The sequence below is a fragment of the Corynebacterium canis genome (assembly GCF_030408595.1).
GTDB lineage: Bacteria > Actinomycetota > Actinomycetes > Mycobacteriales > Mycobacteriaceae > Corynebacterium > Corynebacterium canis.
The window spans coordinates 1,612,871-1,670,541 of record NZ_CP047080.1 but is presented as its reverse complement, the minus strand read 5'-3'; the positions used below and the strand labels follow the sequence as shown (position 1 = coordinate 1,670,541).

At 61.2% G+C, this 57,671-nt stretch carries 50 protein-coding genes and 1 tRNA gene (2 of these 51 running past the window's edge); 24 read left to right on the top strand and 27 right to left on the bottom strand.

What is annotated here, in order from left to right; translation table 11 throughout:
• The 5 genes in view from pgl to tkt are tightly spaced (at most 58 nt apart) and all read right to left on the bottom strand, a layout consistent with a single transcriptional unit that may run on beyond the window.
• On the bottom strand, positions 1-158 hold the start of the coding sequence (gene pgl, locus CCANI_RS07345; protein ID WP_146323220.1) for a 6-phosphogluconolactonase. It extends 544 nt beyond the left edge of the window; only the first 158 of its 702 coding nucleotides appear in the window; the start codon lies at positions 156-158; its stop codon lies beyond the left edge, outside the window.
• 12 nt (positions 159-170) lie between these two features.
• Complete coding sequence (locus CCANI_RS07340) at positions 171-1,139, bottom strand: glucose-6-phosphate dehydrogenase assembly protein OpcA (protein WP_146323219.1); 969 nt, start codon at positions 1,137-1,139, stop codon at positions 171-173.
• Positions 1,140-1,158: 19 nt separating this feature from the next.
• Positions 1,159-2,670 carry a glucose-6-phosphate dehydrogenase gene (gene zwf / locus CCANI_RS07335; RefSeq protein ID WP_146323241.1) on the bottom strand — a complete coding sequence of 504 codons (1,512 nt, stop codon included), beginning with the start codon at positions 2,668-2,670 and terminating at the stop codon, positions 1,159-1,161.
• 58 nt (positions 2,671-2,728) lie between these two features.
• Positions 2,729-3,802, bottom strand: coding sequence for a transaldolase (gene tal, locus CCANI_RS07330; RefSeq protein ID WP_146323218.1), 1,074 nt, complete (start codon positions 3,800-3,802; stop codon positions 2,729-2,731).
• Positions 3,803-3,835: 33 nt separating this feature from the next.
• Positions 3,836-5,923 (bottom strand): transketolase, encoded by a 2,088-nt coding sequence (gene tkt / locus CCANI_RS07325; RefSeq protein ID WP_186749998.1) that lies wholly within the window; start codon positions 5,921-5,923, stop codon positions 3,836-3,838.
• Positions 5,924-6,117: 194 nt separating this feature from the next.
• Between tkt and CCANI_RS07320 the strand changes: the two genes are divergently transcribed.
• A complete protein-coding gene (locus tag CCANI_RS07320) occupies positions 6,118-7,023 on the top strand; it encodes a heme o synthase (protein ID WP_146323216.1) in 906 nt (301 codons plus the stop codon).
• 1,020 nt (positions 7,024-8,043) lie between these two features.
• On the opposite strand, the gene CCANI_RS07315 is transcribed toward CCANI_RS07320, so the two are convergent.
• Genes CCANI_RS07315 through mptB form a run of 5 tightly spaced genes read right to left on the bottom strand, consistent with a single transcriptional unit; the run spans position 8,044 to position 13,370 of the window.
• Positions 8,044-9,006 (bottom strand): quinone oxidoreductase family protein, encoded by a 963-nt coding sequence (locus CCANI_RS07315; RefSeq protein ID WP_146323215.1) that lies wholly within the window; start codon positions 9,004-9,006, stop codon positions 8,044-8,046.
• A gap of 21 nt (positions 9,007-9,027) precedes the next feature.
• A complete protein-coding gene (locus tag CCANI_RS07310) occupies positions 9,028-9,996 on the bottom strand; it encodes a COX15/CtaA family protein (RefSeq protein WP_246118134.1) in 969 nt (322 codons plus the stop codon).
• 10 nt (positions 9,997-10,006) lie between these two features.
• On the bottom strand, positions 10,007-10,750 hold the full coding sequence (locus CCANI_RS07305; RefSeq protein ID WP_186749996.1) for an ABC transporter permease: 744 nt from the start codon (positions 10,748-10,750) through the stop codon (positions 10,007-10,009).
• A gap of 1 nt (position 10,751) precedes the next feature.
• Positions 10,752-11,678, bottom strand: coding sequence for an ABC transporter ATP-binding protein (locus tag CCANI_RS07300; protein ID WP_146323213.1), 927 nt, complete (start codon positions 11,676-11,678; stop codon positions 10,752-10,754).
• 3 nt (positions 11,679-11,681) lie between these two features.
• Positions 11,682-13,370: a polyprenol phosphomannose-dependent alpha 1,6 mannosyltransferase MptB gene (gene mptB, locus CCANI_RS07295; protein WP_425457302.1), complete on the bottom strand. Its 1,689-nt coding sequence runs from the start codon at positions 13,368-13,370 to the stop codon at positions 11,682-11,684.
• 113 nt (positions 13,371-13,483) lie between these two features.
• Here mptB and CCANI_RS07290 point away from each other — a divergent pair, with 113 nt between their 5' ends.
• Genes CCANI_RS07290 through CCANI_RS07260 form a run of 7 tightly spaced genes read left to right on the top strand, consistent with a single transcriptional unit; the run spans position 13,484 to position 19,642 of the window.
• Complete coding sequence (locus CCANI_RS07290) at positions 13,484-14,170, top strand: helix-turn-helix transcriptional regulator (protein ID WP_425457301.1); 687 nt, start codon at positions 13,484-13,486, stop codon at positions 14,168-14,170.
• Entirely contained in the window at positions 14,167-15,603 is a 1,437-nt protein-coding gene (sufB, locus tag CCANI_RS07285) for a Fe-S cluster assembly protein SufB (RefSeq protein WP_146323210.1), read from the top strand. Before CCANI_RS07290 ends, sufB begins: the two co-directional genes overlap by 4 nt.
• Complete coding sequence (gene sufD, locus CCANI_RS07280) at positions 15,604-16,776, top strand: Fe-S cluster assembly protein SufD (protein ID WP_146323209.1); 1,173 nt, start codon at positions 15,604-15,606, stop codon at positions 16,774-16,776.
• 18 nt (positions 16,777-16,794) lie between these two features.
• Positions 16,795-17,550: a Fe-S cluster assembly ATPase SufC gene (gene sufC, locus CCANI_RS07275; RefSeq protein ID WP_146323208.1), complete on the top strand. Its 756-nt coding sequence runs from the start codon at positions 16,795-16,797 to the stop codon at positions 17,548-17,550.
• Positions 17,550-18,806 (top strand): cysteine desulfurase, encoded by a 1,257-nt coding sequence (locus CCANI_RS07270; RefSeq protein ID WP_146323239.1) that lies wholly within the window; start codon positions 17,550-17,552, stop codon positions 18,804-18,806. Before sufC ends, CCANI_RS07270 begins: the two co-directional genes overlap by 1 nt.
• A complete protein-coding gene (sufU, locus tag CCANI_RS07265) occupies positions 18,807-19,253 on the top strand; it encodes a Fe-S cluster assembly sulfur transfer protein SufU (protein WP_146323207.1) in 447 nt (148 codons plus the stop codon).
• Complete coding sequence (locus CCANI_RS07260; RefSeq protein WP_146323206.1) at positions 19,250-19,642, top strand: metal-sulfur cluster assembly factor; 393 nt, start codon at positions 19,250-19,252, stop codon at positions 19,640-19,642. Before sufU ends, CCANI_RS07260 begins: the two co-directional genes overlap by 4 nt.
• Before the next feature lie 14 nt (positions 19,643-19,656).
• On the opposite strand, the gene CCANI_RS07255 is transcribed toward CCANI_RS07260, so the two are convergent.
• Together CCANI_RS07255 and ald are read right to left on the bottom strand one after the other, a co-directional pair.
• Complete coding sequence (locus CCANI_RS07255) at positions 19,657-20,610, bottom strand: lycopene cyclase family protein (RefSeq protein ID WP_146323205.1); 954 nt, start codon at positions 20,608-20,610, stop codon at positions 19,657-19,659.
• On the bottom strand, positions 20,604-21,680 hold the full coding sequence (ald, locus tag CCANI_RS07250; RefSeq protein ID WP_146323204.1) for an alanine dehydrogenase: 1,077 nt from the start codon (positions 21,678-21,680) through the stop codon (positions 20,604-20,606). Before ald ends, CCANI_RS07255 begins: the two co-directional genes overlap by 7 nt.
• A 143-nt stretch (positions 21,681-21,823) precedes the next feature.
• Here ald and CCANI_RS07245 point away from each other — a divergent pair, with 143 nt between their 5' ends.
• On the top strand, positions 21,824-23,455 hold the full coding sequence (locus CCANI_RS07245; protein ID WP_146323203.1) for an ABC-F family ATP-binding cassette domain-containing protein: 1,632 nt from the start codon (positions 21,824-21,826) through the stop codon (positions 23,453-23,455).
• On the opposite strand, the gene CCANI_RS07240 is transcribed toward CCANI_RS07245, so the two are convergent.
• From CCANI_RS07240 to acnA, 10 genes are all read right to left on the bottom strand, one after another.
• Entirely contained in the window at positions 23,452-23,904 is a 453-nt protein-coding gene (locus CCANI_RS07240) for a DUF1707 SHOCT-like domain-containing protein (RefSeq protein ID WP_146323202.1), read from the bottom strand. The genes CCANI_RS07245 and CCANI_RS07240 overlap by 4 nt on opposite strands.
• 83 nt (positions 23,905-23,987) lie before the next feature.
• Positions 23,988-24,263 carry a hypothetical protein gene (locus tag CCANI_RS07235; RefSeq protein ID WP_425457300.1) on the bottom strand — a complete coding sequence of 92 codons (276 nt, stop codon included), beginning with the start codon at positions 24,261-24,263 and terminating at the stop codon, positions 23,988-23,990.
• Positions 24,264-25,330: 1,067 nt separating this feature from the next.
• The gene (locus CCANI_RS07230; RefSeq protein ID WP_246118133.1) at positions 25,331-25,987 is read right to left on the bottom strand and encodes a LuxR C-terminal-related transcriptional regulator; all 657 of its coding nucleotides are present in this window, start codon (positions 25,985-25,987) and stop codon (positions 25,331-25,333) included.
• A gap of 22 nt (positions 25,988-26,009) precedes the next feature.
• Positions 26,010-28,253 carry a DUF8320 family protein gene (locus CCANI_RS07225; RefSeq protein ID WP_146323200.1) on the bottom strand — a complete coding sequence of 748 codons (2,244 nt, stop codon included), beginning with the start codon at positions 28,251-28,253 and terminating at the stop codon, positions 26,010-26,012.
• A 7-nt stretch (positions 28,254-28,260) separates the two neighbouring features.
• Positions 28,261-29,601 (bottom strand): PFL family protein, encoded by a 1,341-nt coding sequence (locus tag CCANI_RS07220; RefSeq protein WP_146323199.1) that lies wholly within the window; start codon positions 29,599-29,601, stop codon positions 28,261-28,263.
• A gap of 15 nt (positions 29,602-29,616) precedes the next feature.
• Positions 29,617-29,883 (bottom strand): ACT domain-containing protein, encoded by a 267-nt coding sequence (locus tag CCANI_RS07215; RefSeq protein ID WP_146323198.1) that lies wholly within the window; start codon positions 29,881-29,883, stop codon positions 29,617-29,619.
• Positions 29,884-30,136: 253 nt separating this feature from the next.
• Positions 30,137-30,886 carry a glutamine amidotransferase gene (locus CCANI_RS07210; RefSeq protein ID WP_146323197.1) on the bottom strand — a complete coding sequence of 250 codons (750 nt, stop codon included), beginning with the start codon at positions 30,884-30,886 and terminating at the stop codon, positions 30,137-30,139.
• Positions 30,861-31,631, bottom strand: coding sequence for a glutamine amidotransferase (locus tag CCANI_RS07205; protein ID WP_146323196.1), 771 nt, complete (start codon positions 31,629-31,631; stop codon positions 30,861-30,863). Before CCANI_RS07205 ends, CCANI_RS07210 begins: the two co-directional genes overlap by 26 nt.
• Positions 31,632-31,678: 47 nt before the next feature.
• A complete protein-coding gene (locus tag CCANI_RS07200) occupies positions 31,679-32,245 on the bottom strand; it encodes a TetR/AcrR family transcriptional regulator (RefSeq protein ID WP_146323195.1) in 567 nt (188 codons plus the stop codon).
• A 64-nt stretch (positions 32,246-32,309) separates the two neighbouring features.
• Positions 32,310-35,084, bottom strand: a complete 2,775-nt coding sequence (acnA, locus tag CCANI_RS07195; protein WP_146323194.1) for an aconitate hydratase AcnA — start codon at positions 35,082-35,084, stop codon at positions 32,310-32,312.
• A gap of 300 nt (positions 35,085-35,384) precedes the next feature.
• Here acnA and CCANI_RS07190 point away from each other — a divergent pair, with 300 nt between their 5' ends.
• From CCANI_RS07190 to CCANI_RS07180, 3 genes are all read left to right on the top strand, one after another.
• Complete coding sequence (locus CCANI_RS07190) at positions 35,385-35,879, top strand: Rv1476 family membrane protein (RefSeq protein WP_146323193.1); 495 nt, start codon at positions 35,385-35,387, stop codon at positions 35,877-35,879.
• 348 nt (positions 35,880-36,227) lie between these two features.
• The gene (locus CCANI_RS07185; RefSeq protein WP_146323192.1) at positions 36,228-37,880 is read left to right on the top strand and encodes a DIP1281 family NlpC/P60 protein; all 1,653 of its coding nucleotides are present in this window, start codon (positions 36,228-36,230) and stop codon (positions 37,878-37,880) included.
• A 24-nt stretch (positions 37,881-37,904) separates the two neighbouring features.
• A complete protein-coding gene (locus CCANI_RS07180; protein ID WP_146323191.1) occupies positions 37,905-38,984 on the top strand; it encodes a ferrochelatase in 1,080 nt (359 codons plus the stop codon).
• Here CCANI_RS07180 and CCANI_RS07175 read toward each other — a convergent pair.
• The gene (locus tag CCANI_RS07175) at positions 38,962-39,648 is read right to left on the bottom strand and encodes an Rv1486c family protein (RefSeq protein WP_146323190.1); all 687 of its coding nucleotides are present in this window, start codon (positions 39,646-39,648) and stop codon (positions 38,962-38,964) included. The genes CCANI_RS07180 and CCANI_RS07175 overlap by 23 nt on opposite strands.
• A 27-nt stretch (positions 39,649-39,675) precedes the next feature.
• Here CCANI_RS07175 and CCANI_RS07170 point away from each other — a divergent pair, with 27 nt between their 5' ends.
• Positions 39,676-40,512 (top strand): DUF3097 domain-containing protein, encoded by an 837-nt coding sequence (locus tag CCANI_RS07170; RefSeq protein ID WP_146323189.1) that lies wholly within the window; start codon positions 39,676-39,678, stop codon positions 40,510-40,512.
• A 340-nt stretch (positions 40,513-40,852) separates the two neighbouring features.
• Here the strand turns inward: CCANI_RS07170 and CCANI_RS07165 are convergent, their stop codons facing one another.
• The gene (locus CCANI_RS07165) at positions 40,853-41,410 is read right to left on the bottom strand and encodes a MarR family transcriptional regulator (protein ID WP_146323188.1); all 558 of its coding nucleotides are present in this window, start codon (positions 41,408-41,410) and stop codon (positions 40,853-40,855) included.
• 30 nt (positions 41,411-41,440) lie between these two features.
• Positions 41,441-42,142 (bottom strand): TVP38/TMEM64 family protein, encoded by a 702-nt coding sequence (locus tag CCANI_RS07160; RefSeq protein WP_146323187.1) that lies wholly within the window; start codon positions 42,140-42,142, stop codon positions 41,441-41,443.
• 192 nt (positions 42,143-42,334) lie between these two features.
• Here CCANI_RS07160 and CCANI_RS07155 point away from each other — a divergent pair, with 192 nt between their 5' ends.
• From CCANI_RS07155 to CCANI_RS07135, 5 genes are all read left to right on the top strand, one after another.
• Positions 42,335-44,155, top strand: a complete 1,821-nt coding sequence (locus tag CCANI_RS07155) for a methylmalonyl-CoA mutase family protein (RefSeq protein ID WP_146323186.1) — start codon at positions 42,335-42,337, stop codon at positions 44,153-44,155.
• 5 nt (positions 44,156-44,160) lie between these two features.
• On the top strand, positions 44,161-46,383 hold the full coding sequence (scpA, locus tag CCANI_RS07150) for a methylmalonyl-CoA mutase (protein ID WP_146323185.1): 2,223 nt from the start codon (positions 44,161-44,163) through the stop codon (positions 46,381-46,383).
• Positions 46,384-46,406: 23 nt separating this feature from the next.
• Positions 46,407-47,501, top strand: a complete 1,095-nt coding sequence (gene meaB / locus CCANI_RS07145) for a methylmalonyl Co-A mutase-associated GTPase MeaB (RefSeq protein ID WP_146323184.1) — start codon at positions 46,407-46,409, stop codon at positions 47,499-47,501.
• Between the two features lie 69 nt (positions 47,502-47,570).
• Positions 47,571-48,383 (top strand): COX15/CtaA family protein, encoded by an 813-nt coding sequence (locus CCANI_RS07140; RefSeq protein WP_146323183.1) that lies wholly within the window; start codon positions 47,571-47,573, stop codon positions 48,381-48,383.
• A 2-nt stretch (positions 48,384-48,385) separates the two neighbouring features.
• On the top strand, positions 48,386-48,790 hold the full coding sequence (locus CCANI_RS07135) for a VOC family protein (RefSeq protein ID WP_146323182.1): 405 nt from the start codon (positions 48,386-48,388) through the stop codon (positions 48,788-48,790).
• On the opposite strand, the gene CCANI_RS07130 is transcribed toward CCANI_RS07135, so the two are convergent.
• The gene (locus tag CCANI_RS07130; protein WP_146323237.1) at positions 48,771-50,198 is read right to left on the bottom strand and encodes an SDR family NAD(P)-dependent oxidoreductase; all 1,428 of its coding nucleotides are present in this window, start codon (positions 50,196-50,198) and stop codon (positions 48,771-48,773) included. The two genes, CCANI_RS07135 and CCANI_RS07130, sit on opposite strands and share 20 nt — an antisense overlap.
• 205 nt (positions 50,199-50,403) lie before the next feature.
• Between CCANI_RS07130 and CCANI_RS07125 the strand changes: the two genes are divergently transcribed.
• Genes CCANI_RS07125 through CCANI_RS07115 form a run of 3 tightly spaced genes read left to right on the top strand, consistent with a single transcriptional unit; the run spans position 50,404 to position 53,323 of the window.
• Positions 50,404-50,976, top strand: a complete 573-nt coding sequence (locus CCANI_RS07125) for a DUF4956 domain-containing protein (RefSeq protein WP_146323181.1) — start codon at positions 50,404-50,406, stop codon at positions 50,974-50,976.
• On the top strand, positions 50,973-51,713 hold the full coding sequence (locus tag CCANI_RS07120; RefSeq protein ID WP_146323180.1) for a polyphosphate polymerase domain-containing protein: 741 nt from the start codon (positions 50,973-50,975) through the stop codon (positions 51,711-51,713). Before CCANI_RS07125 ends, CCANI_RS07120 begins: the two co-directional genes overlap by 4 nt.
• A 14-nt stretch (positions 51,714-51,727) precedes the next feature.
• Positions 51,728-53,323 (top strand): carbohydrate-binding domain-containing protein, encoded by a 1,596-nt coding sequence (locus CCANI_RS07115; protein WP_146323179.1) that lies wholly within the window; start codon positions 51,728-51,730, stop codon positions 53,321-53,323.
• 400 nt (positions 53,324-53,723) lie between these two features.
• Here CCANI_RS07115 and CCANI_RS07110 read toward each other — a convergent pair.
• A tRNA-Leu gene (locus CCANI_RS07110) sits at positions 53,724-53,809 on the bottom strand.
• Positions 53,810-53,922: 113 nt separating this feature from the next.
• On the opposite strand from CCANI_RS07110, the gene CCANI_RS07105 reads away from it, so the two are divergent.
• The 3 genes in view from CCANI_RS07105 to CCANI_RS07095 are tightly spaced (at most 2 nt apart) and all read left to right on the top strand, a layout consistent with a single transcriptional unit that may run on beyond the window.
• Positions 53,923-55,485 (top strand): ABC transporter transmembrane domain-containing protein, encoded by a 1,563-nt coding sequence (locus CCANI_RS07105; protein ID WP_281284985.1) that lies wholly within the window; start codon positions 53,923-53,925, stop codon positions 55,483-55,485.
• The gene (locus CCANI_RS07100; protein ID WP_146323178.1) at positions 55,475-57,229 is read left to right on the top strand and encodes an ABC transporter ATP-binding protein; all 1,755 of its coding nucleotides are present in this window, start codon (positions 55,475-55,477) and stop codon (positions 57,227-57,229) included. The genes CCANI_RS07105 and CCANI_RS07100 overlap by 11 nt, the downstream gene beginning before the upstream one ends.
• A gap of 2 nt (positions 57,230-57,231) precedes the next feature.
• A protein-coding gene (locus CCANI_RS07095; protein WP_146323177.1) for a YbhB/YbcL family Raf kinase inhibitor-like protein crosses the window boundary here: on the top strand, positions 57,232-57,671 show its 5' portion. 76 nt of this gene lie beyond the right edge of the window; only the first 440 of its 516 coding nucleotides appear in the window; it begins with the start codon at positions 57,232-57,234; the stop codon falls past the right edge of the window.

Genomic DNA, 57,671 nt, shown 5'->3' with positions numbered 1-57,671 from the left:
AGTTCGCGCAATGTGCCGATGCCAGCGCCGCCACCGGTAACCACCACGCGGGCGAAACCATCGCCGGTGGCCTGGGCGGCAACGATAGTATCGCGGGCTTTTAGCGCCGCGTGGCGGGCGAGTTCGTCTTTATCGGCGACGGGGACAACGGTGACCATCAGGGTTCCTAACTATTGTTCGAAAGCGTCTACGTAGCGCACGCGGGACAGGCCGCGGAGGGCCCGGGCGTAGGCCTTATCGGGGTCCAAATGCCGCAGCTCCTCGGCCAAACAATCCGCGGTGCTGCGCGGGCCGAGCGCCACCAGCGCCTCCTGGTGCCCGGGCACATTGACGGAAAGGGTCTGGCAATCGCTGACCTCGATGGTGATCTTGGAAGCGTCGTCACGGATCAGCTCCACGCGGGACACGGGGAAGCATTCATTGCCCTCATCGTCGGTGGGGATCGTGTCCTGCGGGGTGGATTCGCGGATAATGTTTACCCCCAACCGATCCGCCAGCCACCCTGCGGCGAGGTCGGCGCTGGGGCTATCGGCGGGGCCGTAGACCGCGGCGTCGACAATCGCTTTAAACGGCGGTTGGTTTAGGCTCGCCGCAACAATGCCGCGCCAGGGGGTAATGCGCGCCCACGCCATATCGGAATCGCCGGGCGTGTATTGCGTACGCCGGCGGTAAATCGAATCTTCTGGCGGATCGAAGCGGGCGTCCGTAATGCGGCGCTGCGCGATAAGGCCGATCGGATCCACCGCCGGATTCATCGGCGCGACCGACGGCCACCACGCCACAATGGGGGTATCGGGCAAGAGCAGGGGGGTGGCCACCGCGGCCATATGGTTGGCCACCTCGCCCTGGAGGTGGATCACTACGATCTCCGCGGCTCCCGCGTCGCCGCCCATGCGGATCTGGGCATCCAGGCGGGATTCGCCGGTGCGTTCGCCCGCGATCAGCAGTAGCACGCGGGAAGGGTGCTCGCGGGTGGCGTCCGTCAGGCAGGTGACCAGCTTTTCAATCACGTCATTGGCGCTGGCCACAACGATTAAGGTGAGCACGCGGCCGGTGGCTACCTGGGTGCCGGTTTCCCGAATGGCAACGAGCTGCCTGGCGATCTCATGGGTGCCCGTATCGGGGAGGTCAAAAATCATGGTTGCCTTTCCAAAACTGTTAAGGGCGCCGCCACGTGCGGCCGTTGCGGGCCAGCATACGTTCCGCGCTTTCCGGCCCCCACGTGCCGGCCTCGTAATCGTCCGGACGCCCGTGCGCGGCCCAGTATTCCAGGATCGGGTCCAGGATCGTCCAGCTCAGCTCCACTTCCTCGTTGGTGGGGAAGAGGCTGGACTCGTCGAGCAGGGCGTCTAGGATCAAACGTTCGTACGCTTCGGGGGATTCTTCGGTGAAGGATTCCGAATAGGAAAAGTCCATGTTCACGTCGCGGACTTCCATGGCGGAGCCGGGCACCTTGGAGCCGAAACGCATAAGCACGCCTTCGTCCGGCTGCACGCGGATGACCACGGCGTTGGGGCCGAGGGCGGAAATCATGCCGTCTTCGAACGGCAAATGCGGGGCCGGTTTAAACACCAGTGCTATTTCCGTAACGCGGCGGCCGAGGCGCTTACCGGTGCGCAAATAGAACGGCACGCCGGCCCAGCGGCGGGAATGGATCTGCAACGTGCAAGCGGCAAAAGTTTCGGTTTCCGAGTTTTCATCGAAGCCGTCCTCCTCCCGCAGGCCGCGCACCTTTTCGCTGCCCTGCCAGCCGGCGGTGTACTGGCCGCGCGCCGTGGTTTTGGCCAGCGGATACACGGGCGAGGTGGCGCGCAACACCTTCACCTTTTCCGCCTGCAATTCGCGCGGCGTAAAGGCGATCGGCTCCTCCATGGCCACCAAGGCGAGGAGCTGGAGCAGGTGGTTTTGGATCACATCGCGGGCGGCGCCGATGCCGTCGTAATAGCCGGCGCGGCCGCCGAGGCCGATGTCTTCGGCCATGGTGATTTGCACGTGATCGATATAGTGTGCGTTCCAGAGCGGGTCGAACAATTGGTTGGCAAAGCGCAGCGCCATGATGTTCTGCACCGTTTCTTTGCCAAGGTAGTGGTCGATGCGGAACACCGAGGATTCCGGGAACACCGAATTCACAATGTGGTTCAGGTGCCGCGCGGACTCCAAATCGTGCCCGAACGGCTTTTCGATGATCACCCGGCGCCAGGTGCCTTCTGGGCCTTCCGCCAGCCCGGAGCGCTCCAATTGATGGCACACATCTGCGAAAAAGTCGGGAGGCACCGAGAGGTAGTAGGCCCAGTTTCCGGCGGCGGCGGAAATGCCGGCAAGGGTGTCCGCGAGGGCGTCGAAATCCGCGTCACGGTCAAAGGTGCCGGTGACAAACTCCATGCCTTCGGCCAACCGTTCCCACACGTGCGGGCGAAAATCAGTGCGAGCACCCGCGGTGACGGCGGCGCGTACATACTCCTGAAAATCCGCCTTCGACCACTCGCGTCGCCCGTAGCCCACCAGTGCGAACCCGGGCGGCAGCAGGCCGCGATTGGCCAGGTCATATATGGCGGGCAGCAGCTTTTTGCGCGCTAGATCGCCAGTAACGCCGAAGATGACCATCCCGGACGGCCCGGCGATGCGCGGTAGCCGCTTGTCCGCACTGTCACGCAACGGGTTGTCGGGCATGCCGAAGTGTGAGTTGCTCACGTAGTGTCTCCCAAACTGTCAGACTTCGCTGGGTATGTTACCCCGCCAAACGATTGTTCATGGAGTCAAGGAGCTCAGTCCAGCTAGCCACGAACTTTTCGACGCCCTCCCGCTCCAGCACCGCGAACACATCGGCGAGGTCCACGCCCACCGTGTCCAGATCCTTCAGCACCTGCTGCGCTTGCTCGCCGGCGCCCGTCAGGGTATCCCCATGGAGGCCGCCCTGTTCGAGCAAAGCGTCGATCGTGGCCTCCGGCATCGTATTCACGGTATCCGGGCCCGCCAGCTCGGTTACATACATGGTTGCGGGATACTCCGGGTTTTTTACGCCCGTGGACGCCCAGAGCGGGCGCTGTACATTGCCCGGCGCGTCGTCGAAAAGCTCTTTGAACGCTTGGTAGGCGAGCTGCGCATTGGCCACCCCCGCCTTGCCGCGCAGGGCCAGGGCCGCGGGCGTGCCAATCTCCTCGAGGCGGCGATCCACCTCCGTGTCCAGCCGCGACACAAAGAACGAAGCCACCGAATGGATCTTCGAAATATCGACACCTTGTTCGGCCGCGCGGGCGAGCCCATCCAGGTATGCGGCGACCACCTCGCGGTAGCGGCTCACGGAGAAAATCAGCGTCACGTTCACGCAGATACCCTCGGCTGTGACATCGGACACGGCGAGCAGCGACTCCGGGGTCGCCGGGATTTTGATCATTACGTTCGGACGGTCCACGCGTTCCCACAGCTGGCGGGCCTGCGCTACCGTGGCGTCGCGATCATTGGCGATCCGGGGGTCAACCTCGATGGACACGCGGCCATCCTTGCCGCCGGAAGCGTGGTAAATATCCGCCAGTACGTCGCAGGCGCGGCGCACGTCCTCGATGGCCATCGCATACACCGCACGCTCGGCTTTTGCCCCCTCGGCGCGGAGCTGCGCAAGCTGCTCATCGTAGGCGGTGCCCGTGGTCATGGCCGCCGCAAAAATCGCGGGATTTGTGGTCACGCCCACCACGGCCTTGGTGCGAATCACCTCCTCCAAATTGCCGGTGTTCAGGCGCTCGCGGGACAGGTCATCCAGCCAGCAAGAGGTGCCTAGTTCGCGCAATTGTTCGAGGTGATTCATGGTGTCTTCTTCCTGGTAGTGGGGACGGGCGGGCTACACTGCCGCGATGGAGTCGTGCGCGGCGGCCACGACAGCATCCACGGTAATACCAAATTCGTCGTAGAGCTTCTGGTAGGGGGCGGAGGCGCCGAAATGCTCCAGCGACACCGGGCGGCCGGCGGTGCCCAGCAGGCGGTACCATGGCATGGCCACGCCGGCCTCTACGGACACCCGTGCGGCAACGTCGGAGGGGATCACAGATTCGATATACTCCGGGTCTTGCTCGAGGAACCAGTCCAGGCACGGCACGGAAACCACGCGCGCGGCGATGCCTTGTTCCGAAAGTTTCTTCGCAGCTTCCACCGCGAGGTGCACCTCGGAGCCGGTGCCCATTAGGATCACGTCCGGCTGCTCGCCGCCCGCCACGAGCACGTACGCCCCGCGCGCGACGCCTTCCGCGGCCTTCTCCTTGGTGCCCTCAAGCACGGGAACATTTTGGCGAGTAAGCGCAAGTCCTTTCGGGCCGGCCTTATACTCCAGCGCCGTCTTCCACGCGGCGGCGGTTTCATTGGCATCCGCCGGGCGCAGCATGGACATTTCCGGGATGGCCCGCAGCGTTGCCAGTTGTTCCACCGGCTGGTGGGTGGGGCCGTCCTCGCCGAGGCCGATGGAATCGTGGGTCCACACATAGTAGGCGTCGGTGCCCATTAGTGCGGCTAGTCGAACAGCTGGTCGCATGTAGTCGGAGAAAATCAGGAACGTGCCGCCGTACACGCGGGTGCCGCCGTGGAGGGCGATGCCGTTCATGATCGCCGCCATGGCGTGTTCTCGAATACCAAAGTGAATGTTGCGCCCGTAAGGTTCCGCGGTCCAGGTGTCCGTGGTGATGTCGCGCGGGCCGAACGAGGGCGATCCCTTAATCACAGTGTTGTTCGATCCCGCCAGGTCCGCGGAGCCGCCCCACAGCTCGGGCATGGTTGCGCCGAGCGCCTGCAACGTGGCTTCCGACGCCTTTCGGGTGGCCACGGATTCGCCAGCGTCCCAGGTAGGAAGCCCGTCCGCGAAACCTTCCGGAAGTTCCCGGGCGGCGAGACGGGTGAAAAGGGCGTGGCGTTCCGGGTTGGCGGCCGCCCACGCATCGAACTGTTGTTCCCATTGAGCGTGCTTATCGACGCCGCGTTCCACCAGCTTGCGTGTATGCGCAATGAGCTCGTCCGTCATGGGGAACGAAACCTCTGGGTCGAATCCCAGTTCGCGTTTGGTGGCGGCCACTTCTTCCGCCCCAAGCGCGGCACCGTGGACACTGCCCGTGTTCATCATGGTGGGGGCGGGGTAGCCGATGATCGTGCGCACCCGAATAAAGCTTGGGCGCGGATCCGCCTTCGCCGCTGCGACCGCTTCTTCGATGGCGGTGATGTTTTCGCCGCCCTCGATCTCGATGATCTGCCACCCGTAGGCGCGGTAGCGTGCGCACACATCTTCGGTAAATGCGATGGCGGTATCTTCTTCGATGGAGATGCGGTTATCGTCCCAGAACACGATCAGGTTGCCCAGTTGCTGGGTGCCGGCGAGGGAGCAGGCCTCCGCGGTGACACCCTCTTGCATATCGCCGTCGGAGGCGATCACGTAGATGTAGTGGTCAAACGGGGACTCACCGGGCGCGGCGTCCGGGTCGAACAGGCCGCGCTCGCGGCGGGCCGCCATGGCCATACCCACGGCGGAAGCCAAGCCTTGGCCGAGCGGGCCGGTGGTGATCTCCACGCCATCGGTGTGCCCATACTCGGGGTGACCAGGGGTTTTCGCACCCCAGGTGCGCAGGGCTTTCAGGTCATCCATTTCTAGGCCGAATCCGCCGTAGTACAGCTGGATGTACTGGGTCAGCGAGGAGTGCCCGCAGGACAGCACGAAGCGGTCGCGTCCCGCCCACTTCGGGTCGGTTGGATCCAGGTTCATTACCCGCTGGAACAACGTGTAGGCCAACGGGGCCAAGCTCATGGCGGTACCGGGGTGACCGGAACCGCACTTTTGCACTGCGTCCGCAGCGAGGATGCGGGCGGTGTCAACGGCGAGGGTGTCGAGCTCATTCCAGTCGGCTGGGTAGTTACGGGTTGTGAGAGCCTGGAGTTCGGGCGACAGAGTCACGGTGGCCATCCTTGCTTCTGATTAAGAAATGTGTTCAATGCGCAGCCGGACTGCGGCATACGTCCGTCATAATTGTAGTGCGATTATTCGAATGGTGCCGGATTGGGTGAACCACCTTGTGAGGGATACCATGGCTTCGTTGCGTATTCTTGATACGAATTCCCTTTACTGAAAACTGTGCTGGAGGAAAACCCTTGGAGACGATCAAGGCCTACATCGCGCTGACGAAACCAAGGGTCATTGAGCTACTGCTGGTAGCAACTATCCCCGCGATGCTGCAAGCCGATCGTGGCGAAAACCAGATTGGTTTGATCTTGTTGACGCTGGTCGGCGGCTGGATGGGCGCCGCCGCCGCAAACACCTTCAATATGGTGGCGGATTCGGACATCGACAAGGTGATGAAGCGCACGGAACGCCGCCCCCTGGCCAAAAAAACCGTGTCTGACCAGCAGGCTACCGTCTTCGCCTGGACCCTCACGGTGGTCAGTTTCCTATGGCTGTGGCTGCTTTGCAATTCCTTGCTTGCGGCGCTATTTGTCATGGCAACAATCGGGTTTTACATTTTCATTTACACAAAGTGGCTAAAACGCAGCACCCCACAAAACGTGGTTTGGGGCGGTGCCGCCGGCTGCATGCCCGTCATGGTCGGCTGGGCCGTTATCACCGACAACGCCGATGTCCCCTCCCAATGGTGGCAGGCCATCGTCCTCTTCCTAGTCATTTTCTTCTGGACCCCACCCCACACCTGGGCGCTCGCCATGCGCTACCGCGAAGACTACGAGGCGGCAGGGGTCCCCATGATGCCAGTGGTTCGCAAGCCTGTTCAAGTAACCGCACAGATTGTCTGGTACACGGTCGCCACCGTCATCACTACCTTCCTCCTGATCCCCGCCGCTGGCTGGATCTACGCCGTCGCCGCCGTGATTGCCGGATTATGGTTCTTGGTCGCGGCGATCCGCCTCCATGTTGCCGTGAAAAATGGTGCCGAGGTCAAGCCGATGCGCTTGTTCTTCTTGTCCAACAACTATCTCTCCCTGGTCTTTGTGGCACTTTCCGTCGACGCCGTCCTTGGCCTGAACACACTCGCTGAAATTCTCTAGTCGGCGTGCCGCAGCAATAGGTAGTGCACTTCACATGAAGTTTTTTTACACACAAATCCCGGATTCTGTGTAATTTTCATCATCTGGGGCCGCCCTAGGCCGCCGCCGCGATATTTTTTACACAGATTTCGGGATTTTGATGTAAAAAATATCGGTAGACACCGTTCAACTCCCGGTGGCGCGATAGGTTGAACGCAACCGACCATATCAGAATGGCGCGTTTAACCCAATTTGGCCATGGTCGAGTAAGGGTCGCCATTTTTGGGGGCTTAGCGGAGCTCCTGCGGCGTTTTCCCAATAAGCTTTTGGTCAAAAAATATATTGGCCGCAGTCGGCCTGTTGAGGGTCGGCGCGTGTTGCATTCCGCCACGAGATGAGGGTGTTCGGCGGGGGACAAGCCAAGTGTGTGGGTGTTACGTGATTTGATGGTTCGGCCCGAGGGGCCTTGCGGTTCGATGATTCCGTGCTGGGGGCCCGGTTGGCTATCGTCGAGGATGGGTTGTGTACGGCGCATGAAGTTTTTTACACACGAAAGCCGGATTCTGTGTAATTTTCATCATCTGGGGCCGCCCAGGGCCGCCGGCGCGATATTTTTTACACAGATTTCGGGATTTTGATGTAAAAAATATCGGTAGACACCGTTCAACTTTCAGCTAGGGGATAGGTTGGTGGCAACATACCATATCAAAATGGCGCATTTTATGTAGCTCGGCCATGGTTGAATAAGGGTAGCTAGCTTCGAGGGCTTAGCGGGCCTCCTGCGACGGTTCCTGGCAAGGTTTTGGCTGGGAAATATATGGGGCACGACTGGCCCAGTGGATGCTTGGCAGGAGGGAGCGCCTTGTCGGCGCAGCGGGAAGGGATGCGCCCCAATCTCGGCTGCCCGTCTTCAGCGGAGGAAGGCCCGGAGAGCCCCGCCCCGCCGAGGTCCCACCGGAATTAGCCTGGCCAGCTAAAAGCCAACCCGGCGGCCCCAACTAACCCAAACCCCGCCGAAACCCAACCCGGCGTTAGGCAAACCTAGTGGATGTCTAGGACGATGGAGCCCATCGTGCGGCGGGCTTCGAGGTCGCGGTGGGCTTGGGCGGCGTCGATAAGCGGGTAGGCGCCGCCGATGGTGATGGTGAGGGTGCCTTCGAGAACTGCCTGGGTGACGGCCTGGGCGCGCTTGGCGAATTCGCCTTCCTGTGCGGTCCAAGCGCCGATGGAGGGCCGGGTGAGGAAGATGGAGCCGTGGGTGTTTAGAAGCTGCGGGTCGAAAGGCTCCACGGGGCCGGAGGCGGCGCCGAACAAGCATACGGTTCCGCGGGGGCGGACGGCCTCGAGGGATTCCATAAACGTGGACTTGCCTACGCCGTCATACACCACGTCTACACCCAAGCCGCCGTTGTGTCGGCGCACCTGCTCGGCGAGGTTGTCGGAGTAGCGGAAGACTTCATAAGCGCCAGCTGCGCGCGCGGCGGCTTCCTTTTCGTCGGAGGAAACCACACTGTACACACGTGCGCCTTGTGCGGCGGCCATTTGGGTGGCCATCAGCCCGACGCCGCCGGCGCCTGCGGTGATCAGGCAAGTATCGCCAGGCTTGAGTTCGGCGACGCCATTGGTGAGGTAGTGGGCTGTGATCCCCTGGAGCAGCATGGATGCCGCTTCGTGGGGGCTGATGCCCTGCGGCACCGCTACGACCCGATCCCGCGGGACGCACACTTGTTCGGCGTAGGAGCCGAAGCCGTCGCACCAGGCGACGAGGGTGCCGGGGGAGATTTCGCCTTGTGGGTCGTGGAGGACGCGGCCGGTTCCCTCCAAGCCGGGGATAAACGGGGTGGCCGCGTGGTAAATCCCCTCCCGATAATAGGTGTCGATGTAATTCACGCCCGCGACGTCGACTTCGACGAGGACTTCGTCGTCTTGCGGCGTAGGCGCGGGAACCTCAACGAGTTGCAGAACGTCTGGTCCACCGGTTTGGGCTACATGTATGGCTCGCATACTTGCCCATGGTAACCCGAATTACACGCTTGCCGCTGTGATTTTCGCATCGCCTTCGGGGGAACCCGTGAGCGTATCCACCGGGGTGCGGCTTTGGTGGCAGGCGTACAACATGCCGGTAAAGGCACATACGACGCCCGAAAGGCCGACGTGAACGGGCACGGTCCAGCGTGGCACGCCCCAGTTGTATTGGATGATCCCGATGGCGGCCTGCAGCACGATAAAGCCAATCAGGGTCCAGCCGAGGTTAAGGGCGCGTTTATTGGCGGAGACGGTAAGCAGCGCCACCACCAGGCCGATGGTGAGGCCGAGGTAGAGGTACATTGCGTGGGCGTGCAGGTGTGCGATCTCGGCGATATCCACTTGGAGGCGGCCCTCCATGCCCACGCCCTCGTCGCCGGAGTGCGGGCCGGCGCCGGTGACCATGGTGCCGGTGATCAGGACCACCGCGAGGGAAACGCCGGAGCCGACGGCCAACCAGCGCAGCGGGGCGGGGTAGAGCGGGACCACCGCGCCATTATCGGGTTCGGCAATGCGTACGACGAGGATGGCGGCCAGCCACACCAGGATCATGGAGGGCAGGAAGTGAAGGGCGACGGCCCACCATTGGAGGTCTAGAAGCACGGAGATGCCGCCGATCACGGCTTGGACGATAATGCCCACACCTTGGGCGAAGGCGTGGTACACCACCTCTTTGCGGCGTTTGGCCCGCAGCACGGAGATAAAAAGCGCCAGCGCGAGGGCGACGAGGACGAAGGTGAGCAGCCGGTTGCCAAATTCGATGGCTTGGTGGATCCACGGCGCGGCGCCCGCGACGGGGACCAGGGAGCCTTCGTTGCAGGTGGGCCAGGTCGGACACCCCAACCCTGATCCGGTCACACGGACGATCGATCCGGTGACGGTAATGCCGGCCTGCGCGATCAAGAGGCAGATGGCCAGCAATCGCTGCGTGCGAAGAAGCGGGAAACGTGGGGGTTTGGGTGTAGTCACAAGGGTTATCTTAAGCAGTAAAACGGAAGAAACGCGACGCGCTGATGCCGCCGACTAAAAACCAACAGGCGAGCACGCCGATTTCCAGGGTGGGAATTCCGCCGTCGAAGGCGCGGGCCAGGCCTTGGGCGAGCGCCACCGAGGGCACCCATTCGAGCCCGCTGCCGCCCCGCAGCATGACGTAGCTGGCGGTGCCGAGCAGGATAAACCAAATGAGGTTGGCCAGGGCCAGCACCATTTCGGAGCCGAGGGTGCCGCCGAAAAGCAGACCGAGGGAGGCGAAGGCCGCCACGCCGAACGCCAGTGTGACCGCCGCGGCGAATAGGGTGGTGGGGTCGACGGTCCAGCCGAGCAGCAGGGCCGTGCCGCTGAGCAGCACGGTTTGCAGGGTGACCACGGCCAGCACGGCCACGATTTTGCCGCAGATAATGGTCCAGGCCGGCACCCCGGAAGCGCCCATGCGTTTCAACGCCCCGTAGCGCCGGTCGAAGGCAACCCCAATGGATTGCCCGGTAAAGCCCGAACTCATGGCGGAGATCGCAAGCGTGAGCGGAAATACCTTGGGCAGCGGGTCCTCGATAAGGGGCAGCGTGGATAGGGCGATCAGCATGGTCATGGGGATGACCAGGCTGAGCAATTGTTGCTCGCCGTGGCGGAGGAATAGCAGGGATTCGATGCGGGCCTGGGCCAGCACCATTTTCACGGTGGAGGCGCGCCCGGTGTCCGGCACGAATGTTCCAACGGGGAAGTCCATGTCAATTCCTCATCTCTCGGCCGGTGATTTCCAGGAACACATCTTCGAGGCTTTGGCGGTCTACCTCGAGGGAATGGATCAATACGCCCTGCTCCGCGGCGCTGCCCGTCAGTGCGTAGATCACCTCCGGGGTGGCGGCGGCATCGATGCGATAGCTTAAGGGGCGGTTCACGGTGAGGGTGGCGTGAAAGGGTGCGAGCGCGGCGTCGACAAGCGCGGTGTCGAGGTCAGCGTTGGTTTCGATGGTGATCGAACCGTGCTCGGCGCGGGCCGTGAGCTCGGCGGGGGTACCCTGGGCGACGGTGCGGCCGCGATCGATGATCATGACTTGGTCCGCAAGCGCCTCCGCCTCGTCCATCAGGTGCGTGGTCAAAACCACCGTCACCCCGTCGCGCCGCATGCTGCGGATCAGCTGCCACACGGCGCGGCGAGACTGGGCATCAAGCCCGGCGGTAGGCTCGTCTAGGAACACGAGTTCGGGGCGTCCGATCAGCGCACAAGCGAGCGACAGGCGCTGCTGCTGGCCGCCGGAAAGCCGACGGTACGAGGTCCGCTGATGGCGCTGCAGGCCAACCAGCTCGATGAGCCAGTCCACGTCCATCGGATTACGGCTAAACGACGCCACCAATTGCAGCATCTCTTTGACCTTAATCCCCGGATACGCCCCGCCGCCTTGCAACATGATGCCGATGCGGCGTCGCAACGCGTCGGTATTGTGCACCGGGTCCAGCCCCAGCACACGAATCGTCCCTGACGTGGGCTTTTGAAAGCCTTCGCACATCTCGATGGTGGTAGTCTTGCCCGCACCATTCGGGCCGAGAAGCGCAAACACACTAGCTTCCGGAACCGTCAATGAAAGGCCATCCACGGCCACGGTAGGCCCGAAAGCCTTGACCACGTCTTTCAGCTCAAGGGAGTGGTTAGTCACGGCTTACAAGTGTACGCGGCGACGCAGGAACAACCATAAAATGCCCAGCGCCGCCAGGAAACACACCAATGAAGTGAGGTAAATAGACACCACCGTGCCCGGCTGCAAGGCGAGGCCACGCGGCAGCACAAAGAAACTCATAAGCGAGCAATAAACCATGGCTGGGGTGCGAAAAAGCTGTCGGTTAGCCCAGGCGGCAAGCGGAACGATAGCCCACAATACGTACCAGGGGTGCACGACCGGGAACAGCACCACCAGCGCCAGCGTGGACACGCCGAGGCCGCCCACAGGGTGAATCGTGCCGCGATAGGTGGCAAACAACATGCGGACCATAAACCCGGCGGCGACGAGGACGCCCACCCCGCGGGTGACCACCAGGATCGCCTCCGTGTGATTGCCGAGCCCTAGGTACATGCCGAGCGTGCCGGCGCCGAGGCCGATATCCGTGGTGATGGACATCCAGCTATGGATCTTCGCGGCGCCGCCCTGGCCGCTGATCCAGCCGAGGTTAATGCCGGTGACGAGCGTGACCAACGCGATCGTGGACACTAGAACTGCAGTTTGAATCGCCACGGCCGTAGCGATGGCGCGCAATGTCCCCCAATTGCGGTAATGCAAGCCGCGGGCCAAGGCCATGCCAATAAACCCAAGCGCCAAAAAGCCGGTGACCTTGACCATGCCCGCGCAGGCAATGCACACGCCGCTGAGAACCAGCAGCCGCGCCGCGCGGTGCGAGTAGCCCAGGATGGAAATCCAATCCACGGCCCGCAGCCCGAACTCCAAGCCCACCATGACCAGGCCGAGCATAATGGCCTCATTGTGAATACCCCCGACCAGGTGCAGCAGGGTGAGCGGGTTCAATAACCCCAACCACAACGCCGCCTGCACGCTCACATCGCAGCGGCGGGCCAGCTTTACCAGCGACCAGCCGACGGCCGCCAAACCCGCGATGGATATCGCACGGTGGGCGAGTACGCCCCACACGATGGAATCCTGGGTGAGCCAACTAATCGCAGCGGCGAGCCCGAGCGCCACCGGGCCGTAAGGCGAGGGGGAGTGCGACCAAATGTACGGCACGGAGCGGGCCAGCACATTATCCGCGCTCAGCAGGTCGACTGGGCCCGCGGAATAGGGGTCCATGCCTTGCGCGACGATGGACCCCTGGGCCAAATAGGAATAGATATCTTGTGTGAATAGCGGGGCGGTGAAAAGCAGCGGGGCCGTCCAGGCGACGAAGGTGCGGCGTAGCATGGAGACGGACACCCTACGGTCGGACCCGATGCCAACGAACGGTGCCATGAGCACCCAGGCGGTGACAAAGAACCCGACGCCGACGAGCACCACGACGGATGAGGTTTGCAGCATTCGCCCCATGATCGAGCCGCCGGGGAATTCCGTATACGGGTTGTCGATGACAGGTAAGGCTCCCGCGCCGAGTGCCCCCAACCCCAACATCAGGGTGCCTATGGTGCCCAACCAGCGCAGGGCCGCGAATCTGCTGATCTCGGCGAAGGTGAGGCTGTGTTTGCGGCTGACCGGCAGCAAGTCCATGCCGCTGGCCACGGTAATTACTCGGGAACGGGTGAGTTCCACATCTTGCGGCGCTTGCCCTTCGTGCAGCGCGGCCGAACGTGAACCGGCTGTACCGAGCCGGGGTAATTCGGCGACAAGCGACTTAAAGAATCGGAACACATAAGACATCCTACGCAAGGCAACTTGCACCATTGGAATGAATTAGGGAACATAAGTGTTGTCAAATACTGACACCACCAAATGAACGCGGACCTATTGAGGAGGTGTGAATAGTGGCGGAACCAACGCGATCTGGCGAAGGCGACACCCGTAGGCAAATCATGTTGTCGCTGCTAGAGCACGGCCCGGAAAGCGCTTCGGATTTGGGTGATCAGCTCGGCCTTTCGGCCGCTGGTGTAAGACGACACTTGGACATTTTGGTCGAAGAGGGGATTGCTGAAGTGGCCCCTACCCGCGGAAACCAACAACGCGGTAGGGGACGTCCCGCAAAATCCTTTCGACTCACTGATAAAGGTCGTGCACAATTTGGGCACGGCTATGATGCTCTCGCAACGCTCGCTTTGGAAGCTCTTAGGGAAACCGGGGGAGACTCCGCCGTGCGGGAGTTCGCGCGTAAACGCATTTCGGCCATCGTCGAGGGGATTAGCCCCGCGGAGGTGTCCGAAGAATCCATCCAGGCCACAGCCCGGGCCTTGGCGGAGGCGTTTGCGGCACACGGTTACGCAGCCACCGTGCATCGCGCGGCGGGTGGCGTGCAAATCTGCCAACATCACTGTCCCATCTCGCACGTGGCTTCCGCGTTTCCGGAATTGTGCGAAGCGGAGCACCAGGTGATTGCGGAACTGTTGGGCCAACACGTGCAGCCCCTGGCCACCATCCCCGGCGGCCACGGCATCTGCACAACGAATATTCCTTTGACTCCCATACAACATTCTCCTGATGAAAGGAGCGGCACATGACTCAGGCAACTGAACAGGCTGTTCCGCGTACTGATGAAGAGATCATCGAATCAATCGGTGCGTACAGCTACGGCTGGCATGACTCTGACGCGGCTGGCGCTGCCGCCAAGCGGGGCCTGAACGAAGCCGTCGTCGCCGATATTTCCGCTAAGAAGAACGAGCCGGAGTGGATGCTGCAAACCCGGCTCAAGGCGCTGGACATCTTTGAAAAGAAGCCGCTGCCCACGTGGGGCGCGGACCTGTCCGGCATCGATTTTGACAATATTAAATATTTCGTGCGTTCCACCGAGCGCCAGGCCACCACCTGGGACGAGCTGCCGGAGGACATCAAGAACACCTACGACAAGCTGGGAATCCCGGAGGCGGAAAAGCAACGCCTCGTCGCCGGCGTCGCCGCGCAATACGAATCCGAGGTGGTCTACCACCAGATCCGCGAGGACCTGGAATCCAAGGGCGTGATCTTCCTGGACACGGATTCCGCCCTCAAGGAGCACGAGGACCTGTTCCGCGAGTACTTCGGCACCGTTATCCCCGCTGGTGATAATAAGTTTTCCGCCCTGAACACAGCGGTGTGGTCCGGCGGTTCCTTTATCTACGTCCCCAAGGGCGTGCACGTGGATATTCCGCTGCAGGCGTATTTCCGTATCAATACGGAAAACATGGGCCAGTTCGAGCGCACCCTGATCATCGTCGACGAGGACGCCTATGTGCATTACGTCGAGGGCTGCACCGCGCCGATTTATAAGTCGGATTCGCTGCATTCGGCCGTGGTGGAGATTATCGTGAAAAAGGGCGGCCGCTGCCGTTACACCACGATCCAAAACTGGTCGAACAACGTGTACAACCTGGTCACCAAGCGCACGAAGTGCGAGGAGGGTGCCACCATGGAGTGGGTCGATGGCAATATCGGCTCCAAGGTCACCATGAAGTACCCGGCCGTGTGGCTCACCGGCCCGCACGCTAAGGGCGAGGTATTGTCCGTGGCGTTCGCGGGTGAGGGTCAGTTCCAGGACACCGGTGCGAAGATGGTGCACCTTGCGCCGTACACATCTTCGAATATTGTGTCTAAGTCCGTGGCGCGCGGCGGCGGTCGTGCCGCGTATCGCGGGCTGGTGCAGATTAATTCCAATGCGCATCATTCCACGTCGAACGTCGAGTGTGACGCGCTGCTGGTGGATAATATTTCGCGCTCCGACACCTACCCCTACAACGACATCCGCAACGACCACGTTTCGCTCGGCCACGAGGCGACGGTGTCGCAGGTTTCGGAAGACCAGCTGTTTTACCTGATGAGCCGCGGCGTCGCGGAGGATGAGGCGATGGCGATGATTGTGCGCGGCTTTGTGGAGCCGATCGCCAAGGAGTTGCCCATGGAATACGCTCTGGAGCTCAATCGCCTCATTGAGCTGCAGATGGAAGGATCGGTGGGCTAGATGACCACCCCTGTGAAAAACGCTACCTACCACAACACGAAGGGTGACCTGTTCACTTCGTTCGACGTCGCCGATTTCGATGTTCCGAAGGGCCGCGACGAGGTGTGGCGTTTTGTGCCTCTGCGCCGGTTGCGCGGGCTCCACGACGGCACCTTTGCCCCCGCCGTTACCCCCGATGTGCGTATCGACGTCCCGGATTCCGCCGTCGGCGTCACAGTTGAGCGTGTCGCGCGTGACGACGTCCGGCTGGGCCGCGCCGGCGCTCCCGTCGACCGTATTGCGGCTCAAGCTTGGACCGCGATGGAGGGTGGTTATTTGGTCACCTTTGCCAAGGGCACCGTGAACCCGGACCCGGTGACCATTACGGTGACCGGTCGTGGCGATGATGTGACGTCGTTTGGTGTGCTTGCCATCGATGTTGAGGATGGCGCCGAGGCGATGGTGAATCTGCATTTCGTGGGTTCCGGCACGCACGCCGATAATCACGAATACATCGTGGGCGATAATGCGCGCCTCACCGTGGTGGTGCATGAGGATTGGAACAACGATGCGATTCACATGGCCAACGAGCGGGCCGTTCTGGGCCGCGATTCGGTGTTCCGCCATAATGTCGCCTGCTTTGGTGGCGGCATCGTGCGCCTCGTTCCGCAGGTGAAGTTTACCGCCACGGGTGGCGATGCGGAGCTGCTCGGCGTGTATTTCGCCGATGATGGCCAGTTCTTTGAGCAGCGCCTGCTTGTGGATCACGCCGTGCCGAATTGCCGTTCGAATGTGCTGTATAAGGGCGCGCTGCAGGGCGACCCGACCAGCTCGTTGCCGGATGCCCGCACCTCGTGGATCGGCGATGTGTTGATCCGTTCGAATGCGCAAGGCACCGACACGTATGAGGCCAACAGGAACCTCGTGCTCACTGAAGGGGCCCGCGCCGATGCGGTCCCGAACTTGGAGATCGAAACCGGCGAGATCGCCGGGGCCGGACACGCCGCTACGGTCGGCCGGTTTGACGATGAACAAGTTTTCTACCTCCTGTCTCGGGGCATTACCAAGGATCAGGCGCGCCGCCTGATCGTGCGTGGTTTCTTCTCCGAAGTCATCAACCGTATCCCCGTTCCTGCCGTGCGCGAAGAGTTGGAAAACCGTATCGCCGCCGAGCTGGAAAACACCGAACTCTAACTCCAAGGAAACAACTTCATGAGCACTCTGGAAATCCGCAATCTCACCGCACAGGTGCGCCCCACCGATGAATCCGCCGAGCCGAAGCAGATTCTCAAGGGCGTAAACTTGACCATTAACTCCGGCGAGACGCACGCCATTATGGGCCCGAACGGCTCCGGCAAATCTACCCTGTCCTATACCCTGGCGGGGCACCCCAAGTACGAGGTCACCGGCGGCGAGGTGCTGCTCGATGGCGAAAACCTCCTCGATATGGAGGTGGACGAGCGGGCCCGCGCCGGCCTGTTCCTGGCCATGCAATACCCGGTGGAGGTCCCCGGCGTATCCATGTCCAATTTCCTGCGCACCGCCGCCACCGCCGTGCGGGGCGAGGCCCCGAAGCTGCGCGATTGGGTCAAGGAGGTGCGCGCCGCCCAGGAAGAACTCGCCATCGATAAGGCGTTCGCAGAACGCAGCGTCAACGAGGGGTTCTCCGGTGGTGAAAAGAAGCGCCACGAGGTGTTGCAGCTCGGCCTGCTGCACCCCAAGTTCGCCGTGCTCGATGAGACCGACTCCGGCCTCGACGTGGACGCGTTGCGCGTGGTGTCCCGCGGCATCAATAACTACAAGGAGCGCGATAACGGTGGCGTGCTGATGATCACCCACTACAAGCGAATCCTAGAATACGTCAAGCCCGATTTCGTTCACGTGTTCGCCGACGGCAAGATCGTTACCTCCGGCGGCCCCGAACTCGCCGATGAGCTCGAAGAATACGGCTACGATCGCTTCCTGTGATGACCTCCTTTGTGTATGACGATGGCACGCTAAACACCGACGCGATCCGCGCGGAATTCCCGATCCTGGCCCGCCGGGTTCGCGGCGACGTCGAACTGACGTACTTGGATTCGGGCGCGACGTCGCAACGCCCTGAACGGGTGTGGCGTGCCGAAGAGCAGTTCGTGCTGAACACCTTTGCGCCGGTGCACCGCGGTGCGTATTCGCTGGCGGAGGAAGCCACCGATGCGTACGAGGATGCCCGCCGCCGCATCGCCGCATTCGTGGGCGCGGAAACGGACGAACTGGTGTTCACTAAGAACGCCACCGAGGCGCTGAACCTGGTCGCCTATACGCTTGGCGACGATCGCGCGCAGATCGTCTCCGCCGGCGATACCGTGGTAGTCACCGAGCTGGAACATCACGCGAATCTGGTGCCCTGGCAGGAGCTTTGCCGCCGCACGGGGGCGCAGCTGCGCTGGTATTCCGTCACCAAGGACGGCCGCATCGATCTGGATTCCCTGGAATTGGATGACACGGTCAAGGTTGTTGCCTTCACACACCAGTCCAATGTCACGGGTGCCATTTCAGACGTGCCGGAAGTGGTGCGCCGCGCCCGCAAGGTCGGTGCCTTGACGGTGCTTGACGCCTGCCAATCCGTCCCGCACATGCCGGTGAATTTCCACGAACTGGGTGTCGATTTCGCCGCGTTTTCTGGGCATAAAATGCTGGGGCCTTCGGGCGTCGGCGTGCTGTATGCACGTTCGGAAATCCTGCGGGATCTGCCGCCGTTCTTAACCGGAGGTTCCATGATCGAGGTGGTGACCATGGAAGGCTCCACCTACGCGCCGCCGCCGCACCGCTTCGAGGCCGGCACGCAAATGACCAGCCAGGTGGTGGGGCTGGGCGCGGCCGTGGATTTCCTCACCGAAATCGGAATGGAACACGTGCGCGATCACGAGCATGCCTTGATTGACTATGCGATGGCGCAATTGCAAAGCATCCCGGGGCTGCGTATCGTCGGCCCCACCGATGCCAGCCAGCGGGGCGGCGTGATCAGCTTTACCGTCGAGGGCATTCATCCGCACGACCTCGGGCAGGTCCTGGACGAGCACGGCGTGTCCATCCGCGTGGGCCACCATTGCGCGTGGCCGATCCACCGCAGTTTGGGCGTACGTGCGACGGCGCGGGCATCGTTTTACCTGTACAACACCACGGCGGAAGTGGATCGGCTGGTGTCCGCGATTCGTGCGGCCAAGGAATTTTTTGGAGTGTAATTGAGACTCGAGCAGATGTACCAGGAAGTGATCCTGGACCACTACCGCCACCCGCAGCACAGTGGACTTCGCGAGCCCTTCGACGCCGAAGTGCACCACGTGAACACCTCCTGCGGGGACGAGCTCACGCTCCGCGTCCGATTGTCCGAAGACGGCAGCACCGTCGCCGATGTATCCTACGAGGCGGAAGGGTGTTCCATCAGCCAGGCGTCTACCTCCGTGATGGCGGAGGAGATCGTCGGCTGCACCGTCGAAAAAGCGTTGGAAAAGCTCGCCGCCTTTGAAGCCATGATTACCAGCCGTGGGCAGGACGAGGGCGACGAGGACCTTATTGGGGATGGCATCGCCTTTTCCGGGGTGGCCAAATACCCCGCCCGGGTGAAATGCGCCCTCCTTGGTTGGAAAGCCTTTCAAGCCGCCACCGCCGAAGCAATGGAGAACTCATGACCGACCAGCCAGAACACGTTTCCGAAAACGAAGAACCCGATATGCGGGTCAAGCCGGAGCAATCCGAAGCCGATATCGCGCTCGCCTCAGACGTCGAGGAATACCTGCGCGATGTGATCGACCCCGAACTCGGTATCAATGTCGTGGACCTCGGGTTGGTCTACGATGTGTGGATTGAAAACGGCACCGAGGCCGTCGTGGATATGACCCTGACCTCCCCGGCCTGCCCGCTCACCGATGTGTTGGAAGACCAGGCGGAGACCGCCGTGGTGGGCAACGGCATCGCCAGCAAGCTCACCTTGAATTGGGTGTGGCTTCCGCCGTGGGGCCCGCACATGATCACCGAAGACGGCCGCGATCAATTGCGCGCGCTCGGCTTCTCCGTGTAGCAGCAGCTCGGCGTTTATCTGCCGAGCAATGCGCGGATGCATGACCTGCGCAGCCAGGGGGCGCGGCGGAAGATGGTCCACATGCCCACCACGGTGCCGCGCAGGTCGCCGAGCTGCAGGAAGCGCCGCAGGGTGTTGTCCTCGAGCCGAAACACCTCTTCGAAAAAGCGTTCGTGGTCTACGTTCAGTAATAACCGCTGGCTGCGCCGCACCAGTAGCTGTTCGATCTTCCAGCTGGGCCGCCGCCACGGATAATTCCCGGCAAGCACCTCGTCCACATAGCGCCAGGCCGTGGCCACGGAATATCCGGTGAGCGGATTCAGCATCCCGGCGCGCACCCCAAACGGCAGCGCGGGGCCGCCATACGGGGGTATCTGCATGGGGAAGAGCACCCGCTCGTGGCTGGGTTCCGTGGATTCCAGCTCTTCCCAGGGCCGCGCTTGCTCGGTGATCAGCAGGGTGGTTTCCACCAGCCAGCGGCCGCGCACCGGCACGCTATATATGAAGTGCTCTCCGCGGACGTCCATCCACCAGGGTTCGGCATCGTCGGCGAGGTGGCCCGCGGCTTGTTGGACCGGCCCGGTGATAAACGGCCAACCCCGAGCGTCGACCACACGTTTGGCTTCGTGGTGGTGGCCAGCATCGGTAAACACGGTATGGGCGTCGATAATGGTGGCGGTCGCGCGCAGGAGCGGGAAGTTTGTCAGCCGCGCGCGGAGTGTCTGCGGATCCACCACCACATAGTCCCGTTCGATGGTGCGTGAAAATCCGTTCGAGCGTACCTTTGGCCGGCAGCGGCCCAGTTCCGGCACCTGCAGCCACGCCGGAATCTCATCCTCCCAAACCCCGATAGTGTGTTCCCATTCTGGGTTCGGATCGATGCCGAGCACCCGGAATCCCCGCGCTTGGGCGCGGTGGGCCAACGCCAAACCTGCTGGCCCCAGCCCCACCACGATAAGGTCTAGCACAACGCTTGCCGCACCCCCTCATGCACGATCTCGCCGCCCGCGATATTCAATCCGGCGGCTAGGTGCGGATTGGCGGCCAATGCGTCCTCGGTTCCCAGCGCGGCGAGCTGCTGCACGAACGGCAGCGTCTCCGCGGCCAGTGCCTTTGTCGCCGTGATTTGGGCGGAGCCGGGCATATTGGTCACGCAATACATGGTCACATTGCCGCAGCGAAACGTCGGTTCGCTGTGGCTGGTCGGCCGCGATTCGGCGGTGCAGCCGCCCTGGTCAATGGCGATATCCACGAACACCGACCCGGCCGGCATCCCGGCCAAATCCTCCGTGGTTACCACCTGCGGTGCCCGCGCTCCGGGCACCAATACCGCGCCGATAACCAGGTGCGAGCGGGACAGCGCCTCGGCGATGGCGTTGGGCGAGGAGCTTACGCAGTGCACGCGGCCTTGGTAGCGCTCCATAAAGCGCCGCAGCGTCGCGGTATTGATATCTAGGACCGTCACTTGGGCCCCCAAACCGACCGCCACGTCCACGGCCTGCGCGCCGGAGGTGCCGCCGCCGATCACGGTGACATTGATGGGTGCCACGCCGCTGATGCCGCCGAGCAGCACGCCCGGCCCGCCTTCCGGATTGGTCAAGAGTTGGGCGCCGATTTGCACACTCAATCGACCGGCGATTTCGCTCATTGGGGTGAGCAGCGGCAACCCGCCATTGGCGTCCGTCACGGTCTCGAACCCGATTGCGGTTGTTCCGGCGTCCTGCAGCGCCCGGGCGAGCTTGGGTTCGGCGGCGAGGTGGAGGTAACAGAACAAGGTTTGATCCGCGCGTAAGTACTGGTATTCGGCCGGCGTGGGTTCTTTTACCTTGACCACCAGTTCGCACCCCCAAGCGGCGTCGCTGGTGCCCAGTTCAGCGCCGGCGGTTTCGTATTCGGCGTCTGGGAAACCCGCGCCGACTCCTGCGCCGCGTTCCACGATCACGGTGTGGCCCGCCGCCGTGAGCGTGCGTACCCCTTCCGGTGTCATTGCCACTCGCTGTTCGTGGTCTTTGGTTTCTGTTGGCACGCCTACGCGCATTGTGCATCTCCTTGCAGTGTTTTCTATGTTTTTAAAGCATAAACGCTGCGTTCGTGTGCTGTCAGCGCTTTGACCGGACTGCCCCGCCGGGGTGTGCGCGCTCGTTGCTGTATTTTCGCCACTAACCACTAGGATGAATGTTCGTGATTGTGACGGAAGACTTCGAGGTTCGTGTCGGCGCCCGCACGTTATTGAACGCGCCCGGCCAGCAGTTGCGCGTGCAGCCGGGGGATCGCATTGGGTTGGTGGGCCGCAACGGCGCCGGTAAAACCACTACGATGCGGATTTTGGCGGGGGAGAGCGAGCCGTACGGCGGCAAGGTTTTCCGTTCCGGCACGGTGGGGTATCTGCCGCAGGATTCCCGCGAGGGCAATATCGAACAAACGGCCAGGGATAGGGTGCTTTCGGCCCGCGGTTTGGACCGCATTTTGTCTTCCATGGAGCGCCAGCAGGAGATCATGGAAACCACGCTTGATGCTTCCAAGCGGGACGCCGCCATCCGCAAGTACTCCCGTTTGGAGGAGCAGTACCATCAGCTCGGCGGCTACGAGGCGGCGTCCGAGGCCGCACGTATTTGCGACGCCCTGGGGCTGCCCGCCCGCGTCCTCGACCAGCCTTTGCATACCCTTTCCGGCGGGCAACGTCGCCGTGTGGAGCTCGCGCAGATCCTGTTCGTTGCCTCCAATGTTTCCGGCAAGTCCGATGTCACCCTGCTTCTCGACGAGCCCACCAACCACCTCGATTCCGATTCCATCGCCTGGCTGCGCACGTTCCTGGCCAAGCACGAGGGCGGCCTTGTGATGATTTCCCACGACGTTGAGCTTCTCGACGCCGTGTGTAACAAGGTTTGGTTCCTCGACGCCGTCCGCAGCGAAGCCGACGTATACAACATGGGTTGGAAGAAGTACCTGCACGCGCGGGCCACGGATGAGGCACGGCGGCGTCGAGAACGGGCGAATGCGGAAAAGAAGGCGGCCGCATTGCAGCAACAGGCCGCGCGTTTGGGTGCCAAGGCCACGAAGGCCGCCGCGGCCAAACAGATGATCGCCCGCGCCGAGCGCATGATGGGCGCGTTGGATGAGGTGCGCGTGGCGGATAAGGTCGCCCATATTTCCTTCCCCGAGCCGGCCCCGTGCGGCAAAACCCCGCTGAACGCCACGGGCCTGACCAAGATGTACGGCTCGCTGGAGGTGTTTGCGGGGGTCGACCTGGCGATCGATAAGGGTTCGCGCGTGGTGGTGTTGGGCTTTAACGGTGCAGGTAAAACCACCTTGTTGAAACTCTTGGCGGGTGTGGAGCGCACCGATGGTGAGGGCGGCATTGTCAATGGGCACGGCCTGAAGATCGGCTATTTCGCACAGGAGCACGATACGATCCACCCCGAGAAAACCGTGTGGCAAAACACCATCGAGGCATGCCCCGACGCCGGCGATCAGGACTTACGTTCCCTGCTGGGCGCGTTTATGTTTTCCGGTGATCAGCTGCAGCAGCCCGCGGGCACGCTATCCGGCGGCGAGAAAACCCGGTTGGCGCTGGCGGCATTGGTGTCTTCGCGGGCGAATGTCTTGCTATTAGACGAACCGACGAACAACCTGGACCCAATCTCCCGCGAACAGGTGCTCGACGCCCTGCGTACCTACAAGGGGGCGGTCGTATTGGTCACGCACGATCCCGGCGCCGTGACCGCACTCAACCCCGAACGAGTGATCGTGCTGCCCGATGGGGTTGAGGATCTATGGAGTGATGACTACATGGAATTGGTGGAACTCGCCTAGGGCTCCAACTCTTTGCGGTCGGGGCTATCGCGCAGCAGCCGCTTTTGTTCCTTTGTCAGCCCCATTGTTTCGTCTAGCGTCACCGAGATCACGCCGGCGATGGGGAAAACGATCCAGAAATAGGGCAGGTTGAGGACCGCCATTGCGACAAAAAACAGGATAAAGGTAACGGCCCACACGCCAGTGTGGATGAGTTCTACCCGCTTCTTGCGCTGCAGTAATTTCTCTACTTCCCGCTGATCAGTGACGTTTACCAAGCTTGCCGTACGTGATTCCGGAAGATCAGCGAAGAGCGGTGCAAGTTCACCTCGGGTGGTTGCCTTCGCGACCTCGGCCGCGCGTTCGTCGAATTCTTCGACGGTCAACCTGCCATCAGCAAAGTGAGCGCTCAACGATTCGAGTGCAGCTTCCCGCTCGCGAGTGCTCAACCTTAACTTTGAATCGTCCATGGCTTCTACTGTAATACCAGCAAAAACTCAGTGTCGATGTGAGCTAAGCGCAGACCAGAGCGGTATGGCTCGCAAACCTCCAATTATTTACCAGCGCCAGGGACGGGGGATCCTGGTCTGTGTTCGTTCCATTCCTTTAACCCCTCGGCATCCCACACGCGAAGGTTCTCAAACCGTGCGGCTGCAGCGGGGGCCTGGCCCCGGGAAACGTACGACGTGAACGTGTCGCGGGCTATACCAAGGAACTTTGCGCACTGATGGGCCGTCCAGTATTCGCGCCCCGTCGTTTTATCAATAATGGCGAGTTTCATGAGTCTGCTCATCTCCTCGATGATGGACGTGGGATCATCGCGCGGCATGCTCAAACAGTGAGAACGGCGCGATTCAAGTAGGTGAGTCGTAAGGTATCGGATTTACGATCCTTTCTGTGGGGAGAGACGATTCTCGGGATGATAGTTCGTAAAATGCTCATGCAGCTCATGCTCCTAAATATCACTTGGTCCTAACACTGTTCGTGTTGCCGTCGGCACAATCGCTGCGATAGGAAACACCACCCAAAACCAAGCAAGCGGAAACAATAACGAGCGAGATTACGGAAGCCGCTACCTTCGGTGTCGGTTCATCTGAAGAATCAGAAAACAATGCAACAAGTCCAGCCTCGCGAAATTGCTGCTCACCCTAATAGCGTAATTGAAGCACCACCAAGTTGGCAGACCCCTAAATTCGGGGGTATCTAATGCTGAAGTATTCAGCGAATGCTACGTCGGCAACACTATTAAGTTGTACAGAATTTGATTCTAGACTATTGAATCTCAACTACCTCCAAGTGGTTACTCCGGAAAGCTGTGTATGGAGCAAGCGGGCACAATAGTGAATTTCCGGTTGCTGGCTTAAAACTACATTGCATGGATAGCGATAATTCCGTTTCAATCATTTTGACTTATTGAAATTCTAATGTACTCAAGAATCGCTAGTCTCGCAGTACATTTCCTCCAGAGAATCCGGAGAAATTGGCGCACGGGGGTGTGGGCATGGGGGAGCGGTGGCCTCCCCGATCGTGCCGCAACAAGCCGGATTCATGCAGTAAGCGTCGTGTGTTGCGCGCTCTTTAGGCGCATGCCAAGGCTTCGCGAGGCAATGCGGGCGCAATTAGTGAAAATGGATGGCGAATCACCATCAATGCAAATGTAAATGTGTTCGCAAGTATGTAAGGTTCCCAGGGTGGGAATTCTGGGGGCATATTGGCTTGCCCATTTTGTGTTGTATTGAAGAATCCGCGGGGAAACGTAGCGCCTTTTGCTATTGCTGGGAAATGAAATATTGTGCCAATAACCGCAATGATGTTTGATACGTCAACGACCCAATGCGGCCGCACGGCAGCAACAACATCCAAATGTCTTGCTAACCGTGAGCAGCGTACAAAGCATTAAGAATGCGGGTCGGTCGGGCCAGGTAACCAACCGTCTTCAAGCGCGCGTTGATAAAGCTCGATTTTGGTCGATGCAGCACGGTTGGCAAGCGCATATTTCAGGCGAATGCGCGTCAGATAGTCATTGACGGTTTCCTGCGAAAGCCCGGTAAGTGTGGCCACGCGTTTCGCGGGTTCACCGGAGCCGTACAATTCCAAAACCTCGCGCTGGCGATCGGACAATTGCACCGCATCGAGCAGGGGATCCGAATCGATGGCGGAGGCCCATTCCGCGGTGTGCACATCGTGCCCATCCGCGGCGAGGCGGATCGCCTCCACAATTTTTTCCGGGTCCGTGGTCTTTGGAATCATTCCGAGTACCTGCGCGTGGCTGGCATCGCGCACAAGATAGGGGCTTTCCAATGATGAGAATACGAGGACGTGGCGGGTGATTTCTTTGAGGGCCTCGACATTGGCCGCGGGTTTGGAGCCATCAGAAAGGCGAAGGTCAAGCAGCACTAAGTCAAGCATTTCGCCCGCCGGAAGCTTCGCTTTGAGTTCGTCTACCGTGGCGGCCATTGCGACTAATTGAATATCTTCGACTCCTGAGGTGAGGCTGGCAAGGCCGCGGAGTGATAGCGAGTGGTCGTCAATAGCGGCAATACGTCTGATCATTGAGAAGCTCATAATATTAACGCTACCTTGTGTCCGCTGCAGAGGTGGTGCTGTGCAGCTCATTGCCATAATGATCGAATCGACGAATTCCTTTTTCGTCGCTAATAGTGGCAAACCAATTTCTTCCCGGCGGCCCGATTCGGATCGTGATAGTTCCTGCCTCGGCATATGCAATGGATTCCAACGCCGCGCGAATCACCCGCGCGATCGCTAACTTGTGCCCACTCGTATATACCGGGTTTTCGCGGGTGGAGCGATCATCCAAAAGGCGCACCTCAACCCCGCGCTGACGCGCATCCCAAACGTTGGCGTGGAGGGTCGCGTCGTCGAGAAGCGGGGCGCGGATGGTGTCGCGGATCCGGGCCTCGGTAAGCATCGCACGCTGCTGCAACGCCGGCGTCACCTTTTGCAATACCTGTACGGATTCAAAAATGGGGCGGACCTGATCCTCCACCCAGCGGTAACGGCCCTTGCGCAACGCCTCGGACGCCACGGCCTCGGCGGCGCGGGCGGCGGCCAGGCGACGATGCTCGCGGGCGCGGGGGAGACGCTGCACAAAGAAATGAATGCAAAAGCGAACAAGAAGCGCCACCACTACAAGCAAGGAACGTTGTAATAGCATCCAACCGGAAATCTCTAGAGCGCCCGGGAGTTGCAACATATGTTCAAATTGCAAAATGCCAGCGCACAGCAATAATGTGCACAGCGCAATTGTGATGCGGCCGCGTAGAATAAGCAAACTCACCATAAATGCGGTGAAGTTCAAGATCCAAAAATCTTGCCACATCCCGGTGTATTCAATCCCTTGATGTCGCTCAAAGGCGACAAGGATGATTATTCCGGCAGAAACCACTAGCGCCCGCGGAACGGAAATAGTTGGGTCACCTGGGATAAATAGAATAGCAAGTGCGATACAGGCGACGATTGCCGCGCTAAACACCACGATGTGGTTATTGGTGTTCACCGACAACACAACGAATTCAATGACTATGACTAGTACCACAAAAATAGGTAGGGAAAATAAGATATTAATGCCCAAGATATGGGCGATGGGGCTATCGTCTTCCTCGTAGCCATTGCCGCTGGGGGAGGCATCGTCCTTCCAGCTCAGCACGTACTTCAAACCTTTGTTCGGCTCGGTTTCAAGGTCGGCTTCGCCGCCATCGAGGCTGCGGATCCGGCCCAAAACCGACACCTCGATGCCCGCCCGCCGCGGATCCAAGGTGCGCTTATCCATACCGACGCCATTATCGCCGTACTCCACCGTCACGCTGTGTTCCGAAACCTTGACGTGGCACCAGGAACGCGCCCCAGCGCCCGCGTGCTGCTGGGTATTGAGCGCGGCCTCGGCGACCGCCATCGCCATCGCCGTGACCACCTCGCCGGGGACGGTCACCAGGTTCAGATCCACATCGCTATCCACCGAAAAATCGCAATTGGGATTGGTGGCAACCTGCCGCTGCAGCTCCTCGATCAAGGTGCCTATCTTGGTGTAGTTCGCGGAATCCGTGAGCGTAAGCAGCGCCTCCGTGGACAGCTTGCGCGGCACGATACCCTGGGCGATGCCATTGAGGGTGGACAGCACGCGGTCGTGCACCAGCCCGGAAAACGCCAAGAGCGTTTTGGAGCGCGCGTTAATCTCCGCCGCGCGCGCCTCCTCCCGCGCCGCCTTGGCCTCGGTGGTATCAATGATCTGCGAGGCCGCCACCGAACCGCCCGCCAACAGCACAAAAGGGAAGGAATTGGCCAGGGCGAAACCGACCTCGGCGATCAATTCGAATCCCGCGTGCCGGCCCGCCAGGACCGCGCTGGAAAGCGCCGCGCCCCCCACCAAGACGACAAACAATTGGATGCTGATGCGCAGCGGCACCGTCAATGCCAGCGCCGTCGCCCCGACCCCGGAAAACGCGGTCACCGACATCACCGCCGCCGGATTGCCCACCTGGTCGGATTGAAAAAGCACGCTGAGCAGCACGCCGGCGACCACCGTGACATACACCCCGCGCAGGCATTTCACCACATAGTTGCGCTTGCCCGTCACGGCCGCGAAGATCAGCGCGAGTTCCGCCACACAGTACAGGCCAAACGCGACGAAGTGGGCTTTCGTGTCCACCAGGTTTGGGCGGTCGTCGATAAGCATTTGCCACAGCCAATACGGCCACATAATGGCGGCGGCGGCGACCCCCAAACGCTGCGCCAGCGCCTCCGTGGAACTCGAATCCCCCTGCATAAACGCAGGGAGGCGCCAATTCCGCTTAAACAGCATGCTCCTCCTAGTTTCGGAAGCCGTGGATAGGTGCCGGGATGCTGCCGCCACGGCCGATAAACGCGGAGTTATCGGCCCGATGTACCGAAATCACAGGCGCATGCCCGAGCAACCCACCGAAATCTACTTCATCTCCTACATTGGCGCCGGGCACCGGAATGACACGTACCGCCGTGGTTTTGTGATTCATTACACCGATTGCGGCCTCGTCAGCGATCATCCCCGCGATCAAATGTTCATCCGTATCCCCCGGAACCGCAATCATGTCCAAGCCCACCGAACAGATCGCCGTCATCGCCTCCAACTTATCAATCGTGATCGCCCCGGCGCGCACCGCCTCGATCATGCGCTGGTCCTCCGAAACGGGAATAAAGGAGCCGGACAGCCCGCCCACCCGCGAACACGCCATCATGCCGCCCTTTTTCACGGCGTCGTTCAGCAACGCCAAGGCGGCGGTGGTGCCGTGCGTGCCGACCTGCGCCAAGCCCATGTGCTCCAGGATCGCCGCCACGGAATCACCCACCTCCGCGGTCGGCGCCAGGGACAAATCCACGATGCCAAAAGGTACGCCCAAACGTTCGCTTGCCAGCGTGCCCACCAATTGCCCGGTGCGGGTGATTTTAAAGGCCGCCTTTTTGATCTCCTCCGCCACATCGGACAGGCTTGCGCCCTCCAGATTGCCCAGCGCGCGGTCCACCACCCCCGGCCCGGAGACGCCGACGCTGACCACGCAATCCGGTTCCGTCACGCCGTGGTACGCGCCCGCCATAAAGGGGTTATCGTCGACGGAGTTTGCGAATACCACCAACTTTGCGCACCCGATCGCGTTTCGCTCCTTTGTGTGCTCCGCGCATTGGCGGATCACCCGGCCCAGCAACGCCACGGCGTCCATATTGATCCCCGCCCGGGAAGACGCGACATTGACGGAAGCGCACACGATATCCGTGATCGCGAGCGCCTCCGGGATGGATTCGATCAGCCGCAAATCCGCCGCCGTGGCGCCTTTTTCCACCAGCGCGGAGTAGCCGCCGATAAAGTTCACGCCAACGTTTTTCGCCGCCCGGTCCAGCGCCTTTGCCACCGCTACGGGGTCCGGCGCGTCCACCAAGGCCACCGGCGTGACGGAGATGCGTTTATTTACAATCGGGATTCCCAGCTCCTGCTCGATCCCTTCGCACACTTCCACTAACCGGGCGGCGCGGGATACGCAGCGCGCGTATACTTCCTCCGGCGTGCGGCAGCCGAGCAGATTGATCCCCATGGTGACGGTCCGAATATCCAGGCGATACTTTTCCACCATGGCGATGGTGTCCAGAATGGAGCTGGCGCTAGCATGATGCAGGGTCACGGTCAGACACGTCCTCTAAATATCGTTCACGGCGCGGAAAATGGCTTCGGACTGGATCCGAATCACCAGCCGTTGTTGCTCTTCCACGCGCTTCATGCGGTCCTGGATCATGCCGATGGTCACGTCATCGCCGAAGGAAACGTGCAGGATCATGGTGAAAAAATCATCCATGATCGTTTGGGAAACGTTGTGGATATTTACGTTCATATCCGCCAGCTCGGTGGCTACTGCGGCGATGATCCCCGTGTGATCAAGGCCTGTCACAGTCATAATCGCAAACATAACTTCGATGCTACCTGGGGGACTAGACTGTGCCTTATGAGTTACCCTTGTTCGACAACCCGCTGCCGCGTCAACCCCGAGCGTGCCGTGATCGCGGCGGGCGCTGCGGTGGATATTGTGGGCAAACTCGCCGCGTGGCATCTGTTGTACCATCGTCCGGCCAGCGTGATTCGCGGCCCGAAGTGGGCGTGGTTTGCGGCGACGCTGCTTCCGGCCGTGGGGCCGTTCGCCTTCCTGTGCTACGGACGCCGCGTTACGACGTCACTGCGGCCAGCGACCGCTCGTACCGCTTGCGGAAGTTCAACAACAGGCGGTTGTCCACGGTGAGGTCCGCCGCGATTGCTTCGTCGACGATCCGCTGGTATTCCTCCGGCGGATAGTACCCGTTTTCGCGGTAGATGCGCAGCCGTTGCGCAAAGGTTTCGGCCTCCAGTTCGGGGTGGAATTGCGTCACGTAGAGGTTCTGCCCAACGCGGTACATTTGCACCGGGCAGGCGGCGCCGCGCAGCAGCACCGTGGCGTTATCCGGCAGCACGGTGCAGGCCTCGGTGTGCCCGACGATGGAGGTAAACGAGCTGGGCATGCCTTCCAGAATGGGGTCCTGGGCGCCGTCGGCGGTGATTTCGATGGTGATGCAACCGGGCATTTCGCCATAGGTTTGATCCACCAATCCGCCGAGCGCCAGCCCGATCAGTCCGATGCCGTAGCAGGCGGCAAACAGCGGAAAGTCCCGCGCGGCGATTTCGCGGATGAGTTCGGATAGCTCGCCTTCCACCCGCAGCTGCAATTCGCTTTTGTTTTTGGATGTGGAGTTAAACGGCCCGCCGCCGAGGATCACCCCGGAGTAATCGTCCAGGTTGATGGGCGGCATGGGCGCTTGGTCCACGCGGATATGGTGCAATTGTTCGGGTTCGAGCTCCATCATGGATAGGAAGGAGTCGTACTCTGCTTGGGTTGCTTCGAGTTCTGGCCGGGTGCTAAGAAGCAGGAATGGGGCAGGCATGAATGGCGCTCCTCTGCTGATCCATGCTGATCGTCGGTGCGCAGTATTCGACGAAGTTTCGCAGAATTTGCGCGGCATACTGAGTGTTTACATTTTGTAAACTGGCGACGATTTTATCAAATTGTGCCGGCTCGAAATAACCATAATCGAAATAAAATCGCATTCTCGTCTCCATGGCGGCGGCATCCATGTCGGCGTGGAACTGGCTGGCCCAGGTGGTTTCATTCGCACGGAATAGCTGAATTGGGCAGCTCGGGCCGCTCGCCAGCAGTGTCGCCCCAGCGCCCAACTCTTCGACGTTTTCCGTATGCCCAGTAAGCACTGTGAATTCCGCCGGCAAATTGCGCGTCACCGGATCCAGGCGCCCGGCGTCCGTAACCGTGACTATCGACGCCCCGGACTCCTCGGCGTAGCTGTGTCCCACGCGCCCACCCCGTAGGTCAGCGAGGAATGCGGCGCCGAAGCAGACGAAAAAGGTGGGGGTCGGGGCGTCGAAAAGCGTTGCTAATTGGGCGTGGACGTGGCGCTGTTCCGCGCTATAGTGCGGCGTGCTCACATTGAAGGGGCTGCCGCCCACAAAGACGCCGTCGAAACCGGCTAGCGAGCCGATGGTGGCGTGCTCCGAATCGAGCATTCGTTGGGTCAGTTCTTCTGGTCGCAGGCCGGTGGCGGCGAGGAAATCTTGGTATTCTGCGGCGGCTATGTCGGCGCCGTGGCGTGGGGATACCAGAAGAAAAGAGACCATACCGAGCAGTCTAGTCGGTATGGTCTACTTAGTTCGCACAGGGGGTGCTAATGCGGGGCGCGGATGGAATCCTCCACCATGTCCAGGACCTCGTCCAAGCCCCGGGTAGGGGCACCGGAGGCCAGCCTCGAAATAAAGCCATCCAAAATCGTTTCCAAATACAAATGCAGCACCTCCACGGGGACATCTGTTCGCATGCGACCAGCGTCCGAATTTGCTTGCAATCGCTGTTGGACGGCCTCATCGAGGACGGCTTGGTGCTCCTGCCACCGGGCCTTGAACGCGGCGTCGGTACGCAGCAGGCGCGCGATCTCCAGGCGCGTGGATAGCCATTCATAGCGGTCGGGATGCGCCAACATATCGCGCATCACCTCAACCAAACCTTCTTCTGCAACCACGTCAGCCATGCGACCAGCGTCCTCCCGCGCCAACGCCAAGAAGAGGCTTTCCTTATCGCCGAAATGGTGGAAGATGGCGCCCCGGGACTTCTGGGTCGCCTCCTCCAACCGGCGCACAGTGGCGCCTTCGTAGCCGTACTCCGCAAAGCACCTCCGTGCCCCTTCCAGGATGTCCCGTCTGCGCTGAGACAGGTCAGCGTTGCTGACTCTTGGCACAGTCTAGCTCCTTCGAGGCAATATGAGGCGTGGGATAAGGCGTGGGAAAATCAAATGCGCGGACTTAGCTCTTCGCCATGTTACGCAACACGAACTGCAGGATGCCGCCATTGCGGTAGTAGTCCGCCTCACCGGGGGTATCGATGCGGACCACGGCGTCGAACTCGACCTGCGAGCCGTCAACCTTCGTGGCGGTAACGTGCACCGTCTTCGGGGTGACGCCGTTGTTCAGCTCCTCGATGCCTTCGATATCGAAGGTCTCGGTGCCGTCCAAGCCGAGCGATTCGTGGGACTCGCCGGCGGGGAATTGCAGCGGAATCACGCCCATGCCGATCAGGTTCGAACGGTGAATACGTTCGAAGGACTCCGTGATCACGGCCTTTACACCCAGCAAATTGGTGCCTTTGGCGGCCCAGTCGCGGGAGGAACCGGTGCCGTACTCCTTGCCGCCCAAAACCACCAGCGGAATGCCAGCGGCCTTGTAGTTCTGGCAGGCGTCGAAGATAAAGGCTTGCGGCGCGCCCTCCTGGGTGAAGTCGCGGGTGTAGCCACCGGCGATATCCACCAGCTGGTTCTGCAGGCGGATATTGGCAAACGTGCCGCGCATCATTACCTCGTGGTTACCGCGGCGCGAACCCAGGGAGTTGTAGTCCTGGCGGGCCACGCCGTTGTTGTCCAGGTACACCGCGGCCGGAGTGCCGGGCTTAATGGAGGAGGCGGGGGAGATGTGGTCGGTGGTCACCGAGTCGCCGAGCTTGGCCAGCACGCGGGCGCCCTTGATATCCGTGACGGGTTCCGGATCCATGGTCATGCCATCGAAGTACGGAGCCTTACGGATATAGGTGGAAGCCTCGTCCCATTCGAACGTCTTACCGGTCGGGATCTCCAGCGCCTGCCACTGGGCGTCGCCCTTGAATACGTCGGCGTAATCGGCCTCGTACAGCTCGCGGGTGATGGCGGCGGTGATGGTGTCCTCGATCTCCTGGGTGGAGGGCCAAATATCGGTGAGGTACACATCGTTGCCGTCCTGGTCCTGGCCCAGCGGCTGTGTGGCAAAGTCGAAGTCCATGGTGCCCGCGATGGCGTACGCGATCACCATGATCGGGGAAGCCAAGTAGTTCATCTTCACATCGGGGGAGATACGGCCCTCGAAGTTACGGTTACCGGACAGCACGGCGGTGGCGGTCAGGTCATGCTCGTTGATGGCGGCGGAAACCTCATCCGGCAGCGGACCGGAGTTACCAATGCAGGAGGTGCAGCCGAAGCCGGCCAGGTAGAAGCCCAGCGCCTCCAGGTCCTTCCACAGGTCGGCGCGCTGGTAGTAGCCGTCCACCACCTGCGAGCCGGGGGCGCAAATCGTCTTCACCCACGGCTTTGCCTTCAGGCCCTTGGCGGCGGCCTTGCGGGCGATCAGGCCCGCGCCCACCATCACGGACGGGTTGGAGGTATTGGTGCAGGAGGTGATGGAGGCGATGGCAACCATGCCGTGATCCAGGGTGTACTCGCCGCCCTGCGGGGATTCCACGATCACCGGGCGGGACACGCGACCCTCCGCGCCCTCGGCGGCGGATTCGCCATTGCCCGGGCGCGAGGAGTTGAAGTTGTGTTCGAACTTGCCGGCGAGCTTGACGGGGGCCACCGATTCGGTGTCGTTGCAATAGTTCGGCAGGTCCTTGCGGAACGCGGCCTTCGCCTCGGACTGCAGGATGCGGTCCTGCGGGCGCTTCGGGCCGGCCAGCGACGGCACCACGGTGGAAAGATCCAGCTCCAGGTATTCGGAGTACTGGGCTTCCGGCGCGTCGTGCTCCAGCCACATGCCCTGGGCCTTGGCGTAGGCTTCCACGAGCGCGATCTGCTCCTCGGGGCGGCCGGTCAGGTGCATGTACTTGGTGGTTTCCTCATCGATCGGGAAGATCGCACAGGTGGAACCGAATTCGGGCGACATATTGCCAATGGTGGCGCGGTTGGCCAGCGGAATGGACTTCACGCCATTGCCGTAGAATTCCACGAACTTCTGCACCACGCCGTGCTGGCGCAGCATTTCCGTAATGGTCAGTACCACGTCGGTGGCGGTCACGCCGGCGGGAATCTCGCCGGTGAGCTTAAAGCCCACCACCTTGGGGATCAGCATGGACACCGGCTGGCCGAGCATGGCGGCCTCGGCCTCGATGCCACCGACACCCCAGCCCAGGATGCCCAGGCCGTTTTCCATGGTGGTGTGGGAGTCCGTGCCAATACAGGTGTCCGGATATGCCAGGCCATTATTGTCAAACACAACACGTGCCAGGTATTCGATGTTTACCTGGTGCACGATGCCGGTTCCGGGGGGTACCACGCGGAAGTTGGAGAAGTTTTCTGCACCCCAGCGCAGGAATTGGTAACGCTCTTCGTTGCGCTCGTATTCGATATCAACGTTTTGCTTCAGCGCATCCCGGGTGCCAAACGCCTCGGTGATCACCGAGTGGTCGATCACCATTTCGGCAGGGTTCAGCGGGTTGACCTTATCCGGGTCGCCGCCGAGGGTCTTTACTGCCTCACGCATGGTGGCCAAGTCGACCACGCAGGGAACACCGGTGAAGTCCTGCATGAGCACGCGGGCGGGCGTGAACTGGATTTCGATGCTGGGCTCAGCGGTCGGGTCCCAGTTAGCGATGGCTTCAATATGCTCCGTGGTGATGTTGGCGCCGTCTTCGGTGCGCAGCAGGTTCTCGCCAAGAACCTTAAGGGAGTATGGCAGCTTCTCCATGCCAGGCACAGCGTTCAGTGCGAAATAGTCATAAGACTTCTCGCCAACGTTAAGGGTGCTCTTGGCGTTAAAGGAGTTCTTGCTTTCAGTCACAGTGAGCTCCACTTCCTAAATATTCAAGGGTGATCAGCGTCGGCGCGAAAAGCATGGGCTGGGGCCGACGTGTCAGACAAACACGTGGTACGCGGTCAAACCACAGCATAACAGTACGGGCGTTCTGTTGTTGAATTTTCGACGCCGCGGTGTGTGCACCACCCCCGCACAGGTACCATCTGATAGAGATGAAGTGCACGTATCCGCAGATGTATACGAGCTTCCTACCCCCGTGGTCGGGTTGCGATGTGTGCAGCGGATGACACTTTTCTCAAAAGTACCGTACCCCCAAGGATGCCCATGACCCCTTCGGAAGAGAATCTTCAACGGCTGGCAGAGGACTTAAAAGACGACTCTGTGGCGGTCGGCCAGCTCGGCGAACAGTACCCCGATTTGGAGGGGTACCTCCACGAGGTGGTCAAAGAGGCGGCTGAAAATGGGCGTGGGGATTACGCCTTCGTGGTCCTCGATGAAATGCCGGCGGTGCCCACAGACATGCGGAACATCGCTCAGGAATTGCTGAACATGACGGACGTGGACACGGTGGTATTGCGCACCCCGGTCTATGGAACCATCGTGAGCAACGAGCACAGCCGCGCCGAGATCGAGGCCGCGGAGATCGTGATTTTCCAGGATAACGACTATGTGGCCAGCTTTCGGTGGCTTACCGAAACCCTCGGCCAGGACCCCGTTTCCTGGGGTTGGGTCAATGCCGCGATCTTCGCAGCGGTGGTGGCCGTGGCCGTGTTTGCGGCCCTTTCGTTCCGCCCAGTCAAGCGTGAAGAATTGACTTAACGGCTTTGGGTTTCTCACAACTCGTTTCGCGGTAGGCGATGCCGCGCCGTCCAAATGGGGGAATGTGACAAGTTTCACATAACAAATGCATATCGACGTCCGCGCAGGCCAGCCCCACACGCAACCTTGGGGCTGGCCGTTACTTTTGTCTACCCCCGGATCGAAAGTATCTTTGAGTGGCTGTTGTGACTTATGGTTCTCGTATCAGCTCACGAGTCGAATTCTGTCATTCTAGTATCAGATGTAACACTTTGATGCGTACGGTCATGTGGGGAAGCTTGCACCAGGGTGAGGGATTCGGTTCGGGGGTTCGTGTGTGTGTCCAAGCTGCGCCAAGAAGGAGTGCCTGTGAATCGTCGCTTCCATAATGTTGCGACCAAGATCGTCGCTACCGCGGTCTGTGCTTCCGGCTTGACGCTCGGTGCCCAGGCAGTAGCGCAACCTAGAAATCCCGATGATGCAGCAATAGCAGAGGCGGACCGCCAAGTTTCCAGCAATAACGGCGAAGTATCCCGCCTGATCACCTCCATCTCCGAGGCCGACGCCGAGGTCAACCGCCTAGAAAACGAAATGGGTGGCCTGCGGGAAGCCGTGAACAAGGCCGTGGTGGACCTGCACGACGCGCAAAACGCTGCGGAAACGGCGCGTCAGGAAACCCGCCAGGCGAAAGATCGCCTGCAAGGTACTCAGAATGAGCTTGCCTCGGCTCAGGAAATCCTCGATGAGATCTCACGTTCCGCATATCGCCGCGGCGCCACCGCGCCCGGCGTGTCTGCGGCCGCCGGAACCGCAAATACGGACGATGCCCTCGATAGGCAAACCTATCTGCGAATGAGCGCCGAGAAGCAACGCCGAGCCATCGCGCACCTCGAGAAACTCCGCACCGAAACCGCCAATGAGGAATCTTCGCTCAGACTTGCGCGTCGGCAAGCCGAGGAGCGGGAAAGCGCCGCCCAGGAAGCCCGGCTACAAGCCGAACGGGACATCGAACGCAACACCGGCCTGCTGCGCGCCAAAAATTCCGAACGTTCCGGATTGATCGCGGCCCGCACCGACGCCGAACAACGGCTCGCCATCGCCCGCGCCAATGCCGCAGATCTCGGACGCCAACGCGCCGAATACCAAGAATTCCTCAAAGCCGAAGAGGAACGAAAGGCCGCCGAGGCACGTGCGGAAGAAGCACGACGGCAAGCCGAGGCACAGGCGGAGGAACAGCGACGTCGAGAAGCGGACGCTAAAAAGGCGCAGGAAGAGGCCGATGCTGCGCAGGCCGCTGCGGATCGTCAAGCCGCCCAAGAGCGCGCCAAGCAAGCCGCCGCCGAAGCCGAAGAAGCCAAACAACTCGCGGCGCAAAACCAAGCCCAAGCCATCGATGCGAAAGCCTTGGAAGAAGCCGCCCTCGCAGCAGCGGCACTCGCGGCAGAGGCGCTAATCCAGGCAAACACGCCGGACCACCAAACCCTCGTCAGCCCGTATCCCACCACCGAAGACGCCGACGATGCCCTCACCTTCGCCTCCGAAACCGAAGGCACGTACCAAACGCTGAGCCAGGCGGCGAGCGTCGACGTCGGCGGGTCACGCGCCGAAAGAATCGAACTGGTGATCAGCCGCGGAATGTCCCAAATCGGCACCCCCTACGCGTGGGGCGGCGGAAACGCGAGCGGACCCACGCAAGGCATCCGTGATGGAGGCGTAGCCGATTCGTATGGAGATTTTAATAAAGTCGGATTCGACTGCTCCGGCCTCGTGCTGTACGCCTTCGCCGGCGCGGGCATCTCGCTGCCGCACTACACGGGGTATCAATACAACTACGGCACGAAGATCGATCCCAGTGCGATGGAACGCGGTGACCTTATCTTTTACGGTCCAAACGCTGAACACCACGTAGCGATTTACTTAGGTGATGGAACCATGTTAGAAGCCCCCCAGTCCGGGTCCGCAGTGCAAGTGTCCCCAGTGCGGTGGTCGGGCATGAGCCCCCACGCGGTTCGCCTGATTTAGGCTACACAGGGTAATCTTTGCGCCATGACTAGTGCTACGTACGATGCTCTGGTTCTCCTCTCATTTGGGGGTCCGGAAGGACACGAAGACGTTCGCCCATTTTTGGAAAACGTCACCCGCGGCCGCGGTATCCCCCCTGAGCGCCTCGATGAGGTGGAGGTTCACTACCATCACTTCGGAGGCGTCAGCCCTTTGAATGACCTTAACCGCGAGATCATTCACAACGTGGAACAAGAGTTACGCGCCCAAAAGGTGAAGCTTAAAGTCTATTTTGCTAACCGTAACTGGCACCCGATGGCGGGCGATACGGCCATCCAAATGGCGAAAGACGGCGTGAGAAACGCACTCGTGTTCGCAACATCGGCGTGGGCCGGATATTCGGGTTGTAGGCAATATGACGAGGATATTGTGAACATGCGGGAGGCAGTCTCGCAGGCGGGGCTGCCGGAAATCACGTTTACCAAGCTGCGCCACTTCTACGATCACCCGCTGTATATCGCGGCCATGACCGACGCGGTGATGGAATCCCGCAACAAGCTGCCCAAGCACGCGCGGCGCGATGCGCAGCTGGTGTTTACCGCGCACTCCATCCCGCTGGTGGCGGACATGGCCTCCGGGATCCAGGAAAACCTGTACTCCCGGCAAGTCCGGGAGGCGGCCCGGCTGGTGGCCCAGGCGGCGGGTTTCGACCATTGGGATGTGGTGTGGCAATCCCGCTCCGGCGATCCGCGCGTGCCGTGGCTGGAGCCGGACATTGTGGATCACATCGTTGATGTGCACAAATGCGGCGTCCGGGCGGCGATCGTGTGCCCGATCGGGTTTGTGTCGGACCATATCGAGGTGGTCTGGGACCTGGATTCGGAATTGGCGGAGGAAGCCAAGCTCCTGCGCATGCCTATCGAACGCACCCGCACCGCAGGCCCAACCCCCGAATTCGCTCAAATGGTCGTAGAGCTGGTTCGCGAACATATTAGCGGAGCCCCGGCTCGGCGGCTCGGGGAGGAACCATCCCGCGGCTGCACCGTGAACGGCGCTCCGTGCGCTTCGGATTGTTGCGTTTCCGCGAAGCCGGGCGCGCTGTCTAGGCCCGTGAAAATTCACTAAGGGTGTAATCAACGCCGGCTATGCGGGCGCGGCGAATGTGCCGACACAGCCCGATCAGCTGCGGATCGAAAGTGTGATCGCCTAGGCGATTGTGCACGGCCTCGACGATGGCCGCCACGGAGTCCGCCCGCGCAAAGAGCTTCACGGCGCGCCGCGGGGTACTGGCAGGCAAGCCGGGCACATCGTAATGATCGCTCAATGAACGCACCAGCTGCCGTGGATTACCTCGGCCGACGGGTATGCGCACGCCCGAGCGTTCGATCATCAGTGCGGCTTCACGAGTCGCTTCCGAAAGCGCAGATTCCGCCTCGCCGGGGGAGTAGTAAGGCAGCGAGAGCGGCCCCGAGTGTTCGCGCCAATTCCACGCCGTGGCCACGCCCGTTTCGTCCGTGACCGGCGATAATGCTACATTGCCCACCAGGAGCGCCTCCTTTTCGACGAGCCCAGTGGGGTCCCCAGGCCCCGAAAGCGCCAGCCGTAACGCGGGCCCTTCGCTCGGCGCCACCGCCCGGATTTCGCGCACTAGTTCTACATCCGGCGCGGCGCCAAAGAGTTCGATAAAGGCTCCGGAAAGGTCATCGAAGGCGACGTGACCATGCAGCCAGCCGCCGAGCCAAACTGCCGCGTGTTGCAGCGGCGAATACACGGGGGAACGAAAATCCATAACCGATTCAGTATAGGCTGTTATTCCATGAGAGACCCCTACGCAGGTGACATTTTCGCCGGTCATTCCCGCAACGCCCGCCCGCAGTTCCCCGAGGTTCCCGCCCAGCCCGGCTTGGTTGTCGAGGTCAAGGCCACCGGCTATGTCGGCGCTGTCACCGGCTTTGAGCGCACCTATGACGGGGATTTCGTCCGCCTCGAAGACCGCCGCGGTAGCGAACACTTATTCAAGCTGCGCCCCGGCGCATTTCTTATCGACGGCCGCCCCATCACCCTCACCAGGTACGTCGCCCGCCAAGCGCCTCAGCGTTCCAATTCTGGTTCGAAACGAGTGGCCAACTTGGAGGCGAAAGTCGCCGCGCCTTCCCGCATTTGGGTGGAAGGCATCCATGACGCCGCGATCGTAGAAAAGGTTTGGGGCCACGATCTGCGTGTCGAAGGCGTGGTGGTGGAGTACCTCGAGGGCCTTGATAATCTTCCCGAACGTCTGGCCGAATTTCAGCCCGGCGAAGGCAGGCGCGTCGGGGTATTGGCCGACCATTTGGTCACCGGATCCAAGGAAACCCGCCTGACTGCCAGCGTTGGCCCCCACGTTTTGGTGACCGGCCACCCCGTTATCGACATCTGGGCCGCCGTAAAGCCCGAGCGTCTCGGCCTCCGCGCTTGGCCCGAAATCCCGCGAAACGAAGATTGGAAGACCGGAATCTGCCAGCGCCTCGGCTGGTCCGATCCCAAGGAAGGCTGGAATCGCGTGTACAACGCCGTCACCTCCTTCCGAGACCTCGACGCCACCCTGATCGGCGCAGTGGAACGCCTCGTGGACTTTGTCACCGTCCCCGAACTCTCCAAAGAGGACCTTTCGTAGCGATAGGTTGCGCACTCCGCATGAAATTTTTTACACACGAATCGCGGATTCTGTGTAATTTTCATCATCCAGGGCCGCCCAGGGTCGCCGGCGCGATATTTTTTACACAGATTTCGGGATTTTGATGTAAAAAATATCGGTAGACACCGTTCAACTCCCGGTGGAACAATAGGTATTACACAACAGACCATATCAAAATGGCGCGGTTAATGGAATTCGGCCATAGTTCACCATGGGTAGTCAACTTCGAGCGCTCAGCGGGGCTCCTACGGAGACATTTTCAGGTGGGCAAAATCTATATTTTTATCACCCAGCGCCATCCAACACCACCCCAACACACCTAAGCCCGTTCCAGCATGTGCACCGCCAGCTCCCAGCCTGCTGTTTCGGCTTGCCAGCCGGCGGCTTGCAGGCGTTGGGACATGGCCTGTTTGGAAATCCCCAGCTCCTGCGCCGCTTCGTTTTGGTTCAGCCCGGATCGCATCAAGGAGGTGGCTTCGCGCCCTTCGGGGGAGCGTTTCGCCAACACATGCCCCAGGAGGGTAAACACCGCTGCCACGTCGGTGGCGCGTGCTGCGGCGTCGGGGCCGCGGGCGTCTATGCGCGCTTTGACGGTGCCGGATCGGGCGTGTTTGCCAAGGGCGGCACCGGCTATTTCGCGCGCGCGGGTTGCATTGTTGCTGATGCCAATGCCAACAGCCCAATCCCCGGCGGCGAGGAGCGCCATGGTGGTGTCGGTGGCGGCTTGCGCGGATTCGATGACGGCGCATATGTCCTCCACCCCCAACAGCTGGAATTCGCCAACACCTTCGAGCGTGGAGAGGGCTGCGGCGGAGCGGCGCACGAGGTCGGCGCGGCGTACTTCGCGGCCGCGGTACCGAGCGTGAATAGCAAACACAACAATCCTTTATGAGTAGATGCTTAGAATCTACCTTGTGTGCTTGATGTTTTGCACAGGCATGCGGGCGTCGAGGGTTAACCCGGCGAAACCTAGTACGCAGAGGACTATGGTGAATGCCAGTACGCGTGGGTCGGCTTCCCCGGTTAATGCCGCTCCGAATACCACTGTGGCAATTGTGCCGGGCGCGGATCCGATGGCGGTGGCTGTGGAAAAGGGCAGGAGCTTGACGGAGGTCAGGGCTGCCACGTAGTTCAGTATGGAAAACGGCACGCCGGCGATCATTCGGAGGGAGAGTACGGCGAGCCAGCCGCGTTCGCGTAGTCGGGCGTCGATTCCTGCGACGGCGGTGTGTTTGAGGCGGGGCCGCATCCATTCGCCGAGTAGTCGCCGCACTATGAGTAAGGAGAGCGCGGCGGAGGCGGTTGTTGCGGTGAGTGCTAGCGCAACGCCGAGCCATGGCCCGAAGAGGACGCCGGCGCTGAGGGTGAATATGGTGCGGGGGATGGGTAATTGCGTTACCCCCACATAGAGGATGAAGAAGAGTGCGGGGAACCACGCCCCGGCTTGCGCGGACCAGGTTCTGAGTGTGGCTAGGTCGATGTCGGTGTATATCACGATCAGCGCCGTAACTATGGTTGCGCACGCGACGAGCACTTTCTTCCAGAGCGGCCAGGCGATGATGGCGTACCAGGCATCACGCGACACGCTGCGGAGGAAATCTACAAACATGCTGTCTAGCGTAGCTTGGCTGCCATGCCCGGGTAAGAACACATAATCGGGCATTGTTGCCCCCGTTTCGTGCGTAATATGCGCGTGTAAAACGTATCCCGCGTTACACTGAGACTCAGATTGTGAGCCCTTGTCGCACGGGGCTGGCAATTGGCATGTTCATTTAGACACAGATAACCGAAGGGGAGCACTGTGACACTCACGCAGTCCAGCGCGCGGATACCCTTGCCTGAGGATTACGAAGCGAAACAGAACGCTTGGTATAAGTCCGTGGCGGGGGTATTTGCTCGCACTCAGAAGAAGGATGTGGCGGATATTCCGTTGGATGTGTGGAAGAAGCTGATCCGCACGAATTATGACGGTATTGATGTCAACCCGTTGTATACCCGCGCCGATGAGGCTGAGGAAAGCGTCGTGCCGGGCGCGTTTCCGTTTGTGCGTGGTACGAATGCCGAGCGTTACGGCTGGGGCGTGACCGAAACTTTTGGCGGTGTTTCCGCCGAGCAGGTTAATAAGGCGATTTTGCACGCGTTGTATAACGGCACTACGGATGTGGTGTTGGATTTAACGGGGGAGTTGGGGGCCGCTGATATTGCGGCGTTGTTGAAGGATGTGTTGCTGGATCTGGCGCCGGTGCATTTGCGGGCGGGCGCTGGGCTTCCTGAGGCTGCCGCTGCATTGTATGAGCTTATCGACGCCGCGGGGGTGCAACCCACCGTCACGCTTGGCGCCGCGCCGCTCACCGCCACTGTGGATGGTAGCGAGTCGGTGTCGTTGGGCCAGGCGATTGAGCTTGCCAGCGCCGCGCCGGCGGGGGTGCGTGCGATTACGGTGGATGCGGTTTCGTTTTCTAATCAGGGCGCTACGGATGCGCAGGAGATCGGTTTCGCGTTGGCCGCGGGTGTGGAGTATCTGCGTGCGTTGACCGGTGCGGGGATGTCGCCGGAGGCGGCGCTGGGGCAGCTGGTGTTCCGGTTCGCAACTACGGACGATCAGTTCTCGCAGATTGCCAAGTTCCGTGCGGCCCGCGAATTGTGGGCCCGGGTGGCTGAGGTATTGGGTGCTCCGGAGGCTGGTGCCGCCCCGCAGTACGCTGTGACCGCGCCGGTGATGTTTAGCCAGCGTGATCCGTGGGTGAATATGCTGCGCGTGACCGTGGCGGCGTTTGCCGCGGGTGTGGGTGGCGCTACGGCTGTGGAGGTGTTGCCGTTCGATTACGCCGTGCCGGGCGGATTGCCGAACACGTCTCGCACCTTTGCGCACCGCATTGCCCGCAACACGAACTTGTTGCTGTTGGAGGAGTCGCATTTGGGTCACGTGATTGACCCTGCCGGTGGTTCCTTCTTTGTGGAGGACTTTACGGACGATCTCGCCGATAAGGCCTGGGCCGTGTTTACCCAGGTGGAGGCCTTGGGCGGGTTTAGCGCTGCCGCTGATTTTATCCGCGAGACTTTGGACGGGGCATATGAGGTAACGCGCGATGATATTGCGCACCGCCGCAAGCAGCTGACCGGTATCAACGAGTTCCCGAACTTGTTGGAGCGCCCGCTGCCGCCGGAATTGCGCGTGGAGCCCGCCGGGGTGCGCCGGTGGGCCGCGGAGTTCGAGGCGTTGCGTAACCGTTCGGACGCGTATTTGGAGGCCCATGAGAAGCGCCCGCAGGCGGTGCTGATTCCATTGGGTCCGTTGGCCAAGCACAATATTCGCACGGGTTTTGCCACGAACTTGTTGGCTTCCGGCGGGATTGAGGCGTTGAATCCGGGCCAGGTTGTCCCTGGTACGGAGGAGTTTACGGCCGCCGCGAAGTCCGCGTCGATCGCCGTGATTTGCGGCACGGATCCCGAATATGGGGAGTCCGGCGCGGCGGCGTTGGAGGCGTTGCGGGCGGCGGGCGTGGAGACCGTGTTGCTGGCCGGCGCCCCGAGCGCGCTCGATGGCGCGGACGCGTATTTGAATATGAAGATCGACGCCGCGAAGACCCTGTCTGAGCTGCTAAGCAAGTTGGGAGCGTAGGAGAGATGACCACCACCATCCCGAATTTTGCGAACGTGGAGCGTACCGTCGCCACCGACGGTAAGCCCGTGGACGCCAAGGAGCAGATCTGGGCCACCCCGGAAGGCATCGACGTGAAGCGCGTGTTTACCCGCGCCGATCGTGATGCCGCCGCGGCCGGGACCGATGAGCGCCCGCCGCACCCGTTGGATTCCTTCCCGGGTATGCCGCCGTTTATGCGTGGCCCGTATCCCACGATGTACACCAACCAGCCGTGGACGATCCGCCAGTACGCTGGTTTCTCCACCGCCGCTGAGTCCAATGCCTTCTACCGCCGTAACCTCGCGGCCGGCCAGAAGGGCCTTTCGGTGGCCTTCGACCTTGCCACGCACCGCGGCTATGACTCGGACAATGAGCGCGTGGTCGGCGACGTCGGTATGGCCGGCGTTGCCATTGACTCCATCTTGGATATGCGCCAATTGTTCGAAGGCATCGACTTGGGCAGCGTGTCCGTGTCCATGACCATGAACGGCGCCGTGCTGCCCGTGCTGGCCCTGTATATCGTTGCGGCCGAGGAGCAGGGCGTGACCCCGGATCGCCTCGCGGGCACCATTCAGAATGACATTCTGAAGGAGTTCATGGTCCGTAACACCTACATTTATCCGCCGAAGCCGTCGATGCGCATCATTTCCAATATCTTCGAGTACACCTCGTTGATGATGCCGCGCTTTAACTCCATTTCTATCTCCGGCTACCACATCCAGGAGGCCGGCGCCACCGCCGACTTGGAGCTGGCGTACACGCTTGCGGATGGCGTGGAGTATATCCGCGCCGGCATGGACGTGGGCTTGGATGTGGATAAGTTCGCGCCCCGCCTGTCCTTCTTCTGGGGCATTTCCATGTACACGTTCATGGAGATCGCCAAGATGCGCGCGGGCCGCCTGCTGTGGAGCGAGCTGGTGGCTAAGTTCAATAACAAGAGCCCGAAGTCGCAGTCGCTGCGCACCCACTCGCAGACTTCCGGCTGGTCGCTGACCGCCCAGGATGTGTTTAATAATGTGCCGCGTACCTGCATTGAGGCGATGGCGGCTACGCAGGGCCATACCCAGTCCCTGCATACGAACGCGCTCGATGAGGCGCTGGCGCTGCCTACGGATTTCTCGGCCCGTATCGCCCGTAATACGCAGTTGTTGCTGCAGCAGGAGTCGGGCACGGTGCGCCCGGTGGATCCGTGGGCGGGCTCGTACTATATCGAGTGGCTGACCAATGAGTTGGCGAACCGCGCCCGCGCCCATATCGAAGAGGTGGAGGCCGCCGGCGGTATGGCCCAGGCGACGGTGGAGGGTATTCCGAAGCTGCGCATTGAGGAGTCCGCCGCCCGCACCCAGGCTCGTATTGATTCGGGCCGCCAGGCGTTGATTGGCGTGAATAAGTACATCGTCGAGGAAGACGAGCAGATTGAAGTGCTCAAGGTGGATAACACCAAGGTGCGCGCCGAGCAGCTGGATAAGTTGCGCCGTTTGCGTGCTGAGCGCGACGAGGAAGCTTGCCAGGCCGCGCTTGATGCGCTTACCGACGCCGCGCGCCGCGAGGATAAGGTCGCAGGTGACCTGTCGCAGAACTTGCTGAAGCTGTCGGTGGATGCGGCTCGCGCTAAGGCCACCGTCGGCGAAATTTCCTACGCTTTGGAAAAGGTGTTCGGCCGCCACGAGGCCGAGATCCGCACCCTGTCCGGCGTGTATAAGGACGAGGTTGGGAAGGAAGGCACCGTGTCCAACGTGCAGAAAGCGATCGCCATGGCGGATGCTTTCGAGGCTGAGGAAGGTCGCCGCCCCCGTATCTTTATCGCAAAGATGGGCCAGGATGGCCACGATCGCGGCCAGAAGGTCGTCGCTTCCGCCTACGCCGATTTGGGCATGGACGTCGACGTCGGACCGTTGTTCCAAACCCCCGCCGAGGCCGCGCGTTCCGCGGTGGATGCTGACGTCCACGTGGTCGGCGTTTCCTCCCTCGCTGCGGGTCACCTCACCTTGGTGCCCGCCTTGAAGGAGGAGCTGAAGAAGCTGGGGCGTGAGGATATTCTGATTGTGGTCGGCGGCGTGATCCCGCCCGGCGATTTCCAGGAGCTCTACGATTTCGGCGCTGCCGCGATTTACCCGCCTGGAACGGTCATTGCAGATTCCGCTATTGATATGCTCACTAAGTTGTCTGCAAACTTGGGATTTGACCTGCCCATTCCTGAGGATTAACCGGAAGTTGTGAGGGAAGCGAAATGACGGAAGATTCTGAATACCTCGAGCACCACTTGGGGTCGCTGATGACCACCTCCGGAACCGATCTCGGCGAGATAACCGCCGTGGCGCCGGAGATCATCAAACGCGCACGCCGCAGGATCGACGTCGATGAGCTTTTCGACGCCGTCCGCAACGGCGATCGCACCCGCATTTCGCGCGCCATCACATTGCTGGAATCCACCGCCCCGGCACACCGCGTCTTGGCCCAAGAACTCCTAGTCAAGCTGTTGCCCTTTTCCGGCAATGCGCTGCGGGTGGGCATCACCGGCGTGCCCGGGGTGGGCAAGTCCACCTTTATCGAGGCATTGGGCATGAAGCTCATCGAGGAGGGCCATAAGGTGGCCGTGCTGGCCATCGACCCTTCCTCGACCAAAACCCGCGGGTCGATCCTTGGCGATAAGACCCGCATGTCTAAGCTTTCCGCGCAGGACAATGCGTTTATCCGCCCGTCTCCGTCCGCAGGCACATTGGGTGGCGTGGCCAAGGCCACGCGGGAATCCATGGTGGTGTTCGAGGCGGCCGGCTACGACGTGATCTTGGTGGAGACGGTTGGCGTCGGGCAATCCGAGGTGGCCGTGGCGCAGATGGTGGATTGCTTCACCTTCCTTGCGCTCGCCGGCGCCGGCGACCAATTGCAGGGCATTAAAAAAGGCGTTCTAGAGATGGCTGATCTGGTGGCCATCAATAAGGCCGATGGCCCCAACCTGAAGAACGCGAAGCGGGCAGCCCGGGAGCTCGCCGCCGCCATGCGCATGGTGCGCCCCGAGGATGCGCTGTGGCACCCGCCCACAATGACCATGTCCGCCGTCGAGCATGAAGGCATCGACGAATTCTGGGATGTGGTCAATCAGCACCACGAGGCCATGCTGGCCAGCGGCAGATTCGAACAGAATCGGCGCGAGCAGCAGGTCGGTTGGATGTGGTCGATGGTGCACGAGACTATCCTGCAACGGTTGAACACAAAACCCGAGGTGTTGGCAGCGAAGAAGTTGGTGGAAAGCCAACTTCGCGATGGTCAGATCACGCCGACATTGGCGGCGGAACGCATACTGAACGCCTTCGACACCGAATAAATCAACATTCCAAGGACCCCTTGGAGTTGTGGGTCCTTCCCAAAAAACGACGACAGGACCGCAACCGACGTGAATGCATTTATACGCTTTAGCACGTTTGTAGTATTCGGTACGGTGGCCCTCGGTGCAGTGGTGTGTGCCACTGATTCTTCCGCCGCGTGCCCCAATTGGCCGGGCTGCTACGAGGGGCAAATCACCCCGGAAATCCAACTCAACCCCATCATCGAATTCGTCCACCGGGTCTTCTCGGTCTCGTGCGCCCCGGTGATCATTATCAGCGGTATTTTGCTGCGCAAACACCCCAATGTCCAGGTGCGTTGGTTGCCCTGGCTGGCGCTGCTCGGGGCCTTTGGCTCGGGCGTGTTCGGGATGATGACCATCTGGTGGGGGCTCACCCCCTTCCAAGCCATGATCGACCTCTGGTGCGCCTTCGTCGCGCTCTGTTGCATGATGATCGTCAGCGCGCAGATCGGTAGCCCCAAGCCCAATGCCACCCACGCCCGCGTGGCGGGCATCGCAGTGATCGGCCTGTCCCTCCTGCACGGCGCCGGAATCCTAGTCGCCGGCACGGGTTCCTTTACCCGCTGCATCGGCTGGCCCCTCGGCTTCGTGCTCGATGTGGACCACTATGCGGCCCTGCAGATCGCCCGCGTGGTGCTGGCGGTGCTGCTGGTAGGCGTCTTTGTCTGGTTGCGTTCCATCCCGATTTTCGTCGCCGTGATCGTGGAATTGGTGCTGGGCATTCTGATCCGCACCACCGAACTCAACGATCTCTATGGTTCGCTTTACGGCACCGTTGCCGTGGTCATCCTCGCGGCCGTGGCCTGGGAATGGGGCAATGCCTGGCAACCCCGCAAAACCAAAGCCCTACAGAAGGCATAATCATGGCCGTTCTAGAGCACGTGGCCTTGTTCGTATCCGATCTGGAGCGCGCTAAGGAGTTCTATTGCCGCTGGTTTGGCGGCGTCGCAAACGATCAGTACCACAACCCCCGTACCGGTTTGCGCACCTATTTTCTTACCTTCGAGGGCGGGGCCCGTTTGGAGCTGATGGCGCGCCCAGACGTAGCTGGTGCCGCGCAGCCGAACCAATTGGGTTGGGCGCATATCGCGTTTACGGTGGGCACCAAACGGGACGTCGATACGCTGGCTGCCGCATTCCGGGCGGCGGGGTTTGAGATTATCAACGGCCCGCGCACCACCGGCGACGGCTACTACGAGGCCGTAGTGCTCGACCCGGAAGGAAACCAGGTGGAATTCGTCGCGAACCCTACCACTGGCTCGGCTTGAAATCCTTGAGGAAGCAGCCGTAAAGGTCCACGCCGTGCTCGCCCTGAACGATGGGATCGTAGACCCGTGCGGCTCCATCCACCAGGTCGAGCGGCGCGTGGAAGCCCTCGCGGGCGAGGCGCTCTTTGGCGGTGTGGGGGCGTTCGTCGGTGATCCAACCGGTATCCACGGCGGTCATCAGGATGCCGTGCTCGAAAAGCTCCCCGGCTGCGGTGCGGGTCAGCATGTTCAGGGCGGCTTTGGCCATATTGGTGTGGGGGTGCCCCGGCCCCTTATAGCCGCGACCGAACACACCTTCCATGGCGGAAACATTGACTATGTACTTGCGCCGCGCGGGTGACGCCTCCAGTGCGGGCCGCAATCGATTGATCAGAATGAACGGGGCCACCGAGTTGCACAATTGGACCTCGAGCAGCTCCACCGGGTCGACTTCGCCAACCTTTGCCACCCAAGAGTTATGGCTCACCTGATCGGGAACCAGCCCGCCCGCATCGATCGCGGTGCCGTCCTTGACGCGCTCCAAGGAGGCCGAACCCCCTGTCATCGCGAGCGCCGCGAGCCGCGCGGCGTGCACCTGGGCGAGGGCCCGTTCCGGGTTGGCCGCCGGCAGCGCCGGGGGCGTAAAAGCGTTGCCCAACGCCAGGTAATCAACCTCCTGTTCGATGCCTTCGAGCGGTGCCGTCTCGGCGTCGATAAGCCCGGAATAGGCGCCGGGGGAGCGGCGAACGGTTTGCGCGGCGTTGTTAATCAGGATGTCCAGCGGTTGGGCTGCCACGCGGTCCGCCAGCGCCATGACCTGCGACGGGTCTCGCAAATCGATGCCAATGATATGGAGGCGGTGGAGCCATTGCGCGGAGTCCTCGATGGCGCTAAAGCGGCGGATCGCGTCCTTGGGGAAACGGGTGGTAATCGTGACGTCCGCGCCATCGCGCAAGAGTTTGAGTGCGATATACATGCCGATCTTCGCACGGCCCCCGGTAAGCAAGGCGCGGCGGCCCGTCAAATCCACCCTTGCCTCGCGGCGCTGGCGATTATCGCGCGCGCAGTCGGGGCACAGCTGGTGGTGGAAGGAATCGATCAGCGTGTATGGCGTTTTGCAGATATAGCAATTGTGGGCGCGAATAAGTTCGCCCGCGAATCCGTGGACGCGCTCGGGGCGGGGCAGGAGGCCGGCGGTTTCATCGTCGATACGCTGCGGATTTGCTGTTGCCGTCGCGGCCAGCACCGCCGCATCCTCGGCTTGGCGCGCAGCCTTCGCTTTTGCTCGGCGTGACCTTTTTACAGCCTTAAAAAGCCTGCTCACGGCGTGTTGGAGTTGCACTGATTGGGGATCATTATCATCAAGGTCCCGGGCCTGATCGAGGACTTTCAGGCAAATTTCCAACTCATCTGCGTCGATGGGCACTATTTTCTTCCTTGAAGCGTTGGTATATGTGTACGTCAACAGTACTGCATGTGCGGCTCAGCGAACCCATAGCTTAAAAACAAAAACACCCGGAAACTCAGTCCGAAAATTCATGCTTGTTCACATGTAAACAGACGTTCTTATCAGGTAAGGAGCGCACAATGGGCGTCGCGCCCGAATAGCGGGCACAGAAAGGACCCCAACGCTCATGTCTTACCTCCTTACGGCATTGGACATACTTGCGATTAGCGTGTTGGTGTTCTGCATCTACCTACCGCGGTACCGCAGAACCGACCTCGCCTTCGCACTGCTAGGTCTCAATGTCGGCGTCCACGTCGTATCGCTGGCGCTCGTCTCCGCCGAAGCTTCCGCCTCCATAGGATTCGGGCTCGGACTCTTCGGCGTACTATCCATTATTCGTTTGCGCAGCAGCGAAATCTCCCAGCGCGAGGTCGCGTTTTATGTCGCCTCCCTCGCCATAGCATTGATCACCGGCGGCGCCGCTACCAGCACAAACGCCGCAGTTTTGCTCGTAATTATCGTCAGCGTATGCGCGATTGCGGAGTGGTTGCCGCTGCTGCAACCCACCGCCCAGATCGAGGTTCACTTCGATCGCGCCATGACGGACCAGGCCGAATTAAAGGCCTACGCGGAGACGTTGCTGGGTGCCGACGTGCTAAGTGTGACGCCCACACGAATTGACCAGGTGAACGACCTCACCTACGCCCTAGTCACCGTCCGCGCCTCCGCCGCGCGCCAAGCGGAATTGGTGCCCTCATGATCATTCGAAATGATTTTCGGGCGATTTCCTTGCCGGAATTGCTGGAGCGCGCCAGCATGCTCACGCGCGTAGACCGCAAGTATTGCCTGCACGCGGACGAGGTCGAGCGCGCCGTTCGAAACCTTGATCCAGCGACTCAGGTGCTCGAAATCGGCGGTTCGCGGCTCCTTAGCTATCGCTCCGTATATTTCGACACAGCCGATTTCCGCAGCTACTTCGACGCGGCCCACCACCGCCGCATTCGAAGCAAAGTTCGACAACGCTGGTACCTGGACACGGACACGGCCTTCACCGAGGTCAAACAGGCGGGCCCGCGCGGCAACACCATAAAAACCCGACGTCCAGCGCACGAAATAGGCCGCTTATCGACGCCCCACGCGCGCTGGATTGCGGAAACCACCGGCGCCCAGAACCTCACCGCAGTTATCTGGAATTCTTACCGCCGCACCACACTGCTATTGCCCGATGGTTCCGGACGGGCCACCATCGACACCGATCTCGCATGGTGGGACGATGCGGGCGGCTCTCTGGTTCTCCCGGACCTGGTGATCATTGAAACAAAAACCCATCGAGGCAACTCTGTGTTCGATCGAGAATTGTGGCGTTGCGGGCACCGCCCGCTCCGGATTTCAAAGTTCGGTGCCGGGATGGCGGCCCTCCATCCGGAATTCCCGCGACACCGCTGGAATCGCACCATGCGACGCTTTTTCCAACCAACTATCTCCGCTGCAACTTAAACAGGAAGTGCATCATGAAACTCACAAAGAAACTCGCGACCCTGGCCGCAACCGCATTGCTTCTCGCAGCGTGCGGCAGCCAAACCACCGAAACCTCCACGCAGAGCATCGCCCTCGCGTCGTCGACAAGCGATGCCCGGGAGGCGAACAATACCTCCGATGGAGTATCCGCCGATTCGTGGAAGGCGGGTGACGCCGTCGATGTGCCAGCCGACGGCAAGATCACGGAAGGGGGTGTGTATCGCGTCACCGGCACGCATAGCCAAGGCCTGACCGTCGCAGCGCCGGACGATGCGCTGGTAGTGCTGATGTTCGATAATGCGAAAGTTTCTGCGAGCGAAGGTGCGGCCATTAATATCACCTCCGCCAAAGACGTGGTATTCCACCTCACGGGACAAAACTCCCTCACGGGCGCCAGCAGCCAATCCGAAGACGACGAGATCAATGCCGCAGTCCACGCCGACGCCGACATCACCATCGACGGCGATGGATCGCTCACCGTCACGTCCGAACATGCGGACGGTTTCACCACCACCGATGACCTAAACCTCAAATCCGGCAACCTCACCGTCTCGGCCGGGGCCGATGGCATCCGCGGCAAAGACTCGGTGGTGATCACCGGCGGCACCGTCACAGTCACGGCGGGCGACGACGGCATCGTCTCCGACCAAGATCAAAGCGAAGACCGGGGAATCATCGACGTTCTCGGAGGCTCCCTGACAGTTTCCGCAGGTGGCGACGCCCTGCAAGCCGCCACCGATGTGATCCTGACCGGCGGCGACGCCAAGCTCACCACCACGGGCGACGACAAAGCCCACGGAATCAACGCCGGAGTCCTTGCGATCATCGACGGTGCGAACATAGATGCGACTGTAACCGGCGATGGGGTGAACTCCAACGGCAACGCCCAACTCGTGTCCGGTTCCCTGACGGTCAATGCGGAAGACGACGGCGTGATCGCCGCCAATACCGCATCCTTTACCGGTGCCACCGTGAAGATCGAAAACTCCGTCGAAGCTGTCGAGGCCGCAAATGTGGTCGTGGACGAAGGCGAGATCGAATTGCACTCCACCGATGACGGCATCAATGCCTCCACCGATACCGGCGAAACCCCGGCGCTCACCATCAATGGCGGCACATTGAACATCTATTCGGCCACCGACGGGTTGGATTCCAATGGCACGCTCACCATTAACGGTGGTACGACCACGATCTATGGGCCGAGCGTCTCCGCGAATGGCGCCATCGATGTCGACGGTACATACGAATTCAATGGCGGCGCGCTCATCGCCATCGGGCGTTCCGACATGCCCCGCAACCCCGATAGCGGCCAAGGTTGGCTCGAGCACCAGGGAAACTTCGCAGCTGGGACTGAGGTTTCGGTGACTTCGGCCGATGGGGAAGTGATCGCCAGCATCACTCCCGACGAGCAATCCACAACTTTGTTCGTCTCGACGCCCGACATCAAGAACGGCCAAAGCTACACGATCACCGCCGGTGGTTCGGAAACTACCGTCACGGCGGGTGAGAACGCCAGCGGCTTCGGGGCTGGTCCGGGTGGCATGGGTGGCCAGCCTCCGATGGGTGAACCCCCGGCCATGCCGCAATAGATAGGTCGCGCACTTCACATGAAGTTTTTTACACTCAAATCCCGGATCCGGTGTAATTTTCATCATCCGGGGCCGCCCAGGGCCGCCGGCGCGATATGTTTTACACAGATTTCTGGATTTTGATGTAAAAAATATCGGTAGACACCGTTCAACTCCTAAACCTTAGGGGCGGAAACCTAGCACCTCGCCGCAAGGCAAGGTTTCCGCCCCTACCTGAACCCTATCCGAGCCTTTTCAAGCCCTCACAGGCCAAAAATATATTGCACACAATCGGCCCTTGCCAACCAATAACCCCCAGAGCGAAACCAAACCTCCCCGCCCGCAGCCCGCACCAACCGCCAAATCAAAAATGGCCCCGAATCCAAAAGGATCAGAGCCATTCTACTGTCTCAACACAGTGTGTCCGGAGGGGGACTTGAACCCCCACGTCCGTTAATAGGACACTAGCACCTCAAGCTAGCGCGTCTGCCATTCCGCCACCCGGACCGGGTTTCCAACCTTGCGGCTGGGCACTCACATACTCTAGACCGAAACGTGGTTGTGTCACAAATCTGCACGTCAACAAGGGTTTTTAGGTCTCGTGTGCTAGGGTTTTCGATGTGAAATACAGACGTTTGCCCACGTGGTCGTGGGCTGTTCCAGCGGATCCGCCGGCGGAGCAGCCGGTGTTGAAGTCGGTGAAAACCCCGTTTTCACTGGCCTGGTCGATGTTGTGGGCGCACCCGCTGATCGCTTTCCTGGGTGCGTTGTTTTCTATGCTCCACCCCATGCTTGGCGCGGTGTTTTCCAAGATTCTCGGCTCCACCACTGATTATGTTTTTGGCCAAGCTTCCCTCGAGGCGGTGTTGTGGCCGTCGGTGATCTTGGCTTCGTTGTTAACGGTATCCTGGCTGATCGAGGCCACGGCGGACGCGTTGACTTCTACGGGAAATGTGCGCACGGTCCATTCGTTGCGGTTGGTTTTGACCCGTCTTCTTATGCGCGGCGCCCCTCGGACGCTGACTCCCGGCGAGGTGCTGAACACCGTCGATGAGGATTCCACGCAGCTCGGCGATCTGAAGGAGATTTTGAATTTCCCGATGATGATGCTGGGTTTCCTGATTGCGTCCGCCCTGGTCCTCGTCCCTATTTCGGCGAAGTTGGCGGTGTTGTTGCCGCTGGGTGGCGCCGCCACCGCCTGGGTTTCGTCGTTGACGGCGAAGCCGATTTCGCGGGTGTCGGGGCAGCGCCGTGAGGCGGAGTCCGCGGCGGTGTCGTTGGCTACTGATTTTGCGCAGGGCAGCCGGGTGGTCAAGGGCATGGGCGCGGTGCAAACGAGCGAGGAGCGTTTCGATGCCGCTACCGACCGCTCCCTGACCTATATGCTCGCCGATGCGCGCATGGTGGGCTACACCTATTTTGTCCGCCAGATCGTCCCGGTGTTGTTTATTATTGCGATTTTGGCGTATGCGGCGTATTTGCTGTTGCAGGGCGAGATTTCGCGCGGCGACCTGGTGACCATTACCTTGTTGGTGCCGCCTTCGTTGCAGGTCATGGGTTTTGCCTTGGGCTTTTTAACGGAGTTTTGGGCCCGCGGGACAGCTTCCGCCGAGCGGGTGCTGCATTTGACTGGTGATGTTCGTGGTGCCGAGGCGGAGCCCACCGCCGCGGAGGTCGCGTTGCCGGCCGTTGGGCTGGAGGTGTGGGCGCCGCAGTCTTCGGCTGGTAGGGAGGCGGCGCGCCGTCGTGCGTTGTCGTTGGTGGCGCATCATGGCGCGTTGTTCCCGCCGCATGCGGTGTCGGTGTTTGAGGGGACGTTGGCGGATAATGTGGGTTCCGGCCCGGGTTTGCAGGCCGCGAGCTGTGATGACATTATTCGGCGCTTGGGCGGCTACGGCCCGAACGGGGAGCTTCCCGACGCCCCGATCGGCGAGGCTGGCTTGAACCTTTCGGGCGGCCAGCGGCAGCGCGTGGCCCTGGCGCGCGTGTTGGTGATGGATCCGGAGCTGCTGATCCTGGACGAGCCGACCACGGGCCTGGATGCCGTGACCTTGCACAATGTGGCTACCCGCACCGCCGCGTTGCGCAAAGATCGCCGCACGGTGGTAATTACCACCTCCCGGGCGTGGCGTGCGGTGGCGGATCGGGTGTTGGAAGACGAGGAGTTGTTCGATGAAGGCTGATGCCCTGGCCCCGGCGTCATTTCGCGAGTCGAGGCGCTACCTGTCCACGCTGCCCGCCCGCCCGAACTGGCAGTGGTGGCTGGTCACCACCCTGGTGTTCGGCGTGGTGATCGTCTCTATGGTCGGTTCCTCCACCTTGCTGGGCCGCAGCGTGGACGAGGTGGAAAACCCGCGTCGGTTTATCACCATGCTGGTGATCGTGGCGGTGGCCATGTTGATCGAAACGGCCTGCCGCGCGTATGCGGGCTATTTGCTGCAATCGAAGGCGCGGATGCTGAGCGTGAATCTGCGCCGCGCCTGCTTGTCGGCTTCGCTGCGGGCCCCGATCCCGCAGATCATGGAGTTGGGCACGGGCAATGTGATTACCCGCCTGACCAAGGACATCGATACCACCATCCGCGTGTTTCAGGCCGTCGGCGTGCGCGTGGTGCTTACGGTTTTGATGTTCCCCTTTACCATCGTCGCGCTGGTGCTGATCCACTGGTCTTATAGCCTGGTGTTCGCCGTGTTGGCGTGCTTTATGTATCCGGCGGTCAAGCAGGTCACCCGCGAAATGCCGGAGGCCTCGAACATTGTTTCGTCCCAGGAGGCGCAGCGCAATAATCTGCTGTTGGATACCATTCGCGGCCTGCCCACCATTCGCGCCCTGAACCTGCAGGATTGGGCGACGCGCCGCATGGAAACGGCGAGCTGGAACGCGGTGCAAGCGTATTCGAATCGCATTCCGCTGATCACCCGCCTGCTCGGCTACGCTAATTTGGCGTATGGCTTCCTTACCTTGAGCTGTTTGGCGTTGTCCACGTGGATGGCGTATCACGGCCATATTTCGGTGGGCGAGGCGAGCGCGGCGGTGATCCTGGTGAGCCGCATGGAGATCCACGTGTTTAACGTGCTGTTTTTCGCCGGTGAGATCCAGTACGGGGCGACGTGTTTGGGCCGCGCGGTGGCCTTGGCGCAGCTGAATACCGAGCAAGATTTGCCGGAGCCGGAGGATTTCCTTTCCCCGCCGGAGGTGCAGGTGGATAACCTGTCCTACGCGTACCCGGGCGGTTCCCCGATCCTCAGCGGGTTAACACTGACGTTCGCAGCGGGTACGACCACGGCCCTGGTGGGCGCTTCGGGAGCCGGCAAGTCGACGTTGGCGGCGTTGATTGCGGGGTTGCAGCGGCCGTCGGCTGGGGCGGTGCGCATCGGGGGCGTCGATACGCGAAGTGTGCCGGATACGTGGACGGCGCGTCAGGTGTCAATGATCAGCCAGCAAGTGCACCTGTTTTCGGGGACGTTGCGCGACGATCTGCGCATGGCCGCCCCAGTAGACGACGCCACGCTTATCGACGCCCTGACAGCGGTAGGCTTGCACGGCGCTATGTTCGAACGCTGGTTGCCACACGGGCTGGACACCCAGATCGGCGCCGGTGCGGAAGAGCTCGCCCCGGAGGTGCAGCAGCAAATCGCGCTGGCCCGCGTCATTCTGAAAGACCCGCCGGTATTGATCATGGACGAGGCCACCAGCGAAGCCGGCTCCGAAAACGCGCTGGTGCTGGAGCGGGCGGCCACGCATGTGGCGCGCGGCCGAACCTCGCTGGTGGTGGCGCACCGCCTGGATCAGGTGATGGTCGCGGACCGCATCATTTTGATGGAGGAGGGGCGCATCGTGGAGGATGGCACCCACGAAGAATTGCTGGCCGCGGGCGGAAAGTACGCGAACCTCTTCGAGCGCTGGAATAATCCGGTACAAAAGTAGACATGAGTACTTACATTGATTCCCGGTTCCCTGGCCCCGACCCGTATGCGGCGATGCCGAAGCCTTCCTTCCCGCTGCATTCGAAAGACCTTTCCGATGGTGACGAGTTGCCCAAGGGCGATGTTTCCCCGCACCTGAGCTGGACCCCGCCGGAAGGCACCAAATCCATCGCTATCACCTGCTTCGACCCGGACGCCCCGACCGCCAGCGGGTACTGGCACTGGGCCGTGTTTAATATCCCGGCGGACATCACGGAGATCCCGCGCGGCGCGGGCGGAATCGAAGATTTGGGCATCAAGGGCGTGGTGACGCTGAAGGGCGATTCCGGCATTCGCGGTTTCTATGGTCCGAACCCGCCGGCGGGGCATGCGCCGCACCGCTATCTGTTCGCGGTGCACGCGGTGGATGTGGAACACTTGGATATTGACCCCGACGCTACCCC

Coding starts and splice junctions, on each gene's coding strand:
- CCANI_RS07340 (WP_146323219.1), bottom strand. CDS start 1,139: ATGATTTTTGACCTCCCCGATACGGGCACCCATGAGATCGCCAGGCAG.
- zwf (WP_146323241.1), bottom strand. CDS start 2,670: ATGCCCGACAACCCGTTGCGTGACAGTGCGGACAAGCGGCTACCGCGC.
- tal (WP_146323218.1), bottom strand. CDS start 3,802: ATGAATCACCTCGAACAATTGCGCGAACTAGGCACCTCTTGCTGGCTG.
- CCANI_RS07315 (WP_146323215.1), bottom strand. CDS start 9,006: ATGCGAGCCATACATGTAGCCCAAACCGGTGGACCAGACGTTCTGCAA.
- CCANI_RS07305 (WP_186749996.1), bottom strand. CDS start 10,750: ATGGACTTCCCCGTTGGAACATTCGTGCCGGACACCGGGCGCGCCTCC.
- sufB (WP_146323210.1), top strand. CDS start 14,167: ATGACTCAGGCAACTGAACAGGCTGTTCCGCGTACTGATGAAGAGATC.
- sufD (WP_146323209.1), top strand. CDS start 15,604: ATGACCACCCCTGTGAAAAACGCTACCTACCACAACACGAAGGGTGAC.
- sufC (WP_146323208.1), top strand. CDS start 16,795: ATGAGCACTCTGGAAATCCGCAATCTCACCGCACAGGTGCGCCCCACC.
- CCANI_RS07270 (WP_146323239.1), top strand. CDS start 17,550: ATGACCTCCTTTGTGTATGACGATGGCACGCTAAACACCGACGCGATC.
- CCANI_RS07260 (WP_146323206.1), top strand. CDS start 19,250: ATGACCGACCAGCCAGAACACGTTTCCGAAAACGAAGAACCCGATATG.
- ald (WP_146323204.1), bottom strand. CDS start 21,680: ATGCGCGTAGGCGTGCCAACAGAAACCAAAGACCACGAACAGCGAGTG.
- CCANI_RS07240 (WP_146323202.1), bottom strand. CDS start 23,904: ATGGACGATTCAAAGTTAAGGTTGAGCACTCGCGAGCGGGAAGCTGCA.
- CCANI_RS07235 (WP_425457300.1), bottom strand. CDS start 24,263: ATGCCGCGCGATGATCCCACGTCCATCATCGAGGAGATGAGCAGACTC.
- CCANI_RS07230 (WP_246118133.1), bottom strand. CDS start 25,987: ATGATCAGACGTATTGCCGCTATTGACGACCACTCGCTATCACTCCGC.
- CCANI_RS07225 (WP_146323200.1), bottom strand. CDS start 28,253: ATGCTGTTTAAGCGGAATTGGCGCCTCCCTGCGTTTATGCAGGGGGAT.
- CCANI_RS07215 (WP_146323198.1), bottom strand. CDS start 29,883: ATGTTTGCGATTATGACTGTGACAGGCCTTGATCACACGGGGATCATC.
- CCANI_RS07210 (WP_146323197.1), bottom strand. CDS start 30,886: ATGCCTGCCCCATTCCTGCTTCTTAGCACCCGGCCAGAACTCGAAGCA.
- CCANI_RS07205 (WP_146323196.1), bottom strand. CDS start 31,631: ATGGTCTCTTTTCTTCTGGTATCCCCACGCCACGGCGCCGACATAGCC.
- CCANI_RS07190 (WP_146323193.1), top strand. CDS start 35,385: ATGACCCCTTCGGAAGAGAATCTTCAACGGCTGGCAGAGGACTTAAAA.
- CCANI_RS07180 (WP_146323191.1), top strand. CDS start 37,905: ATGACTAGTGCTACGTACGATGCTCTGGTTCTCCTCTCATTTGGGGGT.
- CCANI_RS07175 (WP_146323190.1), bottom strand. CDS start 39,648: ATGGATTTTCGTTCCCCCGTGTATTCGCCGCTGCAACACGCGGCAGTT.
- CCANI_RS07170 (WP_146323189.1), top strand. CDS start 39,676: ATGAGAGACCCCTACGCAGGTGACATTTTCGCCGGTCATTCCCGCAAC.
- CCANI_RS07160 (WP_146323187.1), bottom strand. CDS start 42,142: ATGTTTGTAGATTTCCTCCGCAGCGTGTCGCGTGATGCCTGGTACGCC.
- scpA (WP_146323185.1), top strand. CDS start 44,161: ATGACCACCACCATCCCGAATTTTGCGAACGTGGAGCGTACCGTCGCC.
- meaB (WP_146323184.1), top strand. CDS start 46,407: ATGACGGAAGATTCTGAATACCTCGAGCACCACTTGGGGTCGCTGATG.
- CCANI_RS07135 (WP_146323182.1), top strand. CDS start 48,386: ATGGCCGTTCTAGAGCACGTGGCCTTGTTCGTATCCGATCTGGAGCGC.
- CCANI_RS07125 (WP_146323181.1), top strand. CDS start 50,404: ATGTCTTACCTCCTTACGGCATTGGACATACTTGCGATTAGCGTGTTG.
- CCANI_RS07120 (WP_146323180.1), top strand. CDS start 50,973: ATGATCATTCGAAATGATTTTCGGGCGATTTCCTTGCCGGAATTGCTG.
- CCANI_RS07115 (WP_146323179.1), top strand. CDS start 51,728: ATGAAACTCACAAAGAAACTCGCGACCCTGGCCGCAACCGCATTGCTT.
- CCANI_RS07100 (WP_146323178.1), top strand. CDS start 55,475: ATGAAGGCTGATGCCCTGGCCCCGGCGTCATTTCGCGAGTCGAGGCGC.